45 protein-coding genes, 1 tRNA gene and 4 pseudogenes are annotated in these 50,348 nt (G+C 62.0%); 35 read left to right on the forward strand and 15 right to left on the reverse strand.

The features are described from left to right. Positions 1 to 136 precede the first annotated feature (136 nt). Together phbB and VFF99_RS10685 are read left to right on the forward strand one after the other, a co-directional pair. Positions 137 to 883 carry an acetoacetyl-CoA reductase gene (gene phbB / locus VFF99_RS10680; protein ID WP_325017679.1) on the forward strand — a complete coding sequence of 249 codons (747 nt, stop codon included), beginning with the start codon at positions 137 to 139 and terminating at the stop codon, positions 881 to 883. Between the two features lie 245 nt (positions 884 to 1,128). Further along, a complete protein-coding gene (locus VFF99_RS10685) occupies positions 1,129 to 1,821 on the forward strand; it encodes a phasin family protein (protein ID WP_325017681.1) in 693 nt (230 codons plus the stop codon). Positions 1,822 to 1,884: 63 nt separating this feature from the next. Here VFF99_RS10685 and VFF99_RS10690 read toward each other — a convergent pair whose 3' ends face one another. The 3 genes from VFF99_RS10690 to VFF99_RS10700 all read right to left on the reverse strand — a co-directional run bounded on the left by VFF99_RS10690 (position 1,885) and on the right by VFF99_RS10700 (position 4,922). Then, positions 1,885 to 2,694: a Crp/Fnr family transcriptional regulator gene (locus VFF99_RS10690; RefSeq protein ID WP_325017764.1), complete on the reverse strand. Its 810-nt coding sequence runs from the start codon at positions 2,692 to 2,694 to the stop codon at positions 1,885 to 1,887. A gap of 420 nt (positions 2,695 to 3,114) precedes the next feature. Then, the gene (locus tag VFF99_RS10695) at positions 3,115 to 3,759 is read right to left on the reverse strand and encodes a response regulator (protein WP_088709131.1); all 645 of its coding nucleotides are present in this window, start codon (positions 3,757 to 3,759) and stop codon (positions 3,115 to 3,117) included. Then, entirely contained in the window at positions 3,756 to 4,922 is a 1,167-nt protein-coding gene (locus VFF99_RS10700; RefSeq protein WP_325017684.1) for a PAS domain-containing sensor histidine kinase, read from the reverse strand. Before VFF99_RS10700 ends, VFF99_RS10695 begins: the two co-directional genes overlap by 4 nt. Before the next feature lie 471 nt (positions 4,923 to 5,393). Between VFF99_RS10700 and VFF99_RS10705 the strand changes: the two genes are divergently transcribed. Continuing rightward, entirely contained in the window at positions 5,394 to 5,843 is a 450-nt protein-coding gene (locus tag VFF99_RS10705) for a DUF2721 domain-containing protein (protein WP_325017686.1), read from the forward strand. Positions 5,844 to 5,852: 9 nt separating this feature from the next. Here VFF99_RS10705 and VFF99_RS10710 read toward each other — a convergent pair whose 3' ends face one another. The 3 genes from VFF99_RS10710 to VFF99_RS10720 all read right to left on the reverse strand — a co-directional run bounded on the left by VFF99_RS10710 (position 5,853) and on the right by VFF99_RS10720 (position 7,803). Continuing rightward, positions 5,853 to 6,605 (reverse strand): U32 family peptidase, encoded by a 753-nt coding sequence (locus VFF99_RS10710; RefSeq protein WP_325017688.1) that lies wholly within the window; start codon positions 6,603 to 6,605, stop codon positions 5,853 to 5,855. Between the two features lie 200 nt (positions 6,606 to 6,805). Further along, on the reverse strand, positions 6,806 to 7,189 hold the full coding sequence (locus tag VFF99_RS10715) for a hypothetical protein (protein WP_325017690.1): 384 nt from the start codon (positions 7,187 to 7,189) through the stop codon (positions 6,806 to 6,808). Positions 7,190 to 7,209: 20 nt separating this feature from the next. Further along, positions 7,210 to 7,803: a hypothetical protein gene (locus VFF99_RS10720; protein WP_325017692.1), complete on the reverse strand. Its 594-nt coding sequence runs from the start codon at positions 7,801 to 7,803 to the stop codon at positions 7,210 to 7,212. 297 nt (positions 7,804 to 8,100) lie between these two features. Between VFF99_RS10720 and fliQ the strand changes: the two genes are divergently transcribed. The 11 genes and pseudogenes from fliQ to VFF99_RS21310 all read left to right on the forward strand — a co-directional run. After that, positions 8,101 to 8,367, forward strand: coding sequence for a flagellar biosynthesis protein FliQ (fliQ, locus tag VFF99_RS10725; RefSeq protein ID WP_325017694.1), 267 nt, complete (start codon positions 8,101 to 8,103; stop codon positions 8,365 to 8,367). Positions 8,368 to 8,378: 11 nt separating this feature from the next. Further along, positions 8,379 to 9,143: a flagellar biosynthetic protein FliR gene (locus VFF99_RS10730; RefSeq protein ID WP_325017696.1), complete on the forward strand. Its 765-nt coding sequence runs from the start codon at positions 8,379 to 8,381 to the stop codon at positions 9,141 to 9,143. Then, positions 9,144 to 10,229, forward strand: coding sequence for an EscU/YscU/HrcU family type III secretion system export apparatus switch protein (locus VFF99_RS10735; RefSeq protein WP_325017698.1), 1,086 nt, complete (start codon positions 9,144 to 9,146; stop codon positions 10,227 to 10,229). Further along, a complete protein-coding gene (gene flhA, locus VFF99_RS10740; protein WP_325017700.1) occupies positions 10,226 to 12,277 on the forward strand; it encodes a flagellar biosynthesis protein FlhA in 2,052 nt (683 codons plus the stop codon). Before VFF99_RS10735 ends, flhA begins: the two co-directional genes overlap by 4 nt. 21 nt (positions 12,278 to 12,298) lie before the next feature. After that, positions 12,299 to 13,009, forward strand: coding sequence for a flagellar hook basal-body protein (locus tag VFF99_RS10745; protein WP_325017702.1), 711 nt, complete (start codon positions 12,299 to 12,301; stop codon positions 13,007 to 13,009). A 644-nt stretch (positions 13,010 to 13,653) separates the two neighbouring features. Continuing rightward, positions 13,654 to 14,994: pseudogene (locus tag VFF99_RS10750) on the forward strand (hypothetical protein); the annotation flags it as partial. 289 nt (positions 14,995 to 15,283) lie between these two features. Continuing rightward, complete coding sequence (locus VFF99_RS10755; protein WP_325017704.1) at positions 15,284 to 15,589, forward strand: hypothetical protein; 306 nt, start codon at positions 15,284 to 15,286, stop codon at positions 15,587 to 15,589. Beyond that, the gene (locus VFF99_RS10760) at positions 15,586 to 16,035 is read left to right on the forward strand and encodes a hypothetical protein (protein WP_325017706.1); all 450 of its coding nucleotides are present in this window, start codon (positions 15,586 to 15,588) and stop codon (positions 16,033 to 16,035) included. The genes VFF99_RS10755 and VFF99_RS10760 overlap by 4 nt, the downstream gene beginning before the upstream one ends. A gap of 630 nt (positions 16,036 to 16,665) precedes the next feature. Further along, positions 16,666 to 17,664: a tyrosine-type recombinase/integrase gene (locus VFF99_RS10765; RefSeq protein ID WP_325017708.1), complete on the forward strand. Its 999-nt coding sequence runs from the start codon at positions 16,666 to 16,668 to the stop codon at positions 17,662 to 17,664. Between the two features lie 326 nt (positions 17,665 to 17,990). After that, positions 17,991 to 18,467, forward strand: a complete 477-nt coding sequence (locus tag VFF99_RS10770) for a hypothetical protein (RefSeq protein ID WP_325017710.1) — start codon at positions 17,991 to 17,993, stop codon at positions 18,465 to 18,467. Further along, positions 18,464 to 19,513, forward strand: a pseudogene (locus VFF99_RS21310) (recombinase family protein); the annotation flags it as partial. The gene VFF99_RS10770 and the pseudogene VFF99_RS21310, both read left to right, overlap by 4 nt. A gap of 156 nt (positions 19,514 to 19,669) precedes the next feature. Here VFF99_RS21310 and VFF99_RS10780 read toward each other — a convergent pair. The 3 genes from VFF99_RS10780 to VFF99_RS10790 form a co-directional block, all read right to left on the reverse strand. Further along, positions 19,670 to 20,005, reverse strand: coding sequence for a hypothetical protein (locus VFF99_RS10780; RefSeq protein WP_325017713.1), 336 nt, complete (start codon positions 20,003 to 20,005; stop codon positions 19,670 to 19,672). A gap of 12 nt (positions 20,006 to 20,017) precedes the next feature. Continuing rightward, positions 20,018 to 20,093: transfer RNA gene (locus VFF99_RS10785), tRNA-Asn, on the reverse strand. 104 nt (positions 20,094 to 20,197) lie between these two features. Further along, the gene (locus VFF99_RS10790; protein ID WP_325017715.1) at positions 20,198 to 21,412 is read right to left on the reverse strand and encodes an amino acid aminotransferase; all 1,215 of its coding nucleotides are present in this window, start codon (positions 21,410 to 21,412) and stop codon (positions 20,198 to 20,200) included. A gap of 119 nt (positions 21,413 to 21,531) precedes the next feature. Between VFF99_RS10790 and uvrB the strand changes: the two genes are divergently transcribed. From uvrB to iscX, 12 genes and pseudogenes are all read left to right on the forward strand, one after another. Further along, positions 21,532 to 23,625 (forward strand): excinuclease ABC subunit UvrB, encoded by a 2,094-nt coding sequence (gene uvrB / locus VFF99_RS10795; protein ID WP_325017717.1) that lies wholly within the window; start codon positions 21,532 to 21,534, stop codon positions 23,623 to 23,625. A gap of 154 nt (positions 23,626 to 23,779) precedes the next feature. Next, positions 23,780 to 24,577, forward strand: a complete 798-nt coding sequence (locus VFF99_RS10800) for a uracil-DNA glycosylase (protein WP_325017719.1) — start codon at positions 23,780 to 23,782, stop codon at positions 24,575 to 24,577. A 176-nt stretch (positions 24,578 to 24,753) separates the two neighbouring features. Then, positions 24,754 to 25,224: pseudogene (locus VFF99_RS10805) on the forward strand (low molecular weight protein-tyrosine-phosphatase); the annotation flags it as partial. A 250-nt stretch (positions 25,225 to 25,474) separates the two neighbouring features. Beyond that, positions 25,475 to 26,494 (forward strand): hypothetical protein, encoded by a 1,020-nt coding sequence (locus tag VFF99_RS10810; protein ID WP_325017723.1) that lies wholly within the window; start codon positions 25,475 to 25,477, stop codon positions 26,492 to 26,494. A gap of 195 nt (positions 26,495 to 26,689) precedes the next feature. Continuing rightward, positions 26,690 to 27,163 (forward strand): Fe-S cluster assembly transcriptional regulator IscR, encoded by a 474-nt coding sequence (gene iscR / locus VFF99_RS10815; RefSeq protein WP_325017725.1) that lies wholly within the window; start codon positions 26,690 to 26,692, stop codon positions 27,161 to 27,163. Positions 27,164 to 27,180: 17 nt separating this feature from the next. Then, complete coding sequence (locus VFF99_RS10820) at positions 27,181 to 28,434, forward strand: IscS subfamily cysteine desulfurase (RefSeq protein WP_325017727.1); 1,254 nt, start codon at positions 27,181 to 27,183, stop codon at positions 28,432 to 28,434. A gap of 29 nt (positions 28,435 to 28,463) precedes the next feature. Continuing rightward, the gene (iscU, locus tag VFF99_RS10825; RefSeq protein ID WP_325017729.1) at positions 28,464 to 28,865 is read left to right on the forward strand and encodes a Fe-S cluster assembly scaffold IscU; all 402 of its coding nucleotides are present in this window, start codon (positions 28,464 to 28,466) and stop codon (positions 28,863 to 28,865) included. A 43-nt stretch (positions 28,866 to 28,908) separates the two neighbouring features. Next, complete coding sequence (gene iscA, locus VFF99_RS10830; protein ID WP_325017731.1) at positions 28,909 to 29,232, forward strand: iron-sulfur cluster assembly protein IscA; 324 nt, start codon at positions 28,909 to 28,911, stop codon at positions 29,230 to 29,232. A 92-nt stretch (positions 29,233 to 29,324) separates the two neighbouring features. After that, positions 29,325 to 29,840 carry a Fe-S protein assembly co-chaperone HscB gene (gene hscB / locus VFF99_RS10835; protein ID WP_325017766.1) on the forward strand — a complete coding sequence of 172 codons (516 nt, stop codon included), beginning with the start codon at positions 29,325 to 29,327 and terminating at the stop codon, positions 29,838 to 29,840. 72 nt (positions 29,841 to 29,912) lie between these two features. Continuing rightward, positions 29,913 to 31,778 (forward strand): Fe-S protein assembly chaperone HscA, encoded by a 1,866-nt coding sequence (gene hscA, locus VFF99_RS10840; protein WP_325017732.1) that lies wholly within the window; start codon positions 29,913 to 29,915, stop codon positions 31,776 to 31,778. Positions 31,779 to 31,817: 39 nt separating this feature from the next. Then, on the forward strand, positions 31,818 to 32,156 hold the full coding sequence (gene fdx, locus VFF99_RS10845) for an ISC system 2Fe-2S type ferredoxin (RefSeq protein WP_325017734.1): 339 nt from the start codon (positions 31,818 to 31,820) through the stop codon (positions 32,154 to 32,156). A gap of 11 nt (positions 32,157 to 32,167) precedes the next feature. Further along, positions 32,168 to 32,362: a Fe-S cluster assembly protein IscX gene (gene iscX, locus VFF99_RS10850; protein ID WP_325017736.1), complete on the forward strand. Its 195-nt coding sequence runs from the start codon at positions 32,168 to 32,170 to the stop codon at positions 32,360 to 32,362. On the opposite strand, the gene VFF99_RS10855 is transcribed toward iscX, so the two are convergent. The 6 genes from VFF99_RS10855 to VFF99_RS10880 form a co-directional block, all read right to left on the reverse strand. Beyond that, positions 32,359 to 33,510 (reverse strand): PAS domain-containing sensor histidine kinase, encoded by a 1,152-nt coding sequence (locus VFF99_RS10855; protein ID WP_325017738.1) that lies wholly within the window; start codon positions 33,508 to 33,510, stop codon positions 32,359 to 32,361. The two genes, iscX and VFF99_RS10855, sit on opposite strands and share 4 nt — an antisense overlap. A 148-nt stretch (positions 33,511 to 33,658) precedes the next feature. Further along, positions 33,659 to 34,336, reverse strand: a complete 678-nt coding sequence (locus VFF99_RS10860; protein WP_325017740.1) for a glycine zipper 2TM domain-containing protein — start codon at positions 34,334 to 34,336, stop codon at positions 33,659 to 33,661. Positions 34,337 to 34,545: 209 nt separating this feature from the next. Beyond that, on the reverse strand, positions 34,546 to 36,072 hold the full coding sequence (gene lysS, locus VFF99_RS10865) for a lysine--tRNA ligase (protein WP_325017742.1): 1,527 nt from the start codon (positions 36,070 to 36,072) through the stop codon (positions 34,546 to 34,548). A gap of 42 nt (positions 36,073 to 36,114) precedes the next feature. Further along, positions 36,115 to 37,219, reverse strand: a protein-coding gene (gene prfB / locus VFF99_RS10870) for a peptide chain release factor 2 (protein ID WP_325017744.1) whose coding sequence is annotated in 2 segments (ribosomal slippage) — positions 36,115 to 37,137 and positions 37,139 to 37,219 — 1,104 coding nt in all. Because the reading frame shifts where the segments join, the coding sequence is not laid out codon by codon here. Between the two features lie 110 nt (positions 37,220 to 37,329). Then, positions 37,330 to 39,030, reverse strand: a complete 1,701-nt coding sequence (gene recJ / locus VFF99_RS10875; RefSeq protein ID WP_325017747.1) for a single-stranded-DNA-specific exonuclease RecJ — start codon at positions 39,028 to 39,030, stop codon at positions 37,330 to 37,332. Next, positions 39,021 to 40,076, reverse strand: a complete 1,056-nt coding sequence (locus VFF99_RS10880) for a hypothetical protein (protein ID WP_325017749.1) — start codon at positions 40,074 to 40,076, stop codon at positions 39,021 to 39,023. The genes recJ and VFF99_RS10880 overlap by 10 nt, the downstream gene beginning before the upstream one ends. A 90-nt stretch (positions 40,077 to 40,166) precedes the next feature. On the opposite strand from VFF99_RS10880, the gene hpaI reads away from it, so the two are divergent. The 9 genes and pseudogenes from hpaI to VFF99_RS10925 form a co-directional block, all read left to right on the forward strand. Beyond that, a complete protein-coding gene (hpaI, locus tag VFF99_RS10885) occupies positions 40,167 to 40,973 on the forward strand; it encodes a 4-hydroxy-2-oxoheptanedioate aldolase (protein ID WP_325017751.1) in 807 nt (268 codons plus the stop codon). Positions 40,974 to 41,145: 172 nt separating this feature from the next. Then, on the forward strand, positions 41,146 to 42,411 hold the full coding sequence (locus VFF99_RS10890; RefSeq protein WP_325017753.1) for a lipoprotein-releasing ABC transporter permease subunit: 1,266 nt from the start codon (positions 41,146 to 41,148) through the stop codon (positions 42,409 to 42,411). A gap of 36 nt (positions 42,412 to 42,447) precedes the next feature. Continuing rightward, positions 42,448 to 43,134 (forward strand): lipoprotein-releasing ABC transporter ATP-binding protein LolD, encoded by a 687-nt coding sequence (gene lolD / locus VFF99_RS10895; protein WP_325017768.1) that lies wholly within the window; start codon positions 42,448 to 42,450, stop codon positions 43,132 to 43,134. Further along, entirely contained in the window at positions 43,124 to 43,912 is a 789-nt protein-coding gene (locus VFF99_RS10900; RefSeq protein ID WP_325017755.1) for a TatD family hydrolase, read from the forward strand. The genes lolD and VFF99_RS10900 overlap by 11 nt, the downstream gene beginning before the upstream one ends. Further along, complete coding sequence (locus tag VFF99_RS10905; RefSeq protein WP_325017757.1) at positions 43,913 to 46,345, forward strand: DNA internalization-related competence protein ComEC/Rec2; 2,433 nt, start codon at positions 43,913 to 43,915, stop codon at positions 46,343 to 46,345. It begins immediately after the preceding gene. A gap of 88 nt (positions 46,346 to 46,433) precedes the next feature. Beyond that, complete coding sequence (locus VFF99_RS10910; protein ID WP_325017759.1) at positions 46,434 to 47,231, forward strand: alpha/beta hydrolase; 798 nt, start codon at positions 46,434 to 46,436, stop codon at positions 47,229 to 47,231. Positions 47,232 to 47,236: 5 nt separating this feature from the next. Then, complete coding sequence (locus VFF99_RS10915) at positions 47,237 to 48,178, forward strand: lipid A deacylase LpxR family protein (RefSeq protein WP_325017761.1); 942 nt, start codon at positions 47,237 to 47,239, stop codon at positions 48,176 to 48,178. 102 nt (positions 48,179 to 48,280) lie between these two features. Then, a complete protein-coding gene (locus VFF99_RS10920; RefSeq protein WP_325017763.1) occupies positions 48,281 to 49,939 on the forward strand; it encodes a CTP synthase in 1,659 nt (552 codons plus the stop codon). Next, positions 49,936 to 50,348 (forward strand): annotated as a pseudogene (locus VFF99_RS10925) (3-deoxy-8-phosphooctulonate synthase); the annotation flags it as partial. The gene VFF99_RS10920 and the pseudogene VFF99_RS10925, both read left to right, overlap by 4 nt.

Below are 50,348 nucleotides of genomic sequence, written 5' to 3' on the forward strand. Positions count from 1 at the left end.
CGGACACGCTCCCGGCCCGAACTATTCCACGATGCCGGCATCGAACAGATCTGGTGCATGCGCCAGGCTTCCACTCGTCTGTCAAGACGCGAAGCGGAAGGGAAAACATCTACAACATATCTGCAAGGGGCACATCATGGACGACAGGAAGGTGGCAGTGGTAACGGGCGGCATGGGAGGACTTGGAGACGCGATTTGCACCCGGCTGTTCCGCTCGGGGTATCGCGTGGTGGCAACCTATTCGCCGCGCAACCAATCGGCGGACGAGTGGGTGGATGTTCACCGGAAGGAGGGGATCGAGGTCGCAGCATACAAGGTCGATGTGTCCGACTATGCGTCCTGTGACGCGGGCGTCAGGCAAATCGTCAGCGATACGGGGCGCATCGACATCCTGGTCAACAATGCCGGCATCACCAAGGATGCGACGCTGAAAAAGATGACGCTGGAAGACTGGCAGACAGTGCTGAGGACCAATCTTGACAGCGTCTTCAACATGACGCGGCCGGTACTCCACGGCATGCTCGAATCGCAGTGGGGGCGCATCATCAACATTTCCTCCGTCAACGGGCAGAAGGGCGCGTTCGGCCAGGTCAATTACTCCGCCGCCAAGGCCGGCGTGCACGGGTTCACCAAGGCGCTGGCGCTGGAGGTGGCGAGCAAGGGCATTACCGTGAATACGGTTTCGCCCGGCTACCTGCGCACGAAGATGGTGATGAAGGTGCCGCAGGACATCCTGGAATCGAAGATCCTTCCCGAGATCCCGGTTGGTCGGCTGGGAGAACCGGACGAGGTGGCCGGACTGGTCGCCTATCTCTGTTCCGATGAGGCAGCATTTGTGACGGGCGCCAATATCGCCATCAACGGCGGGCAGCACATGCACTAGCACGCGCCGTCCTTCCGCTTGCCGCATGCGCTTTTGCGGGGCAGTTACGTCGATTGATCTGCCTCAAGCGCAGGGCTGGGCAGGTGGAAGGACGGATTGAATGCGGACAGAATATAGCAAGCCCGATTACCGTCAGGCCGGACTGCAGGCCCGGCATTGCTTACCTGCTGCGCAGGAATGCCGAGCCGCTCGCTGCAGACTCTGGCCGAGTCTCACTCCCATCTTCCCTTCCCAGGAGAGCCATCATGCAGAATGCAAGCAATCCTTTGGTTTCGATGTACAACACGCAGCTTGAAGCATCGCGCAGGTTCGCCGAGGCAGTCTTTTCGGGCACCGAGAAAATCGACCGCGTGATGCGCGGCGCCACCCAAAGGGCCTTCAACGAGCAGCTGAACCTGGTGCAAGCCATTACGACAGCCGGCGATCCGCGCTCGGTGGGGACGACGCTGCAGTCAAACTTGTTCGCGCGTAATCCGGACGACGCCGTGAACTATCAAAAGGAAATCGTGCGCATCATGGCAGAAATGCAGAATGAGATCAGCCAGTCGATGCAAGACTACATGGACCAGATGCGTTCAAGTACCGCCGTCAGCGCGGCCCGCCCGCATCATTCAGGGCACGGGCAGGCCAACAACACCGCCTTCAATCCGATGACCAGCATGTTTTCAGTATGGGAATCGGCGTTCAAGGAAGTGGCCGAGCTGGCCAAGAAGAACATGGTCGTCGCGCGCGGCGCCGCGGAGCAGGCCGCCGGCAGGTCGGCGCAACAGGCGGCGAGCTATGTCGATGCCGTGACGACGGCGGCGCAGGAAGCCATGGCCCACGCGGTTGACCAGGCCGCGAGGAATGCCACGATCGCAACCGCCGAGGCGGAGGCCGCTGCTTCCACCGATGACAAACGGGGCAGCCATTCTTCCGGCCACGGACGCAAAAAGTAGATCAATGAAAAAAGCCCTGTCCGAGGACAGGGCTTCTTGCGAGGGAAAAGTGCCTGGAGGCGCTTATGCGGTAGCCAGCGAACCCCATTCATCGTCCGGCTGGTCCGATTCCTTCGGCGCAGCCTTCGATTTTTTCGACGCAACCTTCGCCCGCGTGCTGGACGGCGGCAGGCGGCGCAGGGTCTTCAGGGCATCGAGGTCCTTGATGCCGATCGAGCGCTGGTCGACCGTGATGAGACCGATTTCGTTGAAGGCCGACAGCGTGCGGCTGACGGTTTCCAGGGTCAGGCCGAGATAGCTGCCGATTTCATGGCGAGTCATGCGCAGGTTGAACAGCTTGCTGGAATATCCCATGTCCGCATAGCGTTCCGACAGGTTCACCAGGAAACGGGCCACGCGTGCCTCGGCGCTCAGCGCGCCCAGCATGCTGACCATCGCCTGTTCGCGCACCAGCTCGCGGCTCATCACGCTGTACATCGCGTGCTCGAACTCCGGATGCGCGCGGCCAAGCGCCGTCAGTTTCTTGAAAGGCAGCAGGATCAGGTCGCAGTTGGAGAGCGCCACTGCTTCAGAGGCGTAGCGCTTGGTGTGGATGCCGTCAACGCCGAACAGGTCGCCCTTCATCGGGAAGCTCAACACCTGCTCGTTGCCGAACTCGTCGATCAGCACCGTCTTCAGGAAGCCGGAGTGCACGATGTAGAGCGTATCGAACGGCTGGCCGATGGTATGGATGCGCTGGCCAGTCTTGAACTGGACGTGCTGGAACAGCAGTTCCTCGTCGGTGTGCACGGCGGCGGAAGGAATGCGCAGCACGTCGCACAGTTCCTTCAGGTTCGACCACAGTTTGCCCTGGCGTTGCCAGCCCGCTTCCACGGAAGATGAGTGCACGGCCGGGACGCCGGCCTCCGAACGGGGTTCAGTCATTTGCGTGGATAACATGGGCTTCTCCTAATTCAGTTCATTCGTTCTATTCGTCCGGAGGCAGGGCAGCGGGCACCGGTTGAAGTGTCGCCTCATGCGCACCGAAAAGCTTTTGTCCGGTTCTTTGCCGGCCACCGGGCAAAAGCACGTTGTTCGCTTGTCATGCTTCGGTGTGGATGATCAGTATCGCAACCGCAACTGCCGATTGCTATCGGGTTGAGCTGAATTGAAATGTAGGTGCCGGTTGCGGCATGTAAGAATCCGCCTACAAATGGGCGGGAAGTTTTCCGATTGGACTTTCAGGAACAGGCGCAGCGGAGGGGGCGACATGCGCCGCCCGTGAGGAGCGGCGGCTGCGGGAAGAGGGGATTTTCAGTTCTTGAGCGGGCCCAACAGACGATGCTGGACCGCGTACTGCACCATTTCCGCGAGGGAATTCATGTTCATCTTGGTGAGGATGCGGGTCTTGTGCGTGCTGACCGTCTTGGCGCTCAGGTGCAGCAGGTCGGCGATCTCGGTGATCGACTTGCCGCTGACGAGGAGGGTAAAGACTTCGAATTCCCGGTTGGAAAGCTGCTTGTGCGGCAAGTCCTCGTTGGAGGGCATCACATCCATCGCCAGCTGCTCGGCAACTTCCAGGCTGATGTACGGGCGGCCGGAAGCGACCTTGCGGATTGCGCTCACGAGCTGCGTGCCCGCGCTTTCCTTGGTCAGGTAGCCGCGCGCCCCGGCGCGGATGGCACGCACCGCGTATTGCTCTTCCTCGTGCATCGTGAGGATGAGGATGGGCAGCTTGGGAACCTCGTCCTTGATCTGGCGGATCAGCTCGACGCCGCTGCGACCAGGCATGGACAGGTCGAGCATCAGCAGGTCGAAGCCGCCCTTGCGGACGTGCGCAAGGGCTTCGAAGCCGTCGACGGCTTCACCCACGACCTCGATGTCGTCGGCTCCATCAAGAATGCGCTTCAGTCCTTCGCGCATGATAGTGTGGTCGTCGGCGATAACAATGCGGATCATGGATGTGTGGTCGGCGGCTGAGGGCTCTGCTCTGTGTTGAAAATAGGGTCGATCGGTATCGACGCGTGGATGGCGAGGCCGTGCGGTGCAACATTTTCGATGCTGATTGTACCTCCAAGCACGAAAATGCGTTCCTGCATGGCGATCAGTCCGTAGCACCCCGGCTTGAATTCACTGCCGGCGGCCAGGCCGATGCCGTCATCCTGAATCATAACATCGAGTTGGTTTTCGGTATGTTCCAAAATAATCCGGGCGCTGCGTGCATGGGCATGCTTCTCGATGTTGGACAATCCTTCCTGCACCACGCGGAAGACCGCGGACTCGATCGGATCATCCAGTTTGCCGTTCATGCCGGTGCTCTCGACAGTGCACGAGATACCCGTCTTCTTCTGGAAATTCTCGGCCATCCATTCCACGGCAGGCAGCAGCCCGAAGTCGTCCAGGAGCGGAGGGCGCAAGGCGGAAGCCATGCTCTTCGTCATGGTGATGACATTGTCGAGCAGCCCCTGCATCTGGGCCAGCCGGGCCGGCAGGCCGTCGTCCGTCTCGGGCAAGCTGTTCTCCAGCCAGTCGAGGTCGAGCTTGAGGACGCTCAGCCGCTGGCCGATATCGTCGTAAAGCTTCCTCGAGAATCGCCGTTTCTCGACTTCGGTCGCCTGCTGCGAAGAGACTGCCCAGCGGCGCAGGTCGTGCGGCCGCGCCAGGCGCCGTTTCGTGTCGTGCTCGCCCCGGTGGCTGCCGGGCTCGTGCAGGATCAGCGCCAGGAACAGTTCGCCGTGAACCGTGACGCGCGAGATGCTGGCATTGAAGGTCAGGAACTGGCCGTCCGCATGCAAGCCCTTGAGCTCAAGCCTCGTCCGCCGTCCGGAAAACCGCGTAGCGGCGAGGCGGTCGATATGCCGCCGCTGCTCGCTGCCGGTACGCGGCGGAATCAGGACGTCGAGCGGCTTCTCAAGCAGGTGGTCGGCGGGGTAGCCGAACATCCTCTCGACCTTCTGGTTGACGAGGACGATGTGACGCATCGAGTCCACGATGACCACCCCATCCATCGCAGACTGAATGACCGACAATAGCGACGGCCCCACCTTCGCGGCAGGGAAGCGCGACAGGGAGGTGATGAAGTTAGGCAAATTGCCTGTGCTGTATTCCAATTGTGTGGTCATCGCAATTCTCTGTTGCCAATGCCTGTTCCCCGGTCGCATGTGCGCGCCTGAAGCAGTTCAGTTTCAGTCACCGGAAGGAGCGGGCGGCCCGGCATTGGACAGGGTTCCACGGAACCGGAGGACCCTCGCTGACACCGATCAGCCCGAGGGAATGGAAGCCTTGCGTGCTTCAGCCGGCACCCGGATTTCACCGGTTTCCGCCCTCATCTATCAGCCTATAAGACCGTCTTCCGCTCAAATTAACAGAGCAAATTGAAGTTGGATTGAGAAATAACAACCAGTCGATTGCGATAAGGTAAGCGGATCGGCCTTCGGTTCCAGCGGGTATTGTGATCTTTGCGCTCGCTCAATCCGGGCCGTTCTGGCTGCCCTGAAGCACGTGTCGAGCAACATTGCGGACCCATCCTGTTACACTACGCCGTCCCCGGCAGGCAGGGCGGGAAGGTTTCCATCATACTGCTTCGATCACCAATGGATATTCATCTCACCGACATCAGCCACATCATCCAGCTCTCGATCGCTCCGGTATTCCTGCTCACCGGCGTCGGGACCAAGCTTGCCGTCCTGACCAACCGCCTTGCGCGCATCATCGACCGCTCGCGCGTACTCGAGGACAGGCTTTCCAACGGTGCGGGCGGAAGCTTCGCCGACGCGCAGTCGGAGCTGCTGACCCTGTACCGCCGCGCCCATCTCATCAACCGCGCGATAACCCTGAGCACCTGCTGCGGCTTGCTTGTCTGCGTCGTGATTGCGGCCCTGTTCATCGGCGATGCGCTCAAGCTTGCGCTCGCGAAATTCATCGCACTCTGCTTCGTCCTCGGCATGTTCTCGCTCATCGGCAGCTTCGTCTACCTGCTGCGCGAAATCTTCGTGGCGACCCAATCGCTATCGCGGCGTTTCCTGCCGTCCGCCAGCAAGTAGCGCGTCGGCTCAAGGAAGGATGCCGGGACGCGCGAGGCAACGATCGATGGCGTGACGCCAGCGGCGCACCAGCATCGCGAGTTCACGGGGCATGTCGCTCTCCGTGCCAACCTGCACGGCGCGCACGCCGAGGGATGCCAGCAACGGCAGCCGGGCCAATGCCTGCTCCCTCCGGCGATCCGCGGAAAACCACGCGTCATTGCATGCTGCGTCCCCCTCCACAGGATCGTGATCGACATCCATTAGTTCGATTTCAACGCCGGCCGCCGACACGATCTCCACAAGTTGCGCGGTCGAGACCGTCGAGGGAACCAGGATCCGGGCGGCATTCAGCTGCACCGCCATGAGCCGTGCCGTCCTCGCGCAGACGGATGGCGGCGCAAGGGCATGCACGCGCAGTGCCGGATGCCTGACTGCGCTGTAGGCAGCGAGCGCCGCATCCGATAAGACAACGGCGTCCACCCCGCACTGCTCCGCCCATGCAAGCGCTGCGCTCCGTTCTCCCCATGTGGCGCCGGCAGGCATCGCGAGGTCGAGGACAAACTTTCGCGCCCTCCGGTGCGCATACCGGACCGCTTCAGCCAAACGCTCGTTCCTTGTGTTGCGGAGCGTCATGCCGGCCGTCTCATAGGGCACCCTGACACAATCGGCACCCGAATCAATTGCCGCCCGGACCGATGCGGGACTGGTCGCCGGGCAGCCAAGCTGTAAAACGGAGGAGGTGGAAGCGGCCGGCGCGGTGCCTCTCGATGCAGGTTTCATGAGGCACCTCCATCGGGAATGGAAGGCAAAAGCGCTGGCATGCGGCGTGTGCGCGGGGTACGACAGATGTTGCCTGAGAAAGAGAAGGACATGGAACCCCCTTATTTCTTGAGTGCAACCAATTTCAATCTAGCAGTATTTCCTGAAAGAAGCTTGAGTTTTCGCAACCATTGTGCGGTGCAAGGGGGGGCGCACGAGCCCTAAGCTTGTGCCGAAAGGAGGTGAGCGGTGGCGGATTCAATGAGTTTGAGAAGAGCGGGATCGCGTTCCATTGACCCCTGGACATCGTCCACCAGTTGATAAAACCTGGGGTCGTTGATGAGGTTTTCCCCGAAGTGCGAGAGCAGGATTGCCTCAAGCAAGACCCGGAAGGCCTTGCGCCCCCTGTGCGGATCATCAGGATCGATATTCCTGATCCGACGTCCGATGAGAGCCTCCAGGTTCTCGGGGCTATAGGCGGCGGGCTGAGCCGGCCGCGAAGCGGATGCGGCTCGTTTTTGCGGCGGGTTGAGTTCCGGGCGAGCCGCGAGCTGGGCGCGTATGACGGAAACCAGTTGCCCCACGTTGCTGATCGAATGCGCCATTTGTCTATGCTCGCCGGGTTTTAATGGTTGTTATCTTTTCCGGCATACGCGGAAAGGAAGACATGGCGAGTGCTTGCATCTTCCGACATGGCGGCGACGTCTTTGGGTTGAAAGGATTCCGGGGGTAGCTTGTCCAGCTCGTCGATGATTTTTTGCATGTCCTGGCTCAGCACGGGATGTTCGGTATTGCATTCGATCCCCCGTTGCAGGGACATGCGGGCATCAGCCAGATCATCGGCAATCAAATGCATCAAGCCGCGGCTGAAATGAGCGAGCGCATGATCGTTACCCAGTTCCTCGAGCGGTCTTAAAGTTTCCCGCGCCTTGTCGGCCGCACCCGCCGTGAGCCACAGCAGGCCGAGTTGAAAACGAGCGATGGACAGTGCGGGATCCAGCGCGACGGCCATTTCCATTTCCGCTCGCGCATTGTCGTACATCCTGATCTGCGCGTATTCCGCTCCCAGAAGAAAATGGGCTTTCCCGTTCGCATCAGGACGGGATACTGCTTCCTTGAGATACCCGATTGCGGCGCCGGATTCACCGTTGCTACCGGCCTGAAGTGCCAGATGAAGGAGTTCGGCCTGGTCAAGGCGCGAGAGGGGATTGACGGTCATGGCTTGTTCAAGTCCTGAGTGTGGGCGAACTATAGTGTCGCCGTTGATACACCGTCAAGCTGATCCGCCCGTAATGACATCCCTGCACGAATCGCTTGTTGGTCCAGGAAATACTTCTGGCGCAAGTGCCCGGATTCCCCAACCAAGATTAGAGAAATTAACACTTTGACAATGGCAATGCGCCTCGATACACTCGCCGGCGATCTGACATTTGTCAGTGTGTCAATGCGTTCGCTGTGAAGTATCTACGTCGATGGGCGGGATGCGTCCCGGCCGCCGTTCGTTTGGGGGACAAGAGTGAAGCCGGACCTTGCAGTGCAATTGCTTGCGGATGTTCTCTGGAATGCGCTGATCATTTCTGCGCCGCTGCTCGGGGTGACCCTGGTCGTCGGCCTGTGCGTCAGCGTTCTCCAGGTGGTGACCCAGGTGCAGGAAATGTCGCTCACATATATCCCGAAGATTGTCGCGGCGGTCCTGGTGCTGGTCATGTTCGGGCCGTGGATGCTCAAGCGTCTCCTTGCGTTTTCCGCGAGCCTGATCTCCGGCATTCCTTCGCACTTCTAAGCGCGCCGGCCATGTCGATGCTCATCGATTCACGCTGGCTCGCCTGCATATATCTGCTGGCGCTTCGACTCGGCGTACTGCTGGTGATGACCCCGATCTTCTCGACCCTGTCCGGACTCGCCGTGCTGCGCGTGTTGTTCACGCTCTCTGTCAGTCTTGCTATCGCGTGGGGCATGGACGTCCACTTGCCCGATGCGCCGCAGTCCGCAGGATCGCTGTTCGCGGCATCGTTGGCCGAACTGGCGCTTGGCGCAGCGATGGGGTTTGGTGTGTTTGCTGCGTTCGGCGCCTTTTCCGTGGCCGGCAAGATACTCGACGTGCAAAGCGGGTTCGGCATCGGGTCCGTATTCGATCCCGTCACGCGGGCAGGTTCTCCTCTCTTCGCGACCATTTTCAACATGCTGGGCCTGGCCGTTTTCTTCGGAATGGACGGGCACCACGCCTTCCTGCGCGGCGTCGCGTTCTCGTTGCAGCAGGTGCCACCCGGGGCGGGTTGGCAAGCCCTGACGCCGGAAGCGGCTCTCCGCCAGTTCGGTCTCATGTTTTCGCTGGGGATCGCATTGGTCGCGCCCGTCATGTTTTGCCTCTTCCTGATCGAAATCGGATTGGCACTTGTGTCGCGCATTCTGCCGCAGATGAACGTATTCGTGGTCGGCATTCCAGTGAAGATCGTCGCAGGCGTCGCAATGCTTGCGCTGACCGTCGGCCATCTGGGGCCGGTAATGGGCCGAGTGTACGCATCGGCCTTCAATTATTGGGAACAGGTGTTGCGCTAAGTGGCTGACCAGGATTTCGATCGCAGTGAAGAGGCGACCCCGTACAAGCTTGAGCAGGCGCGCAAGCAAGGTTCGGTCGCAAAGAGTCAGGACCTGACGGCCGTGGCCGTGCTTGCCGCGCTGGCACGAACCCTGTTTGCCTGCGGTTGGGACGGCGTGCGCCAGACTGCGCGGCTCCAGCAGTCCATTCTGAAGCACATGCGCGACCTTGACTGGGGTGCCGATGGCGTGTCGGCTTGGCTCGGCCAAGTCCTGGTCGGCATGCTGAATATTCTCGCTCCCCTGTTTCTGGCGCTCTTGATTGTCGCGATCCTGGTCAACCTGTTGCAGACCGGTCCGATCTTGAGCGTCAAGCCCTTGACGCCGGATATGGACCGTCTCAACCCTGCAATGGGATTCAAGCGGATATTCTCGGCGCGCGCCTTGTATGAGGCGGTAAAGAGCGTCTTCAAACTCGTTATCCTGGGCGCGGTCGCCTTCATCGTTATCCGCGACGATATCGCCGGACTGACGCTGCTCTCCGCGATCGACACCGGCGCCTATCCCCGCATCCTGCTCGGCATGACAGGCGGCCTGCTGTCCAAACTCGTGCTTGCACTGCTGGCGGTTGCCATCATCGATTATTCCTATACCCGCTGGGAGTTCGGCAGGCGCATGCGCATGAGCCGCCGGGACGTACGCGACGAAGTCAAACAGAGGGAAGGCGATCCGCGCATCCGCGCACGCGTCCGCGAGCTGCGTATGGAAATGCTGAAGCGGAGCAAGGCAATGCGCAAGCTGCCTTCCGCCGATGTGTTGATCACCAATCCGACGCACCTCGCCGTCGCCTTGCGCTACGAACACGGCGAGGCCCTTGCGCCGCAACTGGTCGCCAAAGGTGCAGGCGAACTCGCGTGCAGAATGCGGCTGGCAGCTGCGCGGTACAACATTCCGGTTGTGCAGAACAGGACGCTCGCCCGGACGCTGTTCCGCGAAGTGGAATACGAAGGCTTCGTTCCCGAAAAACTGTATCCCCAGCTCGCCAGGATCATGGTCTGGGTTTACGCACTCCGGGAAGCAAAGCGCGCAGGCGGGAGCGGGGCATGATGTCGCCGCTGCGCCGTGTATTCCACAACAACACCGACCTGGCGCTGGTGCTGCTTGTCGTGGGCGTGCTCACCATATTGTTTACCCCGATTCCCTCAGCGGCACTGGACTTCCTGATCCTCGCGAACTTCAGCTTCGCCATGCTGATCCTCCTGCTTACGTTCTATATTCCCAGGCCGGTCGAATTTTCGACTTTCCCTTCCATCCTCCTCATCGCAACCCTGTTCCGGCTCTCGCTGAACGTGGCGGCCACGCGGCTGATCCTGTCCGATGCTGACGCCGGACGCGTCATTTCGGCGATCGGCGCCTATGTCGTCGGCGGGAACTACGTGATCGGGCTCATCGTGTTCCTGATCCTCGTCGTCGTGCAGTACGTGGTCGTCACCAACGGCGCGCAGCGGGTGTCGGAGGTGGCGGCCCGCTTCACGCTCGACAGCATGCCCGGCCAGCAGATGAGCATCGACGCCGACCTGAACATGGGATTCATCGACCAGGAAGAGGCCCAACGCCGCCGCAAGAACCTTGAAAAGGAGTCCGGCTTCTATGGCGCGATGGATGGGGCGAGCAAATTTGTCAAAGGCGATGCGATCGCCGGGATTGTGATCCTGCTCATCAATATCGTCGGCGGCCTGGTGATCGGCGTGATGCAAATGGGGATGCGCTGGGACCAGGCGCTGCAGACCTTCACGCTGCTGACCGTCGGCGACGGCATCGTCACCCAGGTGCCCGCACTCGTGATCGCAGTCGGTACCGGCATCATCGTTACGCGTTCTGCCTCCGACGGCAATCTCAGCCAAGAAGCTTTGCTGCAGATCACCTCATTCCCGAAAGCCATTCTTGTCGTTTCCGCCGCGCTCCTGGCGCTTGCCTTTCTTCCCGGGATTCCCGCCGCGCCGGTGCTGGTCATCATGGCCCTGTTCGTCACCGCCGCTTGGCTCGTTCGACGAGGTAGATCGAATGGAAGCGAACAGGAGGTGGAGTCTGGAGAGGCGACGAACGCCGGGAATGACAAGAGCACGTACGACCTGTTGCAGGTGGAGCCCATTGAAGTCCTGGTGGGCGCCAACCTGACACCCTTGGTTAGCGGGGAGCAGACCGTATTCATGGACCGCATTTCAGCCACGCGCAAGCAGTATGCGCTCGATGCCGGCATGGTGTTGCCATCCGTACGTTTCCGCGATTCTGCGCAGCTCGGCGCCAATGCGTATGAAATCAAAGTCTTCGGCGTCACTGCCGGCCGCGGAGAAGTGATGACGGACCGTACGCTGGCCATTCACGCCGGCAGTGAAAAGCGCGCCATCAATGGGATCGAAACGCGCGAACCAAGCTACGGCCTGCCCGCGGTCTGGATCGAGGATTCCGAGAAGGAGGTCGCGCGCGCAGCCCAGTACACGCTTGTGGACTCGGCCACCGTGTTCATCACGCACCTGAGCGAAGTGTTGAAACAACAGTCAGCGATGCTCCTGACGCGCGCCGAAACCGACCGGCTGCTTCAGCGCGTTCGGCAACAACAGCCTGGGCTGGTCGAGGAACTTGTTCCGACGGTCCTCTCCGTCGGAGACCTGCAGAAGGTCCTGCAGAACCTGCTGAAGGAAAAGGTCTCCATCCGCAACCTGGAAGCAATACTCGAAACCCTGGCCGACGGCGGACGCGGGAACAAGGATCTGGGTTACCTGACTGAACTGGTGAGACAGAAGCTCGGAGCATCGATTTGTCAGTCGCTACTCGGGGACATGCCTGCCCTGCATGTGCTGACCCTGGATCCCGCTGTCGAGCAAAGTCTGATGCAAAGCCTGCGCTCGGTTGAGGCGGCGGGCGCACTGGTGGTCGAACCCAAGCTCGCGGAGCAACTGCTTGGACGGATGGCAGCGCACGCCGAGCGCATGATGAAGAACAACATGCTGCCGGTGCTGCTGTGCTCGCCCGATCTGAGAAGGCACCTGCGCGTGTTGTCGGAGCGCGTGATCCCGCACATGCGGATTCTGTCCATGACCGAGATCCCGAATTCGGTCAGCCTGAAATCGTTCGGAACGATCAGCTTGCAGTGACCAGGGAGCGAATTGTGCGCCGTGAAAGGAAAAAAATTGGATGCACTGACAGTGACTGCGGTCGGCATGCAGGAAGGCCTGATGCGCCTGAATGGCATCAGCCAGAACCTGGCCAATGTGACGACAGCGGGCTATAAGCGGGTGGTTTCTTTCAGCGAGCATATGGAAGGCACATCGGCAGTGAATCGGGCAATGCAAACGGTCGTCGACACGAGTGCAGCCCCGCTGCGCCACACGGGAAATGCGATGGATGTGGCAATCGAAGGCGATGCTTACTTTGAAGTAATGACGGAAGGCGGTCCGGCCTATACCCGCCATGGCGCGCTGCACGTGGACGCACGGGGCCGCCTCGTGAACGTCCAGGGATATCCGGTGGCGGGCACCGGTGGAGAGCTGTCCGTATCCGCAAATGGCGTGCTTATCGAACGCAACGGCGACGTGAAGCAAGGGGACCGTGCAGTTGGACAGCTCAAGCTGGTGCGCTTTGCACATCCGGAACGGATGGCAGTGCTGGGGAACGGCCTTTTCGGCCAGGGCGAGGCAGGCACGGCCGATGCAAATGGCGGAGCTTCACCGTCGTGGTGTTCAAGGACGAGGTCACCCGGGAGGATGTCGCCGGCAAGCAGACGATCGAGGAGTTTCTCGACAGCGTTCCGAGGGAGCAGCGGCAGGGCATTCTCGGCAAGAACAAGAACGAGGCATTCGAGGCAGGCGACCTTACCAGAGGCATGATCAAGAGCAGATGGAAGGATGTCCGTGCGCGCCTTGAGCGCCTCCGAAACAGGGGCACCGAAAACCCTTCCGGCAAGTAACAATCCCCCCCCTCCCAATGTATTGACGGCAGGAACAAACTGCCCCCTGAGTCATAAAGCTTATTCGTGATGCCGGGTTCACCTGGGTTGCCTCCTCCCTTCTGTCCGGGATGGCATCACGACTTTTATTCAGGGCGAAAAATGCAAAGCAAAGCACGTCACATCTGCCTCGATGCTGGTCAATCCCGAGCTGTGCGCTTCCTCTCGGGCCTTCATGTGAATCTGGAGGATGGAAAGAAATCGAGCTGGGTCACCCTTACCCGCACCGGCAAGTTCACGGATCCGCGTTACGGCGACTTCGAGATCACCCGGTCGATGTTGTTGGCCATGGTCGACAACTTCAACAAAGGTGTGTTTGGCCAGGACGTCTTTATCGATGTTGCGCACCGCCCGAATGACGGCGCCGCCGCGAAGGTGCTGAAGTTGTCGGTCGAAGGTGACCGGCTGCGTGCCCTGTGCGAATGGACGCCGTTTGGCTTAGACGCCATCAAGAACAAGGGGTATCGGTACCTCTCGCTCGAGTACCACGAACACTGGACGGACAACGAGACCCGGGTCAACCACGGTCCCGTCCCCTCCGCGTTCTCCCGGATGATCAACATCCTGGAGCGAACCGCCGATATCGGCGCCCGGCACGCCGCGAACTTTGTCGGCCTGGCATGGCGGGATGGCCAGCTGATCGTCAACGAGGGGCCGGACTGCTACTTCACCGAGCCGGAGAAGCAGTGCCCGTACCACAACCTGACTTTTCCGACCGGTACCGTCAGGGAGGCGCGCCAGGTGCTTAACGCGTTCCAGAGCACGTTCAAGAAGAACGCCGCTACCTTCCCCCTGGTCTGGGCGCTCGGAGGGCACCTGAAGGTCCTTCTGGGCTTCTGGCCGCACATGATGATCCAGGCGAGCAAGGGCTCCGGTAAGTCGACCCTGATCAAGCGCCTCGAGCGCGCGATCGCCTTCACGATGTTCTCTGGCCAGTCCCTCAGCACCGAGTTCCGCCTGCTGACGTCAATCAGTGCGACGTCGCACCCGGTCGGGTGGGAAGAGCTGTCGGCCCGCCGGCAGGACGTGATCGACAAGGCCGTCGGTATGCTGCAGGAGAACTACCAGTACACGGTGACCCGCCGCGGCACGGAAATGACGGAATACCTGCTGGCGGCGCCGGTGCTGCTCGCCGGCGAGGACGTGCCCGTGCGATCGCTCCTGGGCAAGATCATCCGGACGGACCTGTCGGGCAAGAAGGGGCCGCTGATGCCGGACGAGCTGCCGCGGTTCCCGGTGCGTGCGTGGCTGGAGTTCCTGTCTCGCCTTTCCCGCACCGAGGTCCTGCAGCGGTACCGGGATGTCCGCCAGATGTGCCTGAGCGCCTCCAGGGCGAGCGGGCAGGACGACGGCGCGCTGCGCATGTCGGCGAACTATGCGGCCGTCTTCCTGGCCTGGCAGTACCTGTGCGAGTTCGTCGGCTACGAGCACGACCATGGGGACTTCGACGCGGATCTGTTTGAGGAAATGAACCGCCACATCGGCGAGACTAGCGCCGATCGGGAGCCGTGGGTCTGGATCATGGAGACGGCCCTGTCCGAGATCGCGGCCGGACGCTTCACGTTCCCGTATGCCTGGAAGGATCCGAAGGACGAGGAGCACGCTGCGCTGCTGATCCGGACAAGCCACATCATGGACCACATCTCGACGACGCCGGCGCTGCGCGAGAAGTGGAACGGCCTGCCGGTCAAGAGCGATCGCGTGTTCAAGAAGCAGATGATGGACGCCGGCGTGATCGAGGACCAGCCGGTGGAGAAAACGATCGGGAACAAGCGGGTATCGAACCTGCAGGTCATCCCGCTGAAGAAGCTGGCCACGTTTGGCCTGTATGCGACCCCGTCGGAAGACAGGGGTTATCACGAGTGACAAGGGGAGGGTTAGATGGAGTACTTGATTCTTAGCAAAAGCAGGACAGCAGGCATTGCAATGTGGTGGAGGCCAGAAGGGAAGGGCTACACCAACGACGTCGACAAGGCTGGACGTTTCTCAGCTGCTGAGTCGGCCCTGATCGTTCGCAGCTCGCCGGAGAAGGACATGCGAGTGCCCATATCTGCGATCGGGCGGACGGTCGCAACTCGTCGAATCGTGGACGTAGGGGACGCTGACAACCACTCCGAACTGATGGCTTTCAACGGGGCATGAAGGGAGGCAGGCAATGAAGGTGAAGGTCTTTGTCGAGCAGGAAGTGGAGGCGGAAATTTCGATCGGCGAAATGATGGCGGAGCTGGGAACGATATCGAAGCCTGAGGCAGCCAGGGAGCTGATCGACGTGATCACCCGGCTCTACGCGGTTCTCAAGCATGCGCCTGACAGCATCATTCAGGAACTGAGCTCCAAACAGCGGGAGGTAATCGTTACTGGGCTGCGCGAGCTGGCCGATCGCGTCAGCGTCACTGCCTGTCAGCCGGAAGCCGGGGAAAACGACCAATTTGACATAACAAAGGGAGGCGTCCGAGCATGAAGGCCCTGCCCATTCAACAGCCTTGGGCGTGGCTCATCGTCAATGCCGCCTCCTACCCGGATCCGAAGCTGATCGAGAACCGCCGCTGGATGACGTCCTTCCGCGGCACGTTCCTCGTCCATGCCGGCAAGAAGTTCGACAAGGAAGGGTATAGGCACATCCTGGAGGTGCGTCCGGATCTGGCCCGTGTCATGCCCCAGCCTGGTCATTTCGAGCTGGGGGGCTTCGTGGGCGTCGCCAAGGTGGTCGATTGCCTTCCATGGACCGCCGCGGCCGCCCAGCGCTCGGCGTGGTTTGTCGGCGACTACGGCTTCGTCCTCGAGGAACATCCCCGCCCGCTGCCGTTCGTCCCTTTCACCAGCGCCCTTGGCTTCTTCGAGGTCGACGAGATCGGGATGCTGCTCCACCCAGACTACGCACCCCTGGTGCAATCCCCGGCCCCATAGGCCTTCTTACAGCTCCCAGAGCGTCCGGAGGACGCGTTCCTTACCTTGCGGCCGAGAGGCCGCCTGGTATCGATTTGTCCGCCGGCATGCACCTTCCCGCGTCGACCTCCCCGTACCCCTCGCGAATGAATGGGGCCCGGGGAAACCCCGAGCGAGGAAGGCCAGGGGGCCGGACATAGGTTTTTTCTATTAGGGGAAGGGTAGGGAGGTGCAAAAAACGTCTGGATTGGGGTGGATAAGTTCGTAAGTCATTGATTCTGGAGGAGATGCCGTCCACAGGTTGAGTGCGTTTTTCCATAGGTCGACACCAATTTTCCACATAATTGATTTTCGGAATTATTCAGGTTTACTCTCTTTATATCTCTCTCTAACTAATTGAATAGAAAGAAGAATATAGAAAGGGAGGGCGGGGGGGATTGAGCGGTTATTCATCCACAGATCAGGCGCGGAAATCCACAGGTCGCGCCGCTGCTTAAAAAATAGTTCCACAGGTTCTTCCACGAAAAACGGCTAACTTGTGGAAACCTGTGGATGAGGAAATTCAATAAATTCAGGGAGTTACAGTGAATATCACCCCCATCCACACGTCCACAGGTTGCGCTGCCTGTGGCAACCCTGCGAGGTCCTGAAATGACCGAGCTGATCACCAAATTCATGGAGTGGAAGCAGTTCAACAAGGGCGTGAGCAAGAGGACGGTCGAGGCTTACACCGCCGCCCTAGAGCGTTTCGCCCAGTTCCTCGACGGTCGTGATCTGCGGACCGCGACGTCCGACGAGATCGAAATGTTCGGCGGGATCTGGCTGCATAAGCAGGGCGTCGGCGCGATCGCGCGCCGGCCATACGTCGCTGCGCTGCGCGAGTTTTACAAGTGGCTCGCCGCCGGCGGCGCCATCAAGCAGAACCCGGCCGCAGGCCTCAGCTATCCGAAGGCCGGCCGCAAGCTGCCGTCGATGATGACCCTGGCCAATGCCGAGAAGCTGATGTGGGCGCCCGATTTCTCCACGTTCTCCGGCGTGCGTGACGCCGCGATCCTGTCCCTCCTGGTTGGCTGCGGCCTGCGCCGCGAGGGCGTGTCCAGCCTCAACGAATCGAACCTGGTGCAGACCGAGTTCAAGGGCGATCGGCGCTACATCCTGCGGGTGATTGAGAAGGGGGAGAAGGAGCGGACTATGCCGGTCCCGCGCGAGGTCGACATGGTGCTCCGCCTGTACCTGGAGCACGACGAGCTGCAGGCGATCGACCGCACGCTCGAGAACGGGGACAAGGTCCTCTTCGTCTCGCTCAACAACATGACGGTGCCCCCGCACGAGTACTTCGGCGAGAACCGCCGCCTGGCGCCGAAGGCGATCTGGGAGATCGTGAAGAAGCACGGCAAGGCCGCCGGCATTCCCGATGACCAGCTGCATCCGCACGCACTGCGCCATCTGTTCGGTACCGAGCTCCTCGAGGACGACGTCGACATCCGGATCCGCCAGGAGCTGATGGGGCACGCCGATCCGCGGTCGACCGAGATCTACACGCACCTGGCCATGCGCAAGAAGATGGCCGAGGCCGACAGGGCGAACCCCTTGGCCAAGATCCGGACGCCTGTGGGCGATCTCATTTCCAAGCTGCGCCGTCCTTCCTGATGCGCCGCTGATTTTTTCTACGCTGGAGCCATAGAACCGTGCCTGCACATCGAGACGCCGTACACAACTCATATTCCCGCCGCCGCCCTAAGTCCGGAGAGATAGAGCTGATGCGATGTGGCGAGGTGTTCTCGCACCCTTCCCAACTGCACCCCAAAACGAGCTAAAACAAGATGAAGAACAATGCCTCCCTGCTCCCTGCTGAGTTTCGTGCTCTACCAGAAAGCGAAACTGAGACGTCATCTCCACGGGCTAGTGCATCCTCCTGCAGTGATGAAAAGCGAAGCTCAGACAGGGGAATTGCACAGTTGGAGCTGCAGCTAACAGTGGATGAACCTGACCAGGACAGCACTATCAAGGAGGTGGGGGTTCGGCGTAGCGCCTCCGCCTCCCCCGGTAGGGGGGGCGGGTACCAAAAAAATCGCGAAATTTTTGAAATTCGGCCGGGGGTAAAAAAATCGGCCGACCCGCGCTTCGACGAACTGGTGGCCATGGGGCTGGCCGAATACTGGCTGCAGGTCGCTGAGTACCTCGGCGTCGACCAGTTCCTGGGCATGTGGCGGATTCTGGATGCGAACCGGGACCAGATCCCGGAGCGCGGCGGAAACAGCGGCTCGATGGCGCCGACCCTGCGGCCGTATTCCGGCTACCTCCGCTTCCAGAAAAATCGCTTCGTCGAGAACCTGGCCGCCCAGGGCGTGCCGCCGAAGGAGATCCAGCGCCGCGTGAAGCAGCAGCTGTGTGAAACAATCTCGATTGTTCACATTCACCGCCTCAGCAAGAAGAATAAAATTTCGCGATGACCCGACCAGTGATTCAGAAGACAGCGATCATCTACCTGCGGGTCAGCTCGGTCCAGCAGGCCCGCAAGGAACTGCCGGTCGAGAGCCAGCTGCAGTTCGCTCATGCGAAGGCCAAGGAACTGGGTGCCGTCGTCGTGAAGGTGTTCACCGACAACGGTGTTTCCGGCCGTACGGACCAGCGACCGGAGTTCCAGGATGCGATCCGCTACTGCGAGCTGTACAAGCCGGACTATTTCATCGCCTGGGACACTGCGCGCTTTGCGCGCAACCGGATCGATGCGGCGCAGTACAAGCGCGATCTGCGGGAGATTGGGACCGACGTGGTCTATGTCTCGATGTCGATCGACTCGAAGACGGACGAAGGCTGGTTCCTGGAAGCCCTCCTCGAGGTGATGGACGAGAGCACCAGCCGCCGAATAAGCAAGGACACCAGGCGCAGCATGATGAAGAATGCGACCGAGGGCTACTTCAACGGCGGGAGAGTGCCTTTCGGATACAGGACCATTGCGGAAGGTCAACGCAAGCGGCTCGCGGTGAACGAAGATGAGGCCCCGACCGTCCGGCGCATCTTCGAGCTGTGCGACCGCGGCGTCGGTGCCCACACGATCGCCGTGACGCTGAACAATGCCGGCCAGCTGCAGCGCGGCTGGAAGTGGGTGAAGAACAAGGTCCTCTACGTGCTGAAAAATCCCGTGTATGCGGGATACACCGTGTTCAACCGGCGCCGCCACGGTGCGGGCTCCCAGGAGCCGGAGGAGAACTGGATCCGCACGAAGAGTCACGAGGCGATAATCGATGAGGAAACATTCATGCGGGTGCAATCACTGATCACCGACAGGGCACCGATGCAGGGAGGTGGAGCTCGCAGCACGCACCTTTTCACCGGGTTGCTGAAGTGCGGGCACTGCGGGGCGCCGATGCACATCGAGAGCGCCACGGGACGCAGCTCGACGTACTTCTACTACCGCTGCAGCAATGCAAAGCAGCAGCTCGGCTGCTCCGGGCCCGGGCGTCGGATCAGCGCGCCGGCGCTTGACGAGTTCCTTGTGGAATCCATCCTGGACAAGATCCTGACCCGTGATCGCGTGACGGAAATCATTCGCGAGATCGAGCGAGCGACGGGCGACTGGTGGAAAGAGCGCGAGCGGCGCCGCGCGGCGATCGTCGCCGAGATCCGCACGGCTGAACAGCGCCAGAAGAATCTATTCGACATCCTCGAGCTGCATGGCAAGGACGCACCGAACCTTGCCGACCTGACAGGCCGCCTGCGCGAGCTGAAGTCGCAAATTGCCACGCTGGAAGAGCGCCTGGTCGAGCTCGAGCAGGAGGCCGATCCGGATCTCGATATCAGCGACGACGATATCCAGGAGGCAACCGATGCGCTGCGCGCAGTCGTGACCGGGTGCGAGGATCCGGCAACGGTCCGGGCCTTCTTTGCGACGTTTGTGGAGCGGGTGGTGGTGGAGAGCGACAGGGCCGTCATCGAATACGACCCCACAAAGATAATGAACCACGGAACTTGCGTTACCGTGGTTCATAGTAAGAATACTTGGCTCCCCGACCTGGACTCGAACCAGGGACCTGCGGATTAACAGTCCGTCGCTCTACCGACTGAGCTATCAGGGAACAGCTGAGCCGCTATTATAGGCGCATCTTTTTATTCGTGTCAAATTTTCCGAGCAGAAATTGGGTGAATTGCATTCACATCAATTCACCCGTTGCACGGATTCTTACAGCACCTTGCCGATCGCATCGACAACAGCGTCGATGTTGCGCGAGTTCAGCGCGGCGACGCAGATGCGGCCGGTGTCTACGGCGTAGACGGAGAACTCGCTGCGCAGGCGCTCTACCTGGGGCTTGGTCAGACCAGAGTAGGAGAACATGCCGCGCTGCTTGATGACGAAGTCGAAATCCTGGCCCGGGGCCTTGGCTTTCAGTTTCTCCACCAGTGCCTGGCGCATTTCACGGATGCGCACGCGCATGCCGGCCAGTTCTTCTTCCCATTGCTTGCGCAGTTCGGGCGTGGAGAGGACGGTGGCGACAACCTGGCTGCCGTGGATCGGAGGGTTGGAGTAGTTGGTGCGGACGACGCGCTTCAGTTGCGACAGCACGCGGCCTGCTTCTTCCGCGCTGGCGGCGACGATGCTGAGGGCGCCGACGCGCTCGCCGTAGAGCGAGAACGACTTGGAGAAGGAGTTGGAGACGAACAGCGGGCCGCCTGCATCAGCGAAGCGGCGCACGACCTTGCCGTCTTCCGCGATGCCGTCGCCGAAGCCCTGGTAGGCCATGTCGAGGAAGGGGATCAGGCCGCGCTCGGTGACGACCTTGATGACGTCGGTCCATTGCGATTCCGTCAGGTCCGCGCCGGTCGGGTTGTGGCAGCAGGCGTGCAGGACGACGACGGCGCCGGCCGGCATTTCCTTCAGTGCGGCGAGCATGCCGTTGAAGTTGACGCCGCGGGTGGCTGCGTCGTAGTACGGGTAGTTGTTGACGGTGAAACCGGCGGATTCGAACAGGGCGCGATGGTTTTCCCAGCTCGGGTCGCTGATCCAGACTTGGGAGTTCGGCGAGAAGCGCTTGAGGAAGTCTGCGCCGAGCTTGAGGGCGCCGGTGCCGCCGAGGGCTTGCACGGTGATGGCGCGCTTCTCTTGAACAACGGCGCTGTCGGCGCCAAATACCAGTTCCTGCACCGCCTTGTCGTAGGCTGCGAGGCCTTCGATCGGCAGGTAGGTGCGGGGACTTGCCTTTTCCATCAGTTGCGTCTCGGCCTTGCGCACGCATTCGAGCAGCGGCACCTTGCCGTTGTCATCGTAATAAACGCCGACGCCGAGGTTGACCTTGTTGGGGTTCTTGTCGGCGTTGAAGGCTTCGGTGATACCGAGGATGGGGTCGCGCGGCGCCATTTCGATGGCGGACAGCAGGGTGGCGGGATGGGATTGGCTCATCGTGATAACATGAAAAGTTGACTGTAAAAGCGGGCTTTTGCAGGCCGGTTGTAGTCAGTTCCGAGCAAGAAGATTGGAACCGAGGTGCAACTTATTATTCTACCAAAGGTCGAATGCAGATGGCAGATTTATCCCAGGTATCAAGCACCATCGACGAATCCAAGATCGTCACTTTTCCGGACTCGCCGTACCGGTTGTACCAGCCGTTTCCGCCTGCAGGCGACCAGCCGGATGCGATCGGCAAATTGGTCGAGGGCATCGAGGACGGTCTGTCCTTTCAGACCCTGCTGGGGGTGACCGGTTCCGGCAAGACTTACACGATGGCCAACGTCATCGCGCGCCTCGGTCGTCCGGCCATCGTGTTCGCGCCGAACAAGACGCTGGCCGCGCAGTTGTACAGCGAGTTCCGTGAGTTTTTCCCACACAACGCCGTCGAGTACTTCGTCAGCTACTACGACTACTACCAGCCGGAAGCCTACGTTCCGCAGCGTGACCTGTTCATCGAGAAGGATTCGTCCATCAACGAGCACATCGAGCAGATGCGCCTGTCGTGCACGAAGTCGCTGATGGAGCGGCGCGATGTGGTCATTGTTGCCACGGTTTCGGCGATCTACGGTATCGGTAATCCGAACGAATACCACCAGATGATCCTGACGTTGCGCGCCAAGGACAAGGTGAGCCAGCGGGATGTGATCGCGCGGTTGATCCAGATGCAGTACACGCGCAATGAAGTGGACTTCGGGCGCGGTACCTTCCGTGTGCGCGGCGACACGATCGACGTGTTCCCGGCGGAACACGCGGAACTGGCGCTGCGCATCGAGACTTTCGATGACGAGATCGAAAGCCTGCAGCTGTTCGATCCGCTGACCGGGCGCGTGCGCCAGAAGATTCCGCGCTTTACGATCTATCCGGGTTCGCATTACGTGACGCCGCGTTCGACCGTGCTGCGCGCGATCGAGAGCATCAAGGCAGAATTGCGCGAGCGCCTGGAGTTCTTCCGCAAGGAGAACAAGCTGATCGAGGAACAGCGGTTGGAGCAGCGGACGCGCTTCGACCTGGAGATGATGCAGGAGCTGGGTTTCACCAAGGGCATCGAGAACTATTCGCGCCATCTGTCGGGCGCCAAGCCCGGCGAGCCGCCGCCGACGCTGGTGGATTACCTGCCGCAGGATGCGGTCATGTTCCTCGACGAGTCGCACGTGCTGCTGGGGCAGCTCAACGGCATGTACAACGGCGACCGCGCACGCAAGGTCAACCTCGTGGATTACGGTTTCCGCTTGCCGTCCGCGCTGGACAACCGGCCGCTGAAGTTCGAGGAATTCGAAGCCAAGATGCGCCAGACGGTGTTCGTCTCGGCGACGCCTGCGGAATATGAGGGCAAGCACGCCGGGCAGGTCGTGGAGCAGGTCGTGCGCCCGACCGGACTGGTGGATCCGGTGATCAAGGTGAAGCCGGCAAGCACGCAGGTCGACGACCTGATGTCCGAAATCACCGAGCGGGTGAAGAAGAACGAGCGCGTGCTGGTGACCACGCTCACCAAGCGCATGGCCGAGCAGTTGACGGAGTTCCTCGGCGATAACGGGGTGAAGGTACGTTACCTGCACAGCGATATCGATACGGTGGAGCGGGTGGAAATCATCCGCGACCTGCGCCTGGGTACCTTCGATGTGCTGGTCGGCATCAACCTGCTGCGTGAGGGCCTGGATATTCCGGAAGTGTCGCTGGTGGCGATCCTGGATGCGGACAAGGAAGGCTTTCTGCGTTCCGAACGCAGTCTCATCCAGACCATCGGCCGCGCGGCGCGTAACCTGAACGGGACCGCGATTCTCTATGCGGATCGTGTCACCGATTCCATGAAGCGCGCGATCGACGAGACCGAGCGCCGACGCGCCAAGCAGGTGGCCTTCAACAAGGCGAACAACATTACCCCGGCCGGCGTGAAGAAGGAGATTCGCGACCTGATCGACGGCGTCTACAGCCCGCAGGAGGCGAAGGCCGAACTGCTGGTCGCGCAGGAGCAGGCGAAGTACGAGTCCATGAGCGAAAAGCAGGTGAGCAAGGAAATCAAGCGTCTCGAAAAGCTCATGGTCGAACATGCGAAGAACCTGGAGTTCGAAAAGGCGGCACAGGTGCGGGATCAACTGCATACGCTGAAGCAGCAGTTGTTCGGTGCGCCGGGGCTGGATAACGTGGTGTCGATATCGGGCAAGTAGGACGGAAATCGCAGCACTTCTCCGTCGTTCCCGCGAACGCGGGAACCCAGTGTCTTTCTCCGGTAACGGCGCTGGATTCCCGCATTCGCGGGAATGACTGACGGGAGCGGTCGGGCTAACGGTACAATCCGTTCTTTTCCGCTCCTGAACGAACATGTCCGCCGCCCTTCCGCAAGCCATTCTCGATGCGCTCAATCTCGCCGATCCCTCCTGGCGCCCCATCCTGATGCGCGGGCTGGACGCGGTGCACACCGCCGATCCCGCCTATCTTCCCGCCCTCGCGGCAGATACCTACCTGCCGACCGAGGGCCGGATCTTTGCCGCCTTCATGCAACCTTTGCAGAATGTCCGCTACGTATTGGTGGGGGAGGGGCCGTACCCGCGCGAACAAAGCGCGACCGGGGTGTGCTTCATGGATGGCGCGGTGGAATCGCTCTGGTCCGAAAAAGGCTTGTCGAAGCAGGTCAACAAGGCCACCTCGCTGCGGAATTTCATGAAAATGCTGCTGGTTGCAGCCGGTATCGTGAGTGAAGGCGAAACATCGGGCGATGCGCTGGCGCATGTCTCCTTGCGGGCGCGCGCGATCGGTTCGCCCTTCATTCAGACCCTGACCGAGCTGCAGGCCAACCTCACGGCGCACGGCTTTCTGCTGTTGAATGCCTCCCTGGTTTTTCGTCCGCATGTGGCGCCGGCCAAGGATGCGAAGGCCTGGCTGCCGTTCCTGGAAACCGTGCTGCAGGCGCTTGCTTCCGCCGCCATGGAAAGGGGCGTCGAGGCGCCCAGGCTCGTGCTGTGGGGGAAAATCGCGGAGCAGTTGAAGGCGCTCGACATTGCCGGGACTTTCCCGCGGGCGGTGTCCGAGCATCCTTACAACCTGACGTTCATCGTGAACCCGACCATGCAGTCGCTGTTCCGGCCAATGGAGCTCTTGCTCAAACGTCCGGCGCAGTGACATAAAGGCAATAATTCATTGCAGATAGAAACATTGACGAATATCTAAGTCCCCCCGTGGCCTTCGTGCGATAAGTGGCGCAAGGCCCTCCGGAACATCGTTGTAAGTCATTGTTTTATAAGTAGTGCAATGCTGTAGGGGTGCCTGTTCAAGTCGTCGAACAGTGAGATAAACCCATGATTCCTAAAGAAAAAACCTCGATCCTCTTTGTCTGCATGGGGAACATCTGCCGCTCACCCACCGCTGAGGGCGTGATGCGCAGGTATGTCGAGGAGTTGGGTTTGTCGGACAGCATTTTTGTCGATTCCGCCGGCACGCATGATTACCACGTCGGCGAAGCCCCCGACCCCCGCGCTCAGGCGGCGGCACGGCGGCGCGGCTACGATATTTCCGGCCTGCGCGCACGCCAGGTCACAGTGGAGGATTTCGACCGCTTCAACTTTGTCCTCGCCATGGATTACAACAATCTTGCCGCCTTGCAGGCCTGGTGCCCGCCGGCATGCGAGCAAAAGATGGGCTTGCTGATGCCCTATGCGCAGTCGCGGCGTGCCACCATCGTGCACGATCCGTACTACCGCAACGCGAAGGATTTCGATTACGTCCTCGATGCGATCGAGGATGCCTGCAAGGGGCTGCTCAGTGCGGTAACGGGCGATGAGGGCCTGGTAGCCGAGCTCGGGCGCAGGTCCCATACCAAACTCAATGCACATTCAAACGCATGGGCCTTCCCGGCCCGTGTCGTCAATTTTCGGTTGTAAAAACTACCACACTGCACAGAGCAAAAATACGCGGTCGTTTGCCGCTTTGACGCCGGCAGGCGCGAGGATAGCCGAATGCAACATTGGTACGGAGCTTGCATATAGTCCGCATGAGTGCATCAGCGAGTCGGGCATTGTCATGGACGCGATAAGGTCGGCTTTTGCAGCGGTTGGATGGCTAATTGCAGGTACAACGTTCGCCCAGGTTTCCGGGCTGGACGGGGCATACGGCGACGCTTTCGGCGAGGCGCCCGTAGCGTCGAATCATCTGTCCCGGGAAGCCCCGCGCGTCCTGCTTGCCGAAATGGGCGGGCAGGAAGAGCAGCCGCGGCGCGGCGCGGTGCCGCGCACGGTTCTCGATTATTCTCAGGCCAGCTACTTCTCCGCCTATCGTGAAACGCCGATCGGCGGCATGGTCGCCGCGGCGGGCGTGCAGGCCGTCCCGGTGATGGCGTCCGCTGCTTTTATCGAGCGGCAAACGGGAATCGACACCCGCGCGATGCTTTCCGCCGAGCGATGGCTGGGTTCAGACCACGGCATTGCACGCACCTTCGTCGTCGGCCATGCATGGCGCGACCTGACGCTCGAGGGCGCGGCATTCACCAGCCGCGATGCCAGCCGGATGCCCGGCGAGCGGGAGATCAGGAAACTCGATTCGCGTTCTGCCCGCTTGTCGTTCTCGCCGGCGACGAACTGGGTCATGCGTCTGAGCCGCGGAAGCGTCACCGGCCTCGACAGTCTTGTCGCCGGAGAGGCGGTAAGGCGCACCGCTATTTCCGCAACCTATCAGCGCTCCTATGCCGACGGCGACTGGCAGACGACGTTCGCCTGGGGGCGCAACTCCCGGAAATTCCGTGAATCCACCGTCGGCTACCTGGTGGAATCCGCGTTCCGGTTCAACGGCGTGCATTCCCTGTTCGGACGCGTCGAGCAGGTGGGCAGCGACGAACTCGCTCGCGAGAATGAATCCATGCAGCGGCAGTTGTTCATGATGAACAAGCTCACCGTCGGCTATTCGCAGGACCTGCAGCTGACCCCGGCGCTGCGCATGGATGCCGGCGTCTACGTAACCCGCCACTTCGTCCCCTCCAGCATGGCCTTGTCGTACGGCTCCGGGCCAGTCGCCTACATGATGTTCATGCGCCTGAAGATGCAATAACCCGCCTCCGATGCCGCGGTGCGAAATGTGAAATAATGCCGTTGCATCGCAGCAAATCTTTCCGCCCGCCGTGCCGAGCGCGGCCGGACCCAATACCTGACAAAAACACTCAACTTTGATATACTTGACCAAAATCTTCGGGAATCGGGGATATTCAAGTGAACCTGGACAAGTTTCCTATCGGAGTTGAAGTCTATGCGTCTGACCACCAAGGGCCGTTTTGCAGTGACTGCGATGATTGACCTCGCAATGCGCCAGGACAAGGGGCCCGTTACATTGTCCGCGATCAGCCAGCGACAGGAGATTTCCCTGTCCTACCTCGAACAGTTGTTCGGCAAGCTGCGCCGCCATGAGATTGTGGAATCGGTGCGCGGCCCGGGCGGTGGTTACACGCTTGCACGCCGCGCGGAAGACGTGACGGTCGCCGACATCATCATCGCCGTCGACGAGCCGCTCGATGCGACGCAATGCGGCGGCAAGGAAAACTGCCACGGCAGCGGCCACGAGCACGGTTCGCGGTGCATGACGCATGACCTGTGGGCGACCTTGAACGCCAAGATGGTCGAATACCTGGATTCCGTGTCGCTGAAGGACCTCGTGGACCAGCAGCGGCAAAAGAACGCCGAACACAATGTGGTGGTGGTACCCCGTCCCCACGTAGCAGCTTGATTGGAGTAAGTGACCGTATGAACGCCCCTCTGGAAAAAAGCCTGGTAGACACGATCAAGGCGCCCCATTTCCCGATCTACATGGATTACTCGGCGACCACGCCCATCGACCCGCGCGTCGCCGACAAGATGATTCCCTACCTGCGCGAGCAGTTCGGCAACCCGGCCTCGCGCAGCCACATGTATGGCTGGGAAGCGGAAAAGGCCGTCGAGGAAGCCCGCGCGCATGTCGCCGCGCTGGTCAATGCCGATCCGCGCGAAATCATCTGGACGTCCGGCGCGACCGAAGGCAACAACCTTGCACTGAAAGGCGCCGCCAACTTTTACAAGACCAAGGGCAAGCACATCATCACGGTCAAGACCGAGCACAAGGCTGTGCTGGATACCGTGCGTGAACTGGAGCGCCAGGGTTTCGAGGCTACCTACCTGCAGCCGCAGGACAACGGCCTGGTCACGCTGCAGCAGATCGAGGAAGCGATCCGTCCGGACACCATCCTCGTGTCCGTGATGCTGGTCAACAATGAAATCGGCGTGATCCAGCCGGTGCCGGAAATCGGCGAGCTGTGCCGTTCCAAGGGCATCATTTTCCATTGCGACGCCGCGCAGGCGACCGGCAAGGTGCACATCGACCTCGAAAAGTGGAAGGTCGACCTGATGACCTTCACCGCGCACAAGACTTACGGCCCGAAGGGCATCGGCGCGCTGTACGTGCGCCGCAAGCCGCGCGTGCGCATCGAGCCGCAGATGCACGGCGGCGGCCATGAGCGCGGCCTGCGCTCGGGCACCCTGCCGACCCACCAGATCGTGGGCATGGGCGAAGCGTTCCGCATCGCAAAGGAAGAGATGGACACCGAGATCGCGCGCGTCAAGGCGCTGCGCGACCGCCTCGCGAAGGGGCTGACCGAGATCGAAGAGGTCTATGTCAATGGCGACATGGATCATCGCGTTCCGCACAACCTGAACGTCAGCTTCAATTACGTCGAAGGCGAGTCGCTGATCATGGCGATCAAGGACATCGCGGTGTCTTCCGGCTCGGCCTGCACCTCGGCCAGCCTGGAGCCGTCGTACGTGCTGCGCGCGCTCGGCCGCAGCGACGAACTGGCGCACAGCTCGATCCGCTTCACGATCGGCCGTTTCACCACGGAGGAAGACATCGACTTCACCATCAACCTGATCAAGACCAAGGTTGCCAAGCTGCGTGAACTGTCGCCGCTGTGGGAAATGTACAAGGACGGCATCGACCTCAATTCCATCCAGTGGGCCGCACACTGAGCGGCCGGACAAGCTAAAGGAGTATCAACATGTCTTACTCGGAAAAAGTTCTCGACCACTATGAAAACCCGCGCAACGTCGGCTCCTTCGAGAAGGGCGACGAGTCGGTAGGCACCGGCATGGTCGGCGCACCGGCATGCGGCGACGTGATGAAGCTGCAGATCAAGGTCGGCGCCGGCGGCGTGATCGAAGATGCGAAGTTCAAGACCTACGGCTGCGGCTCGGCGATCGCTTCGTCGTCCCTGGTGACCGAATGGGTCAAGGGCAAGACGCTCGACGAGGCGATGACGATCAAGAACACGCAGATCGCGGAAGAGCTGGCGCTGCCCCCGGTGAAGATCCACTGCTCGATCCTCGCCGAGGATGCGATCAAGGCTGCTGTGCAGGATTACAAGGCCAAGCACGGTGCGGAGTCGACGGAAGCAGCCTGATTTGTATGCCCGGCCGGCGCCGGGCCATTGTGAGAAATAGCGTATGGCAATCACACTGACTGAAAAAGCGGCAAAGCATATCAACCGTTATATCGAACGGCGAGGCAAGGGCATCGGCCTGCGTTTCGGCGTGCGCACGACCGGCTGTTCGGGCATGGCCTACAAGCTCGAGTACGTCGACGATAGCGCGCCCGACGATGCGGTGTTCGAGTCGCACGGCGTGAAGGTGTTCGTCGATCCGAAGAGTCTCCCTTACATCGACGGCACCGAGCTGGATTTTGCGCGTGAAGGCTTGAATGAAGGCTTCAGGTTCAACAATCCCAACGTGAAGGACGAGTGCGGCTGCGGCGAAAGCTTCCGTATCTGACCGGCTCCGGCTTGCCCCTTGATGGGCCCGGGGAATACGTATCGCATCCCAAGCCTGTTTGAAGTATCGACAGGCTTTTGTTTTAGATGACCATGCAAAACCACTTCGAGCTGTTCCAGTTGCCGCAACGCTTCGACATCGATCCGGGAGCGCTGGACAAGGCGTATCGCGAAGTGCAGAACCGCGTCCACCCGGACAAGTTCACGAATGCGACCGACACCGAAAAGCGGGTCGCCATGCAATGGGCGACGCGCGCGAACGAGGCGTACCAGACGCTCAAGAGTCCGTTCAAGCGCGCTGCCTACCTGTGCGAGCTGAACGGGATCGACCTGCAGACCGAGTCGAACACCGCCATGCCGCGCGAATTCCTGATGCAGCAGATGGAATGGCGCGAGGCGCTCGAAGAGGCCAAGGCGACGCGTGACATCGGCGCGCTGGAAAGCCTCGAGGCCGAGCTGCGCAAGGTGCGTCTGGCCGAGCTGGACCAGATCGGCGCGTGGCTGGACGCAAGGGATTTCGAGGCGGCGGCGAAAGGCGTGCGGCAGTTGATGTTCCTGGAAAAATTCGGGAACGAAGTGCACGCGGTTTTCGAAAAGCTGGAAGGCTGACAAAAAGAATATTGAAAGGAAACGCGGCCGGGGGATTCACAGGCGGCCGCGTCGACTGACTGAAGACGACATATGGCGCTACTCCAAATTTCCGAACCCGGCATGTCCACCGCGCCGCACCAGCACAGGCTGGCCGTGGGCATTGACCTGGGGACGACGAATTCGCTGGTTGCGACGGTACGCAGCAGCATCCCCGAGGTCCTGGTCGACGAGGAGGGCAGGTCACTGCTTCCTTCCATCGTGCGCTACCTCCCCAATGGCAACGCGCACATCGGTTACAAGGCTCAGGCGGCGCAGACCACGGACCCGAAGAACACGATCGTCTCGGTCAAGCGCTTCATGGGCCGCGGCCTGAAGGACATCGCCTACGCCGAGAACCTGCCGTATGACTTCGTCGATGCGCCCGGCATGGTGCAGCTGAAGACGGTCGCCGGCGTGAAGAGCCCGGTGGAAGTGTCGGCGGAGATCCTCGCCACCCTGCGCCAGCAGGCAGAGGATGCGCTGGGCGACGAACTGGTCGGCGCGGTCATCACCGTGCCCGCTTACTTTGACGACGCCCAGCGGCAGGCGACCAAGGATGCGGCAAAGCTCGCGGGATTGAATGTGCTGCGGTTGCTGAACGAGCCGACCGCGGCGGCCATCGCCTACGGTCTCGACCACGGCTCGGAAGGCGTGTACGCGGTGTATGACCTTGGCGGCGGCACCTTCGACATCTCCATCCTCAAGCTCACCAAGGGCGTGTTCGAGGTGCTGGCAACCGGCGGCGATTCCGCCCTCGGTGGTGACGACTTCGACCACCGTCTGCTGTGCTGGATGATCGAACAGGCCAACCTCGCTCCGCTGTCGGAAAAGGACATGCGCATCCTGATGGTGAAGGCACGCGAAGTGAAGGAATTGCTGTCCACGCAGGCGGAGACCCATATCGACGCCGTGCTTAATTCCGGGGAAGAGGTGCATCTCACCATCACCGCCGCGACGTTCGCGCAGATCACGCAACACCTCGTGAACAAGACGATCACGCCGACCAGGAAGGCGCTTCGCGACGCCGGCCTGAGCCCGGACGACGTCGACGGCGTCGTGCTGGTCGGCGGCGCCACCCGCATGCCGCACATCCGCAAGGCGGTGGGCGAGTTTTTCCAGACCACGCCGCTGGCCAATATCGACCCGGATAAAGTGGTTGCGCTCGGCGCGGCCATCCAGGCCAACCTCCTGGCCGGCAATCGCGCACCGGGCGACGACTGGCTGCTGCTGGACGTCATCCCGCTGTCGCTCGGCATCGAGACCATGGGCGGACTGGTTGAAAAAGTCATTCCGCGCAACTCGACGATCCCCTGCGCGCGCGCTCAGGAGTTCACCACCTTCAAGGACGGCCAGACAGCCATGGCGATCCACGTCGTGCAGGGCGAACGCGAGCTCGTGAGCGACTGCCGTTCCCTGGCCCGTTTCGAATTGCGCGGCATTCCGCCGATGGCGGCCGGCGCGGCCCGTATCCGCGTTACCTACCAGGTGGATGCGGACGGCCTGCTGTCGGTATCCGCACGCGAGCAGCGCTCGGGCGTGGAAGCATCGATCTCCGTCAAGCCCTCCTACGGGCTCGGCGATGACGAGATCGCGAAGATGCTGCAGGACTCCTACCAGTCCGCGGACATCGACATGAAGCTGCGCGCTCTGCGCGAAGAACAGGTGGAGGCCGAGCGTATCCTGCTGGCGACGCAATCCGCGCTCGATGCCGACGGCGACCTGCTGTCGGCGGAGGAAAGGGCTACCGTGTCCGCCTTGATGGACACGCTCCGGCAGACCGCCGGCGGCGAGGACCACGACGCGATCAAGGCGGCGGTGGAGGCGCTGGCGCATGGCACCGAGGAATTTGCCGCACGCCGGATGGACCGCAGCGTACGCTCCGCGCTCGCCGGCAAGAAGCTCGACCAGGTCGTCTGAGCCCGGAACAGATCAATCACTTAATATCGAGGAAAACAAGTGCCCCAAATCGTCGTACTTCCCCATGCCACCCTTTGTCCGGACGGCGCCGTGATCGAAGCGCCGGCCGGCAAGTCGGTCTGCGATGCCTTGCTTGAACATGGCATCGAGATCGAGCACGCATGCGAAAAATCGTGCGCCTGCACGACTTGCCACGTGGTCGTCCGGGAAGGTTACGATTCGCTCGGCGATCCCGAGGAAAAGGAAGAAGACCTGCTCGACCGGGCATGGGGCCTCGAAGCAACCTCCCGGCTTTCATGCCAGGCCGTGGTGGACCGTGAAGACATCGTGATCGAAATCCCGAAGTACACGATCAACCAGGTCAGCGAAGGACACTGAAGGGGGATGCCATGAAATGGACGGACGTTACCCGCATTGCGGAAGAGCTGCATGACAAGTTTCCGGACGTCGACCCGAAGACGATCCGTTTCACCGACCTGCACAACTGGGTGTGCGAGCTGGATGACTTCGACGACGACCACAAGCGTGGCGGCGAAAAGGTCCTGGAAGCGATCCAGGCGGCCTGGATAGAAGAAGCCGGCTAAAAGGACGCCGGCCGGCAGCCGGCATCGAGGGGGATGGAGACGGTCAGCGCCGTGCCGTTGCTCGCATTGCTCTGGATATCGAGCTCGCCGCCCAGCGCGATGATCCTTTCCTCGATACCCACCAGTCCGAACGAGTTTGCCTTGCGACGGCTGTCGGGAAAGATCCCGATGCCGTTGTCGGCAACTTGCATGTAAAGCTTTTCTCCCGCCGTCGTCAGCGCAATTCGCACCCTGTTTGCCTGTGCATGCCGCAGCACATTGTTCAGCGATTCCTGCAGGATCCTGAACAGGGCTGTCGCCCGGTCGTCGTCGAGGACGATATCGTCTTCCATCGTCAGTTCGCAGCTGATCCCGCTCCTGCGCTGGAAATCCTTCACCTGCCAATCGATCGCCGCATTGAGGCCGAGGTCGAGCACGGTCGGCCGCAGATTGTTGATCGCGGCGCGCACTGCCTTCATGGTGGAATCGATGTGGCTCAGGGCGAGGCTTACCCGCTCATTCAAGCGCGGGTGCACCCGGGTCCGCTCATGCAGCATCGCTACGTCGATCCGCAGCGCCAGCAAGTTTTGTCCGAGGTCGTCATGCAGCTCGCGTGCGATGCGCTTGCGCTCGTCTTCGCGCACGCGCTCCTGATGCGAGACGAGGTGCCGCAGCATTTCGCGCGAATGCTGGAGCGCGTCTTCCATCTTCTTGCGCTCCGAAATATCGATACAGGTTCCGATATAGCCGAGGAAACGCCCGAGTGGAGAGATGCGCGGCGTGCCGTGCGCGAGCATGTGGTGGAAGTGGCCGTCGCGGCTGCGCAGGCGGTATTCGACGGTGAACGGATGGCGTGAACGGAAGGCCGCCGCGTGGGCGTTGATGCAGGCCGGCAGGTCGTCGCGATGCACGCCGCTGATCCATCCGCTCCCCAGTTCGTCGTCCAGCGCGCGGCCGGTGAAGTCGAGCCACATCCGGTTGAACCAGAGATAGTCGCGGTTGGGACCGGTGATCCAGATCAGGACAGGCGCGGAATCGGCCATCAGGCGGAACCGTTCCTCGCTCTCGATCATGTTCGGTTCCGTTTCCCTGCGATCGCTATCGAACGGGTCCGCATGGTGCGCTGTTGCCCCGGGAGCTTCCCCGGTCGGATTATCGTTGTGCGTCATAAGGACGTCTCCTGATGATGCAAAAATGGCAAGTATGCGGGCGCAGGGCTCGCAGTGCAAGGGAAGTCTTGGTTACCGGAATGGACTGCGGTGCAGAAACAAAAAAGGCGGCACCAGGCCGCCTTCAGGGAGTGAGCCCGGGGGGGACTCAGGCGCGGGAGGTCAATTGACCGTCGACTACGCGGACACGGTCGCCGACGCTCCATGCCGGCTGCTGGGAATAGGGGAAGGTGCGTACTTCGCCGCCCTCCATGCGCACCCGGACCTGGTAGGTGGTCGTGGAGCGGGAACGCTTTTCGATCTCGTTGCCGGCATAGCCGCCACCGACCGCGCCGGCCACCGTGGCAATCTTGCGGCCGTTGCCGCCGCCGACCTGGTTGCCGAGCACGCCGCCAAGCACGGCGCCTGCGACCATGCCGACGCCGCTAGCCGGTGCCGCCTGCTGGATCGCCTGAACCGATTCCACGCGGCCGCAGCTGTAGCATGCGGGGGCTTGTACAACCTTCGGCGCCGGCTCGCTGTAGGTGCGGCGCGGACGAGGTTGCTCGGCCTGGGCGGTGCGCGTTGCGCTAGCGCGCTTCGCGGGCGCCGGCTCTTCCTCTTCCTTCAGGGCGGTCTTCGCTTCAGTCTTGCTGTCGACCAGTGCGGCGGGTGCGCCTGCCGTAGCCGGGGCAGCGGCCACCGGAGCAGCGGCCGGTGCAGCCGTGCTGTGGGAATTCGGGATCAGGCCGGTGATGGCGGCCACGCCGGTCAGGCTGACCAGCATCACGGAAATCGCCGCGCCGGCGACCAGCGGATGAATGCGAGTGGACGGTTTGTTTTCCATTTTTACCTCCTGTTGCGGACTCGTGTCCGTGTAACGTTGGAGATGATTATCAGAGGTAAGGAGGGGCGAAGAATAGGGGATTAATGTGTCAGCTGTAAGGCTTTGTAACGCCGTTTGCTGCTTGTCAAAACCATGCGCGTCCGGTCGTGCCGAAAAGACAAACGGGACCGTTTCCGGTCCCGTTCTCCTTGTCAGCATGCCACGCTGTTTCAGTCTTCGCGGCGCAGGTGCGGGAAGAGGATCACATCGCGGATGTTGGGCGAATCCGTGATCAGCATCATCAGGCGGTCGATGCCGATGCCGCAGCCGCCGGTGGGCGGAAGACCGTATTCGAGGGCGCGGATGTAGTCGGCGTCGAAGAACATGGCTTCTTCATCGCCCGCATCCTTCGCCGCCACCTGGGCCTGAAAGCGTGCAGCCTGGTCTTCCGGATCATTCAGCTCCGAGAAACCGTTGGCGATTTCGCGGCCGGTGATGAACAGCTCGAAACGCTCGGTGATGCCGGGCACGGTGTCCGACGCGCGGGCCAGCGGAGAGACCTCGATCGGGTAATCGATGATGTAGGTCGGGTCCCAGAGCTGGGACTCGGCGGTTTCCTCGAACAGCGCGAGTTGCAGCGCGCCGATGCCGGCATTGGCAAGCGGCTCCACGCCGAACTTCTTCAGCTCCTGGCGCAGGAACGCAGCGTCGTTCAGCTGCTCGTTCGTGTAGCCGGGCGCGTACTTGTTGATCGCGCCGACGATGGTCAGGCGTTCGAACGGCTTGCTCAGGTCCAGCTCGCGTCCCTGGTAGGTGAGGCGTGCGGTGCCGTGCGAATCGATGGCGGCCTGGCGGATGATCGCTTCGGTGAAGTCCATCAGCCATTTGTAATCCACGTAGGCGGCGTAGAACTCCATCATCGTGAATTCCGGATTGTGGCGCGGCGAGACGCCTTCATTGCGGAAGTTGCGGTTGATCTCGAACACGCGCTCGAAACCGCCGACCACCAGGCGCTTGAGGTAGAGCTCAGGCGCGATGCGCAGGTACATTTCCATGTCGAGCGCATTGTGGTGGGTGATGAAGGGCTTGGCCGCGGCGCCGCCGGGGATCGGATGCAGCATCGGCGTCTCGACTTCCATGAAGCCGTTTTCCGCCATGAAGCGACGCATCGAGGACATGGCCGCGGTACGCTCCTTGAACACGCGGCGCGTTTCTTCGCTGGTAATCAGGTCGACGTAGCGCTGGCGGTACTTGGTCTCCTGGTCGCTCAGGCCGTGGAATTTGTCCGGCAGCGGGCGCAGCGACTTGGTCAGCAGGCGCAGGCCGGTCACCTTGATCGACAGCTCGCCGGTCTTGGTCTTGAACAGCAGGCCCTCGGCGCCGAGGATATCGCCGAGGTCGTAGTGCTTGAACTTGGCGTGGGTTTCCTCGCCGGCGTTGTCATTCGTGATGTAGAGCTGGATGCGTCCGTTGGACTTCGGACCGGAGGCATCCTGCAGGGTGGCGAAGGACGCCTTGCCCATCACGCGCTTGAGCATCATGCGGCCGGCCACCGATACCTTGATCGGTTTGGCTTCGAGCTGCTCGTTGTTGAGCTCGCCGTACTGCGCGTGCAGGTCGGCAGCCTTGTGCTCCGGGCGGAAGTCGTTGGGGAAGGCCGGGCCCTGCTCGCGCAGCGCGGCCAGCTTGGCGCGGCGCTCGGCGATGATGGAATTTTCGTCTTGCGCCGGGGCGATTTGTTCGTGTTGGTTGGTCATGGACATTCAGCGTTCAATGGTGGAATGGGCGCTCATGCGCACTTATACGCCCTGCTTGAGCGAGGCAGCGATGAAATCGTCGAGGTCGCCGTCAAGCACCGCCTTGGTGTTGCCGACTTCGTGATTGGTGCGCAGGTCCTTGATACGCGACTGGTCGAGCACGTAGGAACGGATCTGGTGGCCCCAGCCGATGTCGGTCTTTGCGTCTTCCATCTTCTGCTGTTCGGCCATGCGCTTGCGCAGTTCGAGTTCATACAGGCGCGACTTCAGCATCGCCCACGCTTCGGCGCGGTTGCGGTGCTGGCTGCGGTCGTTCTGGCACTGCACGACGATGCCGGACGGGATGTGTGTCAGGCGCACCGCCGAGTCCGTCTTGTTGATGTGCTGGCCGCCGGCGCCGGAAGCGCGGAAGGTATCGGTGCGCACATCGGCCGGATTGACGTCGATCTCGATCGACTCGTCCACTTCCGGATAGACGAATACGCTGGAGAACGACGTGTGGCGGCCGTTGGCGGAATCGAAGGGCGACTTGCGCACGAGGCGGTGCACGCCGCTTTCGGTGCGCAGGAAGCCGTACGCATATTCGCCCTCAACCTTGATGGACGCGGTCTTGATGCCGGCCACTTCGCCGTCGGACTGTTCCAGGATCTCGGTCTTGAAGCCCTTGCGTTCGCAATAGCGCAGGTACTGGCGCAGCAGCATGGACGCCCAGTCCTGGGCTTCGGTGCCGCCGGCGCCGGCCTGGATGTCGATGAAGCAGTTGTTCGGGTCCATCGGATTGGCAAACATCCGGCGGAACTCCATTGCTTCGACCTCTTGCTTGAGCGCTTCGGTATCCTGCTCGATGGCGAGCAGCGTATCTTCGTCCTGCTCTTCGCGCGCCATCGCGAACAGGTCGCGGGCGTCGGCGAGGTCGGCGTCGATCTTGGTGAGGGTGAGGACAATCGCTTCCAGCGATTTCTTTTCCTTGCCGAGGTCCTGGGCCCGTTTCGGGTCGTTCCAGACATTGGGGTCTTCCAGTTCGGCGTTGACTTGCTCGAGTTTCTCCGACTTCACATCGAAGTCAAAGATACCTCCGTAGGTCGGCGGTGCGGGCGGAGAGGTCCGCGAGCAGCGCGGACAGGGAATTCAGGCGTTCGGCTTCCATGGCAGATCCATTTGCAATCAAACCTGCCATTATACCCGACGCCGCCCCGGCTGAGGCGGCGCGAAGACTGGCGCCAGAGGTGATTTGCGGCCCGGCGGGATGGCAAAAAGCTATGCCGCCTGGGCGTGTTCAACCATCAACTGCACGCGGGTCACGCCGTTGTATTCGTTGGCGTCCAGCCGGTAGGCAACGATGGCGCGTTCCGGGAGGTCGTCGATGTGGCCGAACCAGATGGCGTCGTAGCGCTTGCCGTTCTTTTCCAGCTGCAACTTGAGGTGTTTTTCCTTGAGGATGCGCTGGCTCAGGACACGGAATTCGTCGCAGAACACCGGTGGCGCGAAACCCTGGCCCCAGACCTGGCTGTCGATCAGCTCGATGAATTGCGTCGTGAAATAGGCTTCCTCGAGCGGCCCGTCGGTTTCGATCACGCGTTCCAGCTGGTTTTGCGTCAGCCATTCGCGGCCGACTGCCTCGAATGCATTTTCAAAGGCATCGAAGGCATCGGCCCGAATGGTCAGGCCGGCCGCCATCGCGTGGCCGCCGAACTTCTGGATGACAGACGGGGCGTGCTTGGAGACCAGGTCGAGCGCATCGCGCAGATGGAAGCCGGCGATCGAGCGGCCCGAACCCTTGATCAGGCCTTCGCCGCCCGGCGCAAAGGTGATGGTGGGCCGGTAGAACTTGTCCTTCAGGCGCGATGCGACGATGCCGATCACGCCCTGGTGCCAGGATTCGTCGAAGACGCTGATCGTGGTGCGGTTGTGCGGCTCGAAATTGTCGAGGTGCAGCAGGGCCGTGTCCTGCATGCCGGCCTCGATGTCGCGCCGCTCGCGGTTGATCGCGTCGAGCTGTTGCGCGATTGCCCATGCGCGGCCTTCGTCGTCGGTCGTCAGGCATTCGATGCCGAGCGACATGTCGGCGAGACGCCCGGCGGCATTCAGTCGCGGGCCGAGGGCGAAACCGAGGTCGAAGGGCGTGGCGCGCCGCGCCTCGCGGCCGGCGGCGCGGAAGAGGGCGGCAATGCCGGGATGCATGCGTCCGGCGCGCATGCGCTTGAGGCCTTGCGCGACCAGGATGCGGTTGTTGGCATCGAGCTTGACCACGTCGGCAACCGTGCCGAGCGCAACGAGGTCGAGCAGCACGTCGAGCTTCGGCTGGGTCTGCGCGTCGAACACGCCGCGCCGGCGCAGTTCCGCCCGCAATGCGAGCAAGACATAGAACATCACGCCCACGCCGGCCAGGTTCTTGCTCGGAAAGCCGCAGGACGGTTGATTCGGATTGACGATCACGCGCGCTTCGGGGAGACGGTCGCCTGGCAGGTGGTGGTCAGTCACGACCACGTCGATGCCGCGCTGCTTCGCTTCGGCCACGCCGTCGATGCTGGCGATGCCGTTGTCAACGGTGACGATGATGTCCGGCGACTTTTCGCGCACCGTCAGCTCGACGATTTCCGGCGTGAGGCCATAGCCATACTCAAAGCGGTTCGGCACGATGTAGTCGACCCGCGCGCCAAGCGCGCGCAAGCCGCGCAGGGCGACTGCGCAGGCAGTGGCGCCATCGCAGTCATAGTCGGCGACGATGGCCAGCTTCTTGCCGGCGCCGATTGCATCGGCGAGATAGGAGGCTGCGGCGTCGATGTGCAGCATGCCCGAAGGCGCCATCAGCGCGGCGAGTTCGCTCGACAGTTCGGTCGTGTCCGCCAACCCGCGGGCGGCGTAGATGCGGGCGAGCACGGGATGGACGCCTTGCTGGCGCAGCATCTCCGCGGTGCGGAAAGGGACATTGCGGGTAAGGATGCGGGTTACGGACATAGTGTTGCCAGAGATGGTTTGACCCAGAACTTGCGCAGCGATGCGCGCGTGGCCGCATAGCGCGAGATGCGCGAGTCGTGGGTGGCGATCAGCGAAACCTGATCCAGCTTGCCGGATTGGAGGGCGTGCAGCAAGGGGGCGAACCAGTTTTCCTCGAGTTGTTTCATGCCGTCCAGCCAGCGCGCCCAGTCGTTGGACAAGGCAGGTTCGAGCAGGCTGTCGAGCAGGAGCATGTTGCGTTGGCCGAGAGCCGGCAGCATCGCGCCCGCATCGGCGGCATCCGCATGGGCCGGGACGCAGGCGCGGAAGGCTTGCATCCAGCCGGAAAGGTTGAACGCCTTGGCATACTCGCTTCGCGTTTCGCGCGTGACTGCGGGCCCGCCCCAGAGCCAGACGGAATTGACGGGCTTGAGCCGACGCGCTTCCCGGCTTTCGTTCAGCGGGTGGTTGAACCAGTGCATCTGCACCTCGTTCTGCACCTTGCGCCAGTCGCGCTCGCCGGGGCCCTTCGGCATCCAGATATCGATGTTGTGGCCGCTCGCGGCATCCGGGCTGGATGTTTCCAGTTCGCGCCAATCTTCCGACTCGACGAACCAGGTGGACGCGTTGCCGTACAACAGCCGTTTTCCGCTTTCGGCGAACAGCGGGGCGGCGATGTCGAACAGGATGCGCGACTCGTCCTCTGGCAATGCCAGCTGCCGGGTGTCGGTCAGGACAAGATGGTCGCGTGCGACATGGATGTGGACGGGTTGCAAGACAAACCAGGCGCCTGTCTCCGGCGGGAGATGCATCGTCGACATCAAGGCAGCGGCGACGGGCGGGCTGACGTTCTTCGCTGCATCGTCTTCCAGCCCGAAGCGGTGCGCAATCCAGGTTTCGTGCGGCAGCGCGCGGCGGAAATCTTGCAGCACTTCATGCCGTCCGGCTTCCGACCTTGCACGTGAGACAAGCATCGCAAGGGCCGGAACGTTCATTTCTTTCAGCAGGTCGCCGGCCAGCTCTGCCGGCGGAAGGCCGAATGGGAGGAGAATATCAAGCTCAGTCATGCCCGCGATTGTATGTCAGACACGCCACCTGCCGGAAACGCGGGAACAAGGTAGCATTGCGCACTCACTGGCGTAAGGAAAGGGCAACAGATGCACGCAAATCCATTCAAGGCAGCGCTGGCGCGGCGCGAAGCGCAGATCGGCCTGTGGCTGTCGCTGGCCAATCCCTATACCGCCGAGCTGTGCGCGACGGCTGGTTTCGACTGGCTGCTGATCGACGGCGAGCATGCGCCCAACGACGTGCGCAGTCTCCTCGCCCAGCTCCAGGCCGTGGCACCTTACCGCAGCCATCCGATCGTACGCGCGGTGGTGGGCGATACCGCACTGATCAAGCAATTGCTGGACATCGGCGCACAAACGCTACTGGTGCCGATGGTCGACACTGCCGAGCAGGCCAGGCAGATCGTGGCGGCGACGCGCTATCCGCCCGAGGGCGTGCGCGGCGACGGCAGCGCCATCGCCCGTGCATCGCGCTGGGGTCTGCTGCCCGATTATGTCGAGCGTGCGAACGGCGAGGTCTGCCTGCTGGTGCAGGCCGAGACCAGACGGGCGCTCGAGAACCTGGACGAAATCTGCGCGATTGACGGTGTGGACGGCGTGTTCGTGGGCCCGGCCGACCTCGCGGCGTCGCTCGGCCACCGCAACAATGCCGGCCATCCCGAGGTGCAGACAGCGATCGATGGTGCCCTGCGTCGCATCGTGTCCAGCGGAAAAGCGGCGGGCATACTGACCTCCGACGTCGACGCCGCCCGGCGCTACATCGACATGGGTTGCACCTTTGTTGCCGTGGGGCTGGACGCTCGCCTGCTTGCCCAGGCAACACGCACGCTGCGCGCCCAGTTTCCCGGCGCGGAGGGGCTCGCGCCCGCCGCCGGCAACAAGGGTGCCGTCTATTGAAATACGGGTGCCCTAAGTCATTGATTTTGATTGAGAAAAGTCTTGTCGTAAAACAGCATGCTATGGCAAACTCGCGGCTGCGGATGTTGCCATTCAATCCAGTTTTCAGGCAAGCCGCGGCAATTGCAGGCCGGACCGCGCGCAGGCGCGAGGCCGTCATCAGGAGTCTCTATTGAGCATCATCAAGAATATGCCCTTCGAGTGGCTGGTCGGCATGCGCTACACGCGCGCCGGCCGCCGAAGCGGCCGCAACAGTTTCATTTCATTCATTTCGCTGATTTCCATGGCCGGCATCGCCCTCGGCGTTGCCGCCTTGATCGTCGTGCTGTCGGTCATGAACGGCTTCCAGAAGGAAGTGCGTGACCGCATGCTCTCGGTGCTCTCGCACATCGAAGTCTTCGATGCCACCGGTAGCCTGACCAATTGGCAGGAAACCGCGCGGGAGGCCTTCCAGGTCGGGGACGTGAAAGGCGCGGCACCCTACGTCGCGGCGCAGGCCATGATGACGCGCGACGATACGGTGCGCGGCGTCGTCATCCGCGGCATCCTGCCCGAGCAGGAGCCCAAGGTGTCGGATGTGGCGGACCAGATCCGCGAGGGCAGTTTCAACAGCCTGAAGTCCGGCGAGTTCAATATCGTTCTCGGCAAGGATCTCGCGCGGGCGCTGCGCGTCGGCGTGGGCGACAAGGTCACCATGATCGCGCCGCAGGGGCAGGTGACGCCCGCCGGCGTGCTGCCCCGCCTGAAACAGTACACCGTCGGCGCCATCTTCGAGGCCGGCCACAATGAATATGATTCCAGCCTCGCGTTCATCCACATCGACGACGCGATGCGCATGTTCAAGCTGGAAGCACCCACCGGGCTGCGCCTGCGCATCGCCGACATGCAGAATGCGCCGGAAGTGGCGCTGACCCTGTCGCGCGTCCTCAGCGGTAACCTGTTGATCCTCGACTGGTCGAAGCAGAACCGTACCTGGTTTGCCGCCGTGCAGACGGAAAAGCGCATGATGTTCATCATCCTCACGCTGATCATCGCCGTCGCCGCATTCAACCTCGTCTCCACGCTGGTGATGACGGTGACCGACAAGCAGGCGGACATCGCCATCCTGCGTACCCTCGGCGCGTCGCCCGGTTCCATCATGAAGATTTTCATCATCCAGGGGGCGCTGGTGGGCCTGCTCGGTACTGCAATCGGCGTCGGCCTCGGAGTGGCCGTGGCGATGAACATTGATGTGATCGTGCCCTTCATCGAACGACTGCTCGGCGTCCAGTTCCTGTCCAAGGATATTTACCTGATCACCTCGCTGCCTTCGGATCTGCGCTGGCCCGATGTCTGGACGATCGGCAGCGTCGCCGTCGTTCTCGCCTTCCTGGCCACCCTGTATCCGAGCTGGCGCGCGGCCAACGTCCGTCCGGCGGAGGCACTGCGCTATGAATAACAACAACATCAAAAACACAGGGAGCGCGGCATGGTGATGGATCAGGTTGTACTGTCTTGCCGCGGCCTTGCCAAAACCTTCACGCAGGGAAAATATTCGGTCGATGTCTTGCGCGGTATCGACTTCAACGTCAGCCGCGGGGAGCGCGTCGCGATCGTCGGCGCCTCCGGGTCGGGCAAGTCGACGCTGTTGCATCTGCTTGGCGGGCTCGACGTGCCCACAGCGGGCAGCGTCACGCTGCAGGGCCGCGATTTCGCCAGCCTGAGCGAAAAGGAACGCGGCAACTTGCGCAACAATGCGCTCGGCTTTGTTTACCAGTTCCATCACCTGCTGCCGGAATTCTCCGCGCTGGATAACGTCGGCATGCCGCTCATGATCCGGCGCGAGACGCGCGACGGTGCGCATGAAGTCGCGCGCCAGATGCTGGGACGCGTGGGGTTGGCCAATCGCGTCACGCATGTTCCCGGCGAGTTGTCCGGCGGCGAGCGGCAGCGGGTTGCGCTGGCACGCGCGCTGGTGACGCAACCGGCATGCGTACTCGCCGACGAACCGACCGGCAATCTCGACCGCGTGACCGCGCACAAGACCTTCGATCTCATGCTGGAGTTGTCCCGCACGCTGGGCACCGCCTTCGTGATCGTGACGCACGACGTCGAGCTCGCCCGCCATTGCGACCGCGTGCTGAGATTGTCGGAGGACGGCCTGCATCCCTATGTGGATTGATACCCACTGCCACCTGGACGCGGCGGAGTTCGGAATGGAGTCCACGCGAATCGCCGAATCCGCGGCACAGGGCGGCGTGTCGAAGATCATCATTCCAGCCATCGCCCGCGACAACTTCACCACCGTGCGCGACCTCGCCGCGCGGCATCCGAACGGCGCGTACGCGCTGGGCATCCATCCCATCTTCGTGCCGCAGGCACAGGAGGGGGACCTCGATGTCCTCCGCGCGGCGATTGCCGAGGCGATGGACGATCCGCGTTTCGTCGCCGTCGGCGAGATCGGGCTGGATTTCTTCGTGCCCGGGCTCGGCGAAGGGGCGCTGCGCGAGAAGCAGGAATTCTTTTACAGCGAGCAGCTCAAGATCGCCCGCGACGCTGGGCTGCCTGTCCTGCTGCATGTGCGGCGCTCGCAAGACATCATCCTCAAGTACCTGCGCCGGATCACACTGCCCGGCGGCATAGCCCACGCCTTCAACGGCAGTTTTCAGCAAGCCGAGGAATTCGTCCGCCTCGGCTTCAAGCTGGGCTTCGGCGGCGCGATGACATTTCCGCGCGCGCTGCAGATCCGGCGGCTGGCTTCCAGCGTCGATGAACATGCGCTGGTTCTCGAAACGGACGCTCCCGACATTTCCCCCGTCTGGCTGCACCCGCGCCGTAACAGCCCGGAAGAACTGCCGCGCATCGGCCAAGTCCTCGCCGAACTGCGCGGCCTGCCCGTGGAACGGATCGCGGAGATCACTTCCCGCAATGCACGCGACGTCCTTCCCCGCCTGAACTAGATGCGCAGCACGGTTGCCGGTTTCGTGGGCGGAATCGCCCTGCTGCAGCATCAGGCTGCACTGCCGGCGTTGTGGCTGCTCATGCTTGCACTGGCGATCTCAGGCCTCGTCTGGCCGTGGCTCAGGAGGATGGAGTCCGCACGCCTGCGCGTGCCGCTGCTGGCGTTGGCCGGGGCAGTACTCGGCTTCGCCTGGGCAGGAATCGTAGCGCAGCATTTCCTGTCCGCCGAATTGCCGAAGGATTGGGAGGGGCGCGACGTAACGATCGTGGGCACCATCGACAGCCTGCCTTACGTGTTCGAGCAGGGCGTGCGCTTCAACTTTGCAGTGGAGCGTGTTGTCGACGCCGACCGGCAAGCGGGAGAGGCGCTGCCCGTGCTGCCCGGGCGGCTGGCCCTGTCCTGGTATTCCGCATTCCGGCAGGACGAGCTGCAAGCGGTCGGCAAGGTCGGCCCCGGCGAGCGGTGGCAACTGACAGTGCGCCTGCGGCGGCCGCACGGAAATGCCAATCCGCATGGATTCGATTACGAGGTGTGGCTGCTCGAGCAGGGACTGCGTGCGACCGGCTATGTCCGCCCCGACCAGCACGCTGCGCTGAAAAACCAGCGGCTGGACGACTTCGTTCCCGGTATCCGCAATGTTGTGGAGCGATCGCGCTCCTGGTTGCGCGAACGGATCCGCGACGCGCTGCCGGACAAGGAATACGCCGGCGTGATTATCGCGCTGGTCATCGGCGACCAGCGCGCGGTCAGCCAATCCGACTGGAAAATCTTCAACCGCACGGGCGTGGGCCACCTGGTATCGATTTCGGGTCTGCACATCACGATGGTGTCCGGTCTGTTCGCCGCCCTCGTTACCGCCTTGTGGCGCCGATCCTTCTTTACGCGCGCGCAGTTGCCGCTGATATTGCCCGCGCAAAAAGCGGGCGCGCTCGCGGGCGTGATCGTCGCGCTGCTGTATGTCCTGCTGGCTGGATTCGGCGTGCCGGCACAGCGGACGCTCTACATGCTCGCCGTCGTCGTGGCCGCGGTATGGTCGGGCCGCATCACCAGCGTCTCGCATGTGCTGTGCGCGGCGCTCGCTGTCGTGACCGTCCTCGATCCGTGGGCCGTCCTGTCACCCGGGTTCTGGCTTTCCTTCGGCGCGGTCGCGATCATCCTGTATGCATCGGCAGGACGGACGGCCGAGACGAAGGAAGCGCCGTCCAGCGCGCAGAAATCGATGCGACTGCTGAAATCGGCTGCCCGTACGCAGTACGTCGTGACAATCGGCCTGGTGCCTTTGACGATGCTGCTGTTCGGCCAGATCTCGATCATCGGGCCGCTGGCCAACGTGATTGCCATTCCGCTGATCAGCTTCCTGGTCACCCCGCTTTCCCTGGCGGGCAGCGTGCTGCCCGATCCCCTGATCGGATGGTGCCTAGGCGCCGCCCATGCGCTGGTCGCCTGGCTGGCATCGATCCTGCAATTGCTCAGCGATTCGCCGGCGGCGGTATGGCGCGCGCCGGTCCCGTCGTGGTGGATGTTCCTCGCCGCGCTGGCCGGGACCTTGTGGCTGCTTGCGCCGCCGGGCTGGCCGGTGCGCTGGCTCGGGGTGGCGGGCCTGCTCCCGGTGTTCATCAATGCACCCGTCCGCCCGGGGGCAGGGGAGATGTGGGTCACCGCCTTCGATGTCGGGCAAGGGACAGCCTTGCTGGTCGAAACCGAAAACAGGCGTCTCCTGTACGACACCGGGCCTGCGTATTCCGTCGAGTCCGACGGCGGCAACCGCGTCATTCTTCCCTACCTGCGCGCACGCGGCATCGACAAGCTCGATGCGATGATCGTTTCGCACAGCGACAACGACCATTCCGGAGGGGCGCTGTCGATCCTGGAAGAGATCGAGGTCGGCGTCGTCTATTCGTCGCTTCCGCTTATCCATCCTATAGTGCAGGCGGCGCCGCGCCACCAACACTGCTTGGCGGGGCAATCCTGGCGCTGGGACGGGGCGTCGTTCGACATGCTGCATCCTGCCGCGGATTCCTACGCCAGCACGAAGTGGAAACCCAATGCACGCAGCTGCACGCTCAAGCTCACCATGGGAGAACATGCTGTGCTCCTGCCCGGCGATATCGAGGCGCAGCAGGAAGCGGCGCTGGTGGAGCGTGACCGCGAGCAGCTGCGCGCCACGGTCCTGGTGGCGCCGCATCACGGCAGCGGCACATCGTCGACCCCGCCATTCCTCCGCGCGGTGCAACCGGAGATCGCGCTGTTCCAGGTGGGTTATCGCAATCGCTACCGCCATCCCAAGGCCGAAGTGTTCGATCGCTATGGGGAACTCGGCATCCGGCGCATCCGCTCGGACGATGCCGGGGCCATCAGCCTGCGCATCGGGCAGACACTCAAGATAAGCGAGTACCGCAACGGACATGCGCGCTATTGGTACGGTCGCTGACAGGTGAACCCGAGTTAGGCGATGCGCTCCAATCCTGCGTGCCGCAATCGAATTACAATCTGGATCGTTTCGACAATCGCACACCAGCATGACCCGACCTATCATCCATTTCGCCCACGCAAACAGTTATCCCGCGGGGACGTATCGCATCTTTTTCGAGCATTTGCGCAAGCATTACGACGTGCAGGCATTGCCGATCCATGCCCATAACCCCGCCTATCCCGTCAGCAACGGCTGGCCAGCACTGGTCACGGAGCTGGTCGATGCGCTCGAATCGCGCTATTCGCAGCCGGTCATCCTCGTCGGCCACTCGATGGGCGGCATACTCAGCCTGATGGCGGCGCGGGCGCGGCCGGAACTCGCGCGCTGCGTCGTCCTGCTCGATTCGCCGCTGGTCGCGGGCTGGCGCGCGGTACTGCTGCGTGCGGCAAAGCGTATCGGTATCGATGACCGGTTCTCGCCCGCCCAGTTTTCCGAAAAGCGGCGCAATGTGTGGCCGGACGCCGAGGCAGCCTACCGGCATTATGCGTCCAAGCCGATGTTCGCCGCGTGGCCGCCGGAAGTGCTGCGGGATTACGTCGACCACGGGCTCATGCCGCATGCGGAAGGTGTCACGCTGCGTTTCACGCGTGAGACGGAAACCGCGGTGTACCGCACCTTGCCGCACCACCTCGGACAATTGATCCGCCGGCCGTTCCCGGTTCCGGTCGGCTTTGTCGGCGGCACCGATTCCGTGGAATGCAGGCAGGCCGGGCTGACGTCCACGCGGCGGCTGGTCGGCCGGCACTTCACGCAGATTCCGGGCGGCCACCTTTTCCCGATGGAGCACCCGGTTGCGGCCGCCAAGGCCCTGCACGGGATGATCGGCAACCTCCTGTCAAAATGAACGCGATGCTTCGTTATCTCAAACCCGTCCTCCTGTGCCTGCCCCTGTCCCTGTGTGCGACCGTAGCGCATGCGAATCCCCTCGGCGGCATCGCTGCCGAATACGCGGAGGTCAGCACCAGGGGAACCACCACGCATCTGGTGGATATCGACAACGATACACTCCTGCTCAACCGCGACGACGGCTTTTACACCAGCGGCCTGCGCTATACCCGTCTCAGTTCCCTGCGCGGCAATGGCACGGTAACCAGCTTCGGCTGGCGCCTGGGACAGGAGTTGTATACCGCCTCCGACATCAAGCTGCCTCCGGAACTTGTCGGCCCGCCCAACCATCCGTATGCGGGCTGGCTGTATGGCGGTTTTTTCAAGGACGTGCAGCGCGCCGACGGCACCTATACGCGCTTCGGCATCGACATCGGCTGCCTAGGCCCCTGCGCCGGCGGCGAGTGGACACAGACGCAATTCCACAAGATCCTGGACCAGCCGCTGCCGCGCGGGTGGAGCAAGCAGGTCAGGAATGAAGTGGGCGTCGTGCTGCACGGGGAGTTTGCGCCGGTGCGGTGGAGTCCTTCCCGGTCGGTGGACATTACGCCGGCCTTCGGTGCGCGCTTCGGCAATATCTTTACCGACGCAAGTGCAAGCCTGCTCGTGCGTGCCGGGCAACTTCATGCCGCGCCATCGGACTCCGCGTTCCATGTCTTCCTGCGTGCCGAAGGCCGCGTGGTCGGGCATAACGGGACGCTGGAAGGCGGATATTTCAGGAAAGACAACCCGCATACGGTGGAACCGAAGCGGGTGACCGGTAGCGCCGAAGCCGGCCTTGGATGGACTTACGGGCCCTTCGGGGCAACGCTGGCATTCGTCCGGCGCGGTAATGAAATCAGGGACTTGCCGAATTCGATCGGGGCGCAGAACTATCTGCACCTGCAGTTTTCATACCGTCCATGAAGGGGCTCCGGCACGCCAGGGAAAGATCGAAACAGAGGATGGCCGGGGCGGTTTAGGTTATAATTTGAATTTCCCGCACGTGCCGTCCGGCACATCTCAGCAATGACCAAGTTTGTATTCGTCACTGGCGGCGTTGTCTCATCCCTGGGCAAAGGGATTGCAGCCGCGTCCCTCGCTGCGATCCTTGAATCGCGCGGCCTCAAAGTCACCCTCATCAAGCTCGATCCGTACATCAACGTCGATCCCGGCACGATGAGCCCGTTCCAACACGGCGAAGTGTTCGTCACCGACGACGGCGCCGAAACCGACCTCGACCTCGGCCACTATGAACGTTTCATCACGGCCAAGATGAGGAAGGTGAACAACTTCACCACCGGCCAGATCTACGAGTCCGTGATCCGCAAGGAGCGCCGCGGCGAGTACCTGGGCAAGACGGTGCAGGTGATCCCGCACATCACCAATGAAATCCAGGATTTCATCCATCGCGGCGCCGAAGGCTTCGACGTAGCGCTGGTCGAGATCGGCGGCACGGTGGGCGACATCGAATCGCTGCCGTTCCTGGAGGCCGCGCGTCAGCTCAGCCTGCGCTCCAGCCGTAATTCCACGGCTTTCGTGCACCTGACCCTGGTTCCCTACATCGCTTCCGCAGGCGAGCTGAAGACCAAGCCGACCCAGCACAGCGTGCAGAAGCTGCGCGAAATCGGTATTTCGCCGGATGCGCTGCTGTGCCGCGCCGACCGCCGCATTCCGGACGACGAGCGCGCCAAGATCTCGCTGTTCTCCAATGTGCGCGAGGAAGCCGTCATCTCCGTGTGGGATGCCGACACCATCTACAAGATCCCCCAGATGCTGCACGACCAGGGCCTGGACAAGATCATCTGCGAAAAGCTCGAGATTTCGCCGCGCCCGGCCGACCTGTCGGTGTGGAACAAGCTCGTGTACGCGCTGGAGCACCCGAAGGCGGAAGTGACCATCGGCATGGTCGGCAAGTATGTCGACCTGACGGAGTCCTACAAGTCGCTGACGGAGGCGCTGCGCCACGCCGGCATCCATACGGAAAGCCGCGTGAATATCGAATATCTCGATTCCGAAGAGATCGAAGCGAAGGGCACCGCGAACCTGGCCAAGTACGATGCCATCCTGGTGCCCGGCGGCTTCGGCAAGCGCGGCGTGGAAGGCAAGATCGCCGCCGCCCGCTACGCCCGCGAAAACAAGGTGCCTTACCTCGGCATCTGCCTCGGGATGCAGGTTGCGCTGATCGAGTTTGCGCGTAACAAGGCCGGCCTCGCCAAGTCCAATTCGACCGAGTTCGATCCGGAAACCGAACAGCCGGTGGTGGCGCTCATCACCGAGTGGCAGAACCACGACGGCAAGATCGAGCGCCGCGACGTCAACTCCGACCTTGGCGGCACCATGCGTCTGGGCGCCCAGACCTGCGCGGTCAAGCCAGGCACCATCGCAGCGGAAATTTATGGCGACAAGGTCACCGAGCGCCATCGTCACCGCTACGAAGCAAATAACCATTACCTGAGCCGTGTCGAAGAGGCCGGCCTGGTCGTGTCCGCCCGCACGCCGAACGAAGGCCTGTGCGAAATCATGGAATTGCCGCGCACCGGCGACCACGGCCATCCGTGGTACGTGGGCGTGCAATACCACCCCGAATTCAAGTCGACCCCGCGCGACGGCCATCCGCTGTTCATCTCCTTCATCAAGGCGGCGCTGGCCCGCAAGCAGGCGTCGTCCGAGAGGAAAGCAGCATGAAGTTGTGCGGATTTGAAGCAGGCCTGGACCGGCCGTTCTTCCTGATCGCCGGCCCCTGCGTGATCGAGTCCCAGCAGATGGCGCTCGACACCGCGGGCCGCCTGAAGGAAATCACGTCCGAGCTGGGCATCCCGTTCATCTACAAGTCGTCGTTCGACAAGGCAAACCGTTCTTCCGGCTCGTCCTTCCGCGGGCTGGGCATGGAAAAAGGCCTGGAAATCCTGGCCGAGGTGAAGAAGCAGATCGGCGTGCCTGTCCTGACCGATATCCACGAAATCGATGAGATCAAGCCGGTCGCGGCCGTCGTCGACGTGCTGCAGACCCCGGCATTCCTGTGCCGCCAAACCGATTTCATCCGCGCCTGCGCCCAGTCGGGCAAGCCGGTGAACATCAAGAAGGGCCAGTTCCT

The organism is Noviherbaspirillum sp. (assembly GCF_035654295.1).
In the GTDB taxonomy this organism is placed as follows: Bacteria; Pseudomonadota; Gammaproteobacteria; order Burkholderiales; family Burkholderiaceae_D; genus Noviherbaspirillum.

What these genes read in the sequence shown, in the direction of transcription:
- phbB (WP_325017679.1), top strand. Translation starts at nt 137, where the DNA reads ATGGACGACAGGAAGGTGGCAGTGGTAACGGGCGGCATGGGAGGACTT.
- VFF99_RS10685 (WP_325017681.1), top strand. Translation starts at nt 1,129, where the DNA reads ATGCAGAATGCAAGCAATCCTTTGGTTTCGATGTACAACACGCAGCTT.
- VFF99_RS10695 (WP_088709131.1), bottom strand. Translation starts at nt 3,759, where the DNA reads ATGATCCGCATTGTTATCGCCGACGACCACACTATCATGCGCGAAGGA.
- VFF99_RS10700 (WP_325017684.1), bottom strand. Translation starts at nt 4,922, where the DNA reads ATGACCACACAATTGGAATACAGCACAGGCAATTTGCCTAACTTCATC.
- VFF99_RS10705 (WP_325017686.1), top strand. Translation starts at nt 5,394, where the DNA reads ATGGATATTCATCTCACCGACATCAGCCACATCATCCAGCTCTCGATC.
- VFF99_RS10710 (WP_325017688.1), bottom strand. Translation starts at nt 6,605, where the DNA reads ATGAAACCTGCATCGAGAGGCACCGCGCCGGCCGCTTCCACCTCCTCC.
- VFF99_RS10715 (WP_325017690.1), bottom strand. Translation starts at nt 7,189, where the DNA reads ATGGCGCATTCGATCAGCAACGTGGGGCAACTGGTTTCCGTCATACGC.
- VFF99_RS10720 (WP_325017692.1), bottom strand. Translation starts at nt 7,803, where the DNA reads ATGACCGTCAATCCCCTCTCGCGCCTTGACCAGGCCGAACTCCTTCAT.
- VFF99_RS10730 (WP_325017696.1), top strand. Translation starts at nt 8,379, where the DNA reads ATGTCGATGCTCATCGATTCACGCTGGCTCGCCTGCATATATCTGCTG.
- flhA (WP_325017700.1), top strand. Translation starts at nt 10,226, where the DNA reads ATGATGTCGCCGCTGCGCCGTGTATTCCACAACAACACCGACCTGGCG.
- VFF99_RS10755 (WP_325017704.1), top strand. Translation starts at nt 15,284, where the DNA reads ATGAAGGTGAAGGTCTTTGTCGAGCAGGAAGTGGAGGCGGAAATTTCG.
- VFF99_RS10760 (WP_325017706.1), top strand. Translation starts at nt 15,586, where the DNA reads ATGAAGGCCCTGCCCATTCAACAGCCTTGGGCGTGGCTCATCGTCAAT.
- VFF99_RS10765 (WP_325017708.1), top strand. Translation starts at nt 16,666, where the DNA reads ATGACCGAGCTGATCACCAAATTCATGGAGTGGAAGCAGTTCAACAAG.
- VFF99_RS10780 (WP_325017713.1), bottom strand. Translation starts at nt 20,005, where the DNA reads ATGAACCACGGTAACGCAAGTTCCGTGGTTCATTATCTTTGTGGGGTC.
- VFF99_RS10790 (WP_325017715.1), bottom strand. Translation starts at nt 21,412, where the DNA reads ATGAGCCAATCCCATCCCGCCACCCTGCTGTCCGCCATCGAAATGGCG.
- uvrB (WP_325017717.1), top strand. Translation starts at nt 21,532, where the DNA reads ATGGCAGATTTATCCCAGGTATCAAGCACCATCGACGAATCCAAGATC.
- VFF99_RS10800 (WP_325017719.1), top strand. Translation starts at nt 23,780, where the DNA reads ATGTCCGCCGCCCTTCCGCAAGCCATTCTCGATGCGCTCAATCTCGCC.
- VFF99_RS10810 (WP_325017723.1), top strand. Translation starts at nt 25,475, where the DNA reads ATGGACGCGATAAGGTCGGCTTTTGCAGCGGTTGGATGGCTAATTGCA.
- iscR (WP_325017725.1), top strand. Translation starts at nt 26,690, where the DNA reads ATGCGTCTGACCACCAAGGGCCGTTTTGCAGTGACTGCGATGATTGAC.
- VFF99_RS10820 (WP_325017727.1), top strand. Translation starts at nt 27,181, where the DNA reads ATGAACGCCCCTCTGGAAAAAAGCCTGGTAGACACGATCAAGGCGCCC.
- iscU (WP_325017729.1), top strand. Translation starts at nt 28,464, where the DNA reads ATGTCTTACTCGGAAAAAGTTCTCGACCACTATGAAAACCCGCGCAAC.
- iscA (WP_325017731.1), top strand. Translation starts at nt 28,909, where the DNA reads ATGGCAATCACACTGACTGAAAAAGCGGCAAAGCATATCAACCGTTAT.
- hscB (WP_325017766.1), top strand. Translation starts at nt 29,325, where the DNA reads ATGCAAAACCACTTCGAGCTGTTCCAGTTGCCGCAACGCTTCGACATC.
- hscA (WP_325017732.1), top strand. Translation starts at nt 29,913, where the DNA reads ATGGCGCTACTCCAAATTTCCGAACCCGGCATGTCCACCGCGCCGCAC.
- iscX (WP_325017736.1), top strand. Translation starts at nt 32,168, where the DNA reads ATGAAATGGACGGACGTTACCCGCATTGCGGAAGAGCTGCATGACAAG.
- VFF99_RS10855 (WP_325017738.1), bottom strand. Translation starts at nt 33,510, where the DNA reads ATGACGCACAACGATAATCCGACCGGGGAAGCTCCCGGGGCAACAGCG.
- VFF99_RS10860 (WP_325017740.1), bottom strand. Translation starts at nt 34,336, where the DNA reads ATGGAAAACAAACCGTCCACTCGCATTCATCCGCTGGTCGCCGGCGCG.
- lysS (WP_325017742.1), bottom strand. Translation starts at nt 36,072, where the DNA reads ATGACCAACCAACACGAACAAATCGCCCCGGCGCAAGACGAAAATTCC.
- recJ (WP_325017747.1), bottom strand. Translation starts at nt 39,030, where the DNA reads ATGTCCGTAACCCGCATCCTTACCCGCAATGTCCCTTTCCGCACCGCG.
- VFF99_RS10880 (WP_325017749.1), bottom strand. Translation starts at nt 40,076, where the DNA reads ATGACTGAGCTTGATATTCTCCTCCCATTCGGCCTTCCGCCGGCAGAG.
- hpaI (WP_325017751.1), top strand. Translation starts at nt 40,167, where the DNA reads ATGCACGCAAATCCATTCAAGGCAGCGCTGGCGCGGCGCGAAGCGCAG.
- lolD (WP_325017768.1), top strand. Translation starts at nt 42,448, where the DNA reads ATGGATCAGGTTGTACTGTCTTGCCGCGGCCTTGCCAAAACCTTCACG.
- VFF99_RS10900 (WP_325017755.1), top strand. Translation starts at nt 43,124, where the DNA reads ATGTGGATTGATACCCACTGCCACCTGGACGCGGCGGAGTTCGGAATG.
- VFF99_RS10905 (WP_325017757.1), top strand. Translation starts at nt 43,913, where the DNA reads ATGCGCAGCACGGTTGCCGGTTTCGTGGGCGGAATCGCCCTGCTGCAG.
- VFF99_RS10910 (WP_325017759.1), top strand. Translation starts at nt 46,434, where the DNA reads ATGACCCGACCTATCATCCATTTCGCCCACGCAAACAGTTATCCCGCG.
- VFF99_RS10915 (WP_325017761.1), top strand. Translation starts at nt 47,237, where the DNA reads ATGCTTCGTTATCTCAAACCCGTCCTCCTGTGCCTGCCCCTGTCCCTG.
- VFF99_RS10920 (WP_325017763.1), top strand. Translation starts at nt 48,281, where the DNA reads ATGACCAAGTTTGTATTCGTCACTGGCGGCGTTGTCTCATCCCTGGGC.